The 54,787-nt window shown below is 68.2% G+C and carries 58 protein-coding genes, 1 tRNA gene and 1 pseudogene (1 of these 60 cut by a window edge); 32 read left to right on the top strand and 28 right to left on the bottom strand.

Going from position 1 to position 54,787, the window contains the following annotated elements; genetic code table 11:
- The 10 genes from ACWICD_RS09675 to gabT form a co-directional block, all read right to left on the bottom strand.
- Window positions 1–176, bottom strand: partial view of an NAD(P)H-dependent flavin oxidoreductase gene (locus tag ACWICD_RS09675; RefSeq protein ID WP_376125266.1) — the 5' portion only. The gene continues 871 nt to the left of window position 1, outside the view; the window shows 176 of its 1,047 coding nt (coding positions 1–176); its start codon is at window positions 174–176; its stop codon lies off the left edge, out of view.
- A 104-nt stretch (window positions 177–280) separates the two neighbouring features.
- Window positions 281–970 (bottom strand): 50S ribosomal protein L1, encoded by a 690-nt coding sequence (gene rplA, locus ACWICD_RS09670; RefSeq protein WP_376125264.1) that lies wholly within the window; start codon window positions 968–970, stop codon window positions 281–283.
- 11 nt (window positions 971–981) lie between these two features.
- Window positions 982–1,413, bottom strand: a complete 432-nt coding sequence (gene rplK / locus ACWICD_RS09665; protein WP_376125262.1) for a 50S ribosomal protein L11 — start codon at window positions 1,411–1,413, stop codon at window positions 982–984.
- 164 nt (window positions 1,414–1,577) lie between these two features.
- Entirely contained in the window at window positions 1,578–2,714 is a 1,137-nt protein-coding gene (gene nusG / locus ACWICD_RS09660) for a transcription termination/antitermination protein NusG (protein WP_454140036.1), read from the bottom strand.
- A gap of 58 nt (window positions 2,715–2,772) precedes the next feature.
- Window positions 2,773–3,036 (bottom strand): preprotein translocase subunit SecE, encoded by a 264-nt coding sequence (gene secE / locus ACWICD_RS09655; protein ID WP_376125258.1) that lies wholly within the window; start codon window positions 3,034–3,036, stop codon window positions 2,773–2,775.
- Between the two features lie 67 nt (window positions 3,037–3,103).
- Window positions 3,104–3,176: transfer RNA gene (locus ACWICD_RS09650), tRNA-Trp, on the bottom strand.
- A 145-nt stretch (window positions 3,177–3,321) separates the two neighbouring features.
- Window positions 3,322–3,759 carry a pyridoxamine 5'-phosphate oxidase family protein gene (locus ACWICD_RS09645; RefSeq protein WP_376125256.1) on the bottom strand — a complete coding sequence of 146 codons (438 nt, stop codon included), beginning with the start codon at window positions 3,757–3,759 and terminating at the stop codon, window positions 3,322–3,324.
- 218 nt (window positions 3,760–3,977) lie between these two features.
- Window positions 3,978–5,342, bottom strand: a complete 1,365-nt coding sequence (locus ACWICD_RS09640) for an NAD-dependent succinate-semialdehyde dehydrogenase (RefSeq protein ID WP_454140035.1) — start codon at window positions 5,340–5,342, stop codon at window positions 3,978–3,980.
- A 25-nt stretch (window positions 5,343–5,367) separates the two neighbouring features.
- Window positions 5,368–6,240 carry a universal stress protein gene (locus tag ACWICD_RS09635; RefSeq protein WP_376125251.1) on the bottom strand — a complete coding sequence of 291 codons (873 nt, stop codon included), beginning with the start codon at window positions 6,238–6,240 and terminating at the stop codon, window positions 5,368–5,370.
- Window positions 6,241–6,263: 23 nt separating this feature from the next.
- On the bottom strand, window positions 6,264–7,610 hold the full coding sequence (gene gabT, locus ACWICD_RS09630) for a 4-aminobutyrate--2-oxoglutarate transaminase (RefSeq protein ID WP_376125249.1): 1,347 nt from the start codon (window positions 7,608–7,610) through the stop codon (window positions 6,264–6,266).
- A gap of 93 nt (window positions 7,611–7,703) precedes the next feature.
- On the opposite strand from gabT, the gene ACWICD_RS09625 reads away from it, so the two are divergent.
- Entirely contained in the window at window positions 7,704–9,224 is a 1,521-nt protein-coding gene (locus ACWICD_RS09625; RefSeq protein WP_454140034.1) for a PucR family transcriptional regulator, read from the top strand.
- A gap of 33 nt (window positions 9,225–9,257) precedes the next feature.
- On the opposite strand, the gene ACWICD_RS09620 is transcribed toward ACWICD_RS09625, so the two are convergent.
- Window positions 9,258–10,712 carry a helix-turn-helix domain-containing protein gene (locus tag ACWICD_RS09620; RefSeq protein ID WP_376125243.1) on the bottom strand — a complete coding sequence of 485 codons (1,455 nt, stop codon included), beginning with the start codon at window positions 10,710–10,712 and terminating at the stop codon, window positions 9,258–9,260.
- A 221-nt stretch (window positions 10,713–10,933) separates the two neighbouring features.
- Here ACWICD_RS09620 and aceB point away from each other — a divergent pair, with 221 nt between their 5' ends.
- Together aceB and ACWICD_RS09610 are read left to right on the top strand one after the other, a co-directional pair.
- Window positions 10,934–12,574, top strand: coding sequence for a malate synthase A (gene aceB / locus ACWICD_RS09615; protein WP_376125240.1), 1,641 nt, complete (start codon window positions 10,934–10,936; stop codon window positions 12,572–12,574).
- Window positions 12,575–12,628: 54 nt separating this feature from the next.
- Window positions 12,629–14,224, top strand: a complete 1,596-nt coding sequence (locus tag ACWICD_RS09610) for an isocitrate lyase (RefSeq protein ID WP_454140033.1) — start codon at window positions 12,629–12,631, stop codon at window positions 14,222–14,224.
- Between the two features lie 99 nt (window positions 14,225–14,323).
- Here ACWICD_RS09610 and ACWICD_RS09605 read toward each other — a convergent pair whose 3' ends face one another.
- Together ACWICD_RS09605 and ACWICD_RS09600 are read right to left on the bottom strand one after the other, a co-directional pair.
- Window positions 14,324–14,770, bottom strand: a complete 447-nt coding sequence (locus tag ACWICD_RS09605) for a type II toxin-antitoxin system VapC family toxin (RefSeq protein WP_376125235.1) — start codon at window positions 14,768–14,770, stop codon at window positions 14,324–14,326.
- The gene (locus ACWICD_RS09600; RefSeq protein ID WP_454140032.1) at window positions 14,767–15,021 is read right to left on the bottom strand and encodes an antitoxin; all 255 of its coding nucleotides are present in this window, start codon (window positions 15,019–15,021) and stop codon (window positions 14,767–14,769) included. Before ACWICD_RS09600 ends, ACWICD_RS09605 begins: the two co-directional genes overlap by 4 nt.
- A 172-nt stretch (window positions 15,022–15,193) precedes the next feature.
- Here ACWICD_RS09600 and ACWICD_RS09595 point away from each other — a divergent pair, with 172 nt between their 5' ends.
- Window positions 15,194–16,396 carry a pyridoxal phosphate-dependent aminotransferase gene (locus ACWICD_RS09595; RefSeq protein WP_454140031.1) on the top strand — a complete coding sequence of 401 codons (1,203 nt, stop codon included), beginning with the start codon at window positions 15,194–15,196 and terminating at the stop codon, window positions 16,394–16,396.
- A gap of 59 nt (window positions 16,397–16,455) precedes the next feature.
- Window positions 16,456–17,208 carry a hypothetical protein gene (locus ACWICD_RS09590; RefSeq protein ID WP_454140030.1) on the top strand — a complete coding sequence of 251 codons (753 nt, stop codon included), beginning with the start codon at window positions 16,456–16,458 and terminating at the stop codon, window positions 17,206–17,208.
- A 54-nt stretch (window positions 17,209–17,262) separates the two neighbouring features.
- On the opposite strand, the gene ACWICD_RS09585 is transcribed toward ACWICD_RS09590, so the two are convergent.
- The 7 genes from ACWICD_RS09585 to ACWICD_RS09555 all read right to left on the bottom strand — a co-directional run bounded on the left by ACWICD_RS09585 (window position 17,263) and on the right by ACWICD_RS09555 (window position 22,293).
- Window positions 17,263–18,738, bottom strand: a complete 1,476-nt coding sequence (locus ACWICD_RS09585; protein WP_454140029.1) for a trypsin-like peptidase domain-containing protein — start codon at window positions 18,736–18,738, stop codon at window positions 17,263–17,265.
- 109 nt (window positions 18,739–18,847) lie between these two features.
- On the bottom strand, window positions 18,848–18,997 hold the full coding sequence (locus tag ACWICD_RS09580) for a hypothetical protein (RefSeq protein ID WP_376125223.1): 150 nt from the start codon (window positions 18,995–18,997) through the stop codon (window positions 18,848–18,850).
- A 134-nt stretch (window positions 18,998–19,131) separates the two neighbouring features.
- Complete coding sequence (locus ACWICD_RS09575; RefSeq protein WP_454140028.1) at window positions 19,132–20,268, bottom strand: UDP-N-acetylmuramate dehydrogenase; 1,137 nt, start codon at window positions 20,266–20,268, stop codon at window positions 19,132–19,134.
- 4 nt (window positions 20,269–20,272) lie between these two features.
- Entirely contained in the window at window positions 20,273–20,677 is a 405-nt protein-coding gene (locus ACWICD_RS09570) for a MaoC family dehydratase (protein ID WP_454140027.1), read from the bottom strand.
- Window positions 20,674–21,120: an FAS1-like dehydratase domain-containing protein gene (locus tag ACWICD_RS09565; protein WP_454140026.1), complete on the bottom strand. Its 447-nt coding sequence runs from the start codon at window positions 21,118–21,120 to the stop codon at window positions 20,674–20,676. Before ACWICD_RS09565 ends, ACWICD_RS09570 begins: the two co-directional genes overlap by 4 nt.
- A 25-nt stretch (window positions 21,121–21,145) precedes the next feature.
- Window positions 21,146–21,943 (bottom strand): sulfite exporter TauE/SafE family protein, encoded by a 798-nt coding sequence (locus ACWICD_RS09560; RefSeq protein ID WP_376125214.1) that lies wholly within the window; start codon window positions 21,941–21,943, stop codon window positions 21,146–21,148.
- The gene (locus tag ACWICD_RS09555) at window positions 21,940–22,293 is read right to left on the bottom strand and encodes a DUF2510 domain-containing protein (RefSeq protein ID WP_376125211.1); all 354 of its coding nucleotides are present in this window, start codon (window positions 22,291–22,293) and stop codon (window positions 21,940–21,942) included. Before ACWICD_RS09555 ends, ACWICD_RS09560 begins: the two co-directional genes overlap by 4 nt.
- Before the next feature lie 80 nt (window positions 22,294–22,373).
- Here ACWICD_RS09555 and ACWICD_RS09550 point away from each other — a divergent pair, with 80 nt between their 5' ends.
- Both ACWICD_RS09550 and surE read left to right on the top strand, forming a co-directional pair.
- Window positions 22,374–23,399 carry a 1-phosphofructokinase family hexose kinase gene (locus ACWICD_RS09550; RefSeq protein ID WP_376125209.1) on the top strand — a complete coding sequence of 342 codons (1,026 nt, stop codon included), beginning with the start codon at window positions 22,374–22,376 and terminating at the stop codon, window positions 23,397–23,399.
- The gene (surE, locus tag ACWICD_RS09545; RefSeq protein ID WP_376125207.1) at window positions 23,399–24,154 is read left to right on the top strand and encodes a 5'/3'-nucleotidase SurE; all 756 of its coding nucleotides are present in this window, start codon (window positions 23,399–23,401) and stop codon (window positions 24,152–24,154) included. Before ACWICD_RS09550 ends, surE begins: the two co-directional genes overlap by 1 nt.
- Here surE and ACWICD_RS09540 read toward each other — a convergent pair.
- Window positions 24,151–24,435: a hypothetical protein gene (locus tag ACWICD_RS09540; RefSeq protein ID WP_376125204.1), complete on the bottom strand. Its 285-nt coding sequence runs from the start codon at window positions 24,433–24,435 to the stop codon at window positions 24,151–24,153. The two genes, surE and ACWICD_RS09540, sit on opposite strands and share 4 nt — an antisense overlap.
- Before the next feature lie 206 nt (window positions 24,436–24,641).
- On the opposite strand from ACWICD_RS09540, the gene ACWICD_RS09535 reads away from it, so the two are divergent.
- On the top strand, window positions 24,642–24,911 hold the full coding sequence (locus tag ACWICD_RS09535) for a sugar ABC transporter ATPase (RefSeq protein WP_376125203.1): 270 nt from the start codon (window positions 24,642–24,644) through the stop codon (window positions 24,909–24,911).
- A gap of 1 nt (window position 24,912) precedes the next feature.
- Here ACWICD_RS09535 and ACWICD_RS09530 read toward each other — a convergent pair whose 3' ends face one another.
- Both ACWICD_RS09530 and ACWICD_RS09525 read right to left on the bottom strand, forming a co-directional pair.
- A complete protein-coding gene (locus ACWICD_RS09530; RefSeq protein WP_376125201.1) occupies window positions 24,913–26,574 on the bottom strand; it encodes an alpha-amylase family protein in 1,662 nt (553 codons plus the stop codon).
- On the bottom strand, window positions 26,571–27,533 hold the full coding sequence (locus ACWICD_RS09525) for a TIGR03885 family FMN-dependent LLM class oxidoreductase (protein ID WP_454140025.1): 963 nt from the start codon (window positions 27,531–27,533) through the stop codon (window positions 26,571–26,573). Before ACWICD_RS09525 ends, ACWICD_RS09530 begins: the two co-directional genes overlap by 4 nt.
- Window positions 27,534–27,680: 147 nt before the next feature.
- Between ACWICD_RS09525 and ACWICD_RS09520 the strand changes: the two genes are divergently transcribed.
- Window positions 27,681–28,154: a transglycosylase SLT domain-containing protein gene (locus ACWICD_RS09520; RefSeq protein WP_376125197.1), complete on the top strand. Its 474-nt coding sequence runs from the start codon at window positions 27,681–27,683 to the stop codon at window positions 28,152–28,154.
- Window positions 28,151–29,137: a cation diffusion facilitator family transporter gene (locus ACWICD_RS09515; protein WP_454140024.1), complete on the top strand. Its 987-nt coding sequence runs from the start codon at window positions 28,151–28,153 to the stop codon at window positions 29,135–29,137. Before ACWICD_RS09520 ends, ACWICD_RS09515 begins: the two co-directional genes overlap by 4 nt.
- Here ACWICD_RS09515 and ACWICD_RS09510 read toward each other — a convergent pair.
- Window positions 29,121–30,344: an NAD(P)/FAD-dependent oxidoreductase gene (locus ACWICD_RS09510; protein WP_454140023.1), complete on the bottom strand. Its 1,224-nt coding sequence runs from the start codon at window positions 30,342–30,344 to the stop codon at window positions 29,121–29,123. The genes ACWICD_RS09515 and ACWICD_RS09510 overlap by 17 nt on opposite strands.
- 132 nt (window positions 30,345–30,476) lie before the next feature.
- Between ACWICD_RS09510 and ACWICD_RS09505 the strand changes: the two genes are divergently transcribed.
- The 5 genes from ACWICD_RS09505 (at window position 30,477) to ACWICD_RS09485 (ending at window position 33,609) form a co-directional block, all read left to right on the top strand.
- Complete coding sequence (locus tag ACWICD_RS09505) at window positions 30,477–30,950, top strand: Lrp/AsnC family transcriptional regulator (RefSeq protein WP_376125189.1); 474 nt, start codon at window positions 30,477–30,479, stop codon at window positions 30,948–30,950.
- Between the two features lie 65 nt (window positions 30,951–31,015).
- The gene (locus tag ACWICD_RS09500) at window positions 31,016–32,215 is read left to right on the top strand and encodes a cysteine desulfurase-like protein (protein ID WP_454140022.1); all 1,200 of its coding nucleotides are present in this window, start codon (window positions 31,016–31,018) and stop codon (window positions 32,213–32,215) included.
- A gap of 52 nt (window positions 32,216–32,267) precedes the next feature.
- Entirely contained in the window at window positions 32,268–32,660 is a 393-nt protein-coding gene (locus ACWICD_RS09495) for a nuclear transport factor 2 family protein (protein WP_454140021.1), read from the top strand.
- 34 nt (window positions 32,661–32,694) lie between these two features.
- Window positions 32,695–33,348, top strand: a complete 654-nt coding sequence (locus ACWICD_RS09490) for an IMPACT family protein (protein WP_454140020.1) — start codon at window positions 32,695–32,697, stop codon at window positions 33,346–33,348.
- Between the two features lie 33 nt (window positions 33,349–33,381).
- Window positions 33,382–33,609, top strand: a complete 228-nt coding sequence (locus ACWICD_RS09485) for an RNA-binding S4 domain-containing protein (RefSeq protein WP_376125179.1) — start codon at window positions 33,382–33,384, stop codon at window positions 33,607–33,609.
- Between the two features lie 567 nt (window positions 33,610–34,176).
- On the opposite strand, the pseudogene ACWICD_RS09480 reads toward ACWICD_RS09485, so the two are convergent.
- Window positions 34,177–34,494: pseudogene (locus tag ACWICD_RS09480) on the bottom strand (transposase); the annotation flags it as partial.
- Window positions 34,495–34,808: 314 nt separating this feature from the next.
- Window positions 34,809–35,126: a winged helix-turn-helix transcriptional regulator gene (locus tag ACWICD_RS09475; protein WP_376125176.1), complete on the bottom strand. Its 318-nt coding sequence runs from the start codon at window positions 35,124–35,126 to the stop codon at window positions 34,809–34,811.
- A gap of 373 nt (window positions 35,127–35,499) precedes the next feature.
- On the opposite strand from ACWICD_RS09475, the gene ACWICD_RS09470 reads away from it, so the two are divergent.
- The 15 genes from ACWICD_RS09470 to ACWICD_RS09400 all read left to right on the top strand — a co-directional run bounded on the left by ACWICD_RS09470 (window position 35,500) and on the right by ACWICD_RS09400 (window position 48,755).
- On the top strand, window positions 35,500–36,246 hold the full coding sequence (locus ACWICD_RS09470; protein WP_376125174.1) for a hypothetical protein: 747 nt from the start codon (window positions 35,500–35,502) through the stop codon (window positions 36,244–36,246).
- Window position 36,247: 1 nt separating this feature from the next.
- The gene (locus ACWICD_RS09465) at window positions 36,248–36,862 is read left to right on the top strand and encodes a M23 family metallopeptidase (RefSeq protein ID WP_376125172.1); all 615 of its coding nucleotides are present in this window, start codon (window positions 36,248–36,250) and stop codon (window positions 36,860–36,862) included.
- A 21-nt stretch (window positions 36,863–36,883) separates the two neighbouring features.
- Window positions 36,884–37,183 carry a hypothetical protein gene (locus tag ACWICD_RS09460; protein WP_376125169.1) on the top strand — a complete coding sequence of 100 codons (300 nt, stop codon included), beginning with the start codon at window positions 36,884–36,886 and terminating at the stop codon, window positions 37,181–37,183.
- Window positions 37,183–38,682, top strand: coding sequence for an LTA synthase family protein (locus ACWICD_RS09455; protein WP_376125166.1), 1,500 nt, complete (start codon window positions 37,183–37,185; stop codon window positions 38,680–38,682). The genes ACWICD_RS09460 and ACWICD_RS09455 overlap by 1 nt, the downstream gene beginning before the upstream one ends.
- Window positions 38,682–40,175 (top strand): SCO6880 family protein, encoded by a 1,494-nt coding sequence (locus ACWICD_RS09450; RefSeq protein ID WP_454140019.1) that lies wholly within the window; start codon window positions 38,682–38,684, stop codon window positions 40,173–40,175. The genes ACWICD_RS09455 and ACWICD_RS09450 overlap by 1 nt, the downstream gene beginning before the upstream one ends.
- Entirely contained in the window at window positions 40,172–41,779 is a 1,608-nt protein-coding gene (locus ACWICD_RS09445) for a hypothetical protein (RefSeq protein ID WP_454140018.1), read from the top strand. The genes ACWICD_RS09450 and ACWICD_RS09445 overlap by 4 nt, the downstream gene beginning before the upstream one ends.
- Complete coding sequence (locus ACWICD_RS09440; protein ID WP_454140017.1) at window positions 41,776–43,137, top strand: ParA family protein; 1,362 nt, start codon at window positions 41,776–41,778, stop codon at window positions 43,135–43,137. Before ACWICD_RS09445 ends, ACWICD_RS09440 begins: the two co-directional genes overlap by 4 nt.
- Window positions 43,138–43,153: 16 nt before the next feature.
- Window positions 43,154–45,007, top strand: a complete 1,854-nt coding sequence (locus tag ACWICD_RS09435; RefSeq protein WP_376125155.1) for a type IV secretory system conjugative DNA transfer family protein — start codon at window positions 43,154–43,156, stop codon at window positions 45,005–45,007.
- Entirely contained in the window at window positions 45,004–45,399 is a 396-nt protein-coding gene (locus tag ACWICD_RS09430; RefSeq protein ID WP_454140016.1) for a hypothetical protein, read from the top strand. The genes ACWICD_RS09435 and ACWICD_RS09430 overlap by 4 nt, the downstream gene beginning before the upstream one ends.
- Window positions 45,396–45,917, top strand: coding sequence for a hypothetical protein (locus ACWICD_RS09425; protein WP_376125149.1), 522 nt, complete (start codon window positions 45,396–45,398; stop codon window positions 45,915–45,917). The genes ACWICD_RS09430 and ACWICD_RS09425 overlap by 4 nt, the downstream gene beginning before the upstream one ends.
- Window positions 45,914–46,360 (top strand): single-stranded DNA-binding protein, encoded by a 447-nt coding sequence (locus ACWICD_RS09420; protein ID WP_376125147.1) that lies wholly within the window; start codon window positions 45,914–45,916, stop codon window positions 46,358–46,360. The genes ACWICD_RS09425 and ACWICD_RS09420 overlap by 4 nt, the downstream gene beginning before the upstream one ends.
- Window positions 46,361–46,605: 245 nt before the next feature.
- Window positions 46,606–46,776, top strand: coding sequence for a hypothetical protein (locus ACWICD_RS09415; protein WP_454140015.1), 171 nt, complete (start codon window positions 46,606–46,608; stop codon window positions 46,774–46,776).
- Window positions 46,773–47,741: a hypothetical protein gene (locus ACWICD_RS09410; protein WP_376125144.1), complete on the top strand. Its 969-nt coding sequence runs from the start codon at window positions 46,773–46,775 to the stop codon at window positions 47,739–47,741. Before ACWICD_RS09415 ends, ACWICD_RS09410 begins: the two co-directional genes overlap by 4 nt.
- A 55-nt stretch (window positions 47,742–47,796) precedes the next feature.
- Window positions 47,797–48,051, top strand: a complete 255-nt coding sequence (locus ACWICD_RS09405) for a hypothetical protein (RefSeq protein WP_376125142.1) — start codon at window positions 47,797–47,799, stop codon at window positions 48,049–48,051.
- A 446-nt stretch (window positions 48,052–48,497) separates the two neighbouring features.
- Window positions 48,498–48,755 carry a hypothetical protein gene (locus tag ACWICD_RS09400; protein WP_376125139.1) on the top strand — a complete coding sequence of 86 codons (258 nt, stop codon included), beginning with the start codon at window positions 48,498–48,500 and terminating at the stop codon, window positions 48,753–48,755.
- Between the two features lie 15 nt (window positions 48,756–48,770).
- On the opposite strand, the gene ACWICD_RS09395 is transcribed toward ACWICD_RS09400, so the two are convergent.
- Window positions 48,771–51,818 (bottom strand): AAA family ATPase, encoded by a 3,048-nt coding sequence (locus tag ACWICD_RS09395; protein ID WP_454140014.1) that lies wholly within the window; start codon window positions 51,816–51,818, stop codon window positions 48,771–48,773.
- Between the two features lie 361 nt (window positions 51,819–52,179).
- Here ACWICD_RS09395 and ACWICD_RS09390 point away from each other — a divergent pair, with 361 nt between their 5' ends.
- Window positions 52,180–52,851, top strand: a complete 672-nt coding sequence (locus tag ACWICD_RS09390) for a hypothetical protein (protein WP_454140013.1) — start codon at window positions 52,180–52,182, stop codon at window positions 52,849–52,851.
- Window positions 52,852–53,026: 175 nt separating this feature from the next.
- Here ACWICD_RS09390 and ACWICD_RS09385 read toward each other — a convergent pair whose 3' ends face one another.
- The gene (locus ACWICD_RS09385; RefSeq protein WP_454140012.1) at window positions 53,027–53,509 is read right to left on the bottom strand and encodes an Lrp/AsnC family transcriptional regulator; all 483 of its coding nucleotides are present in this window, start codon (window positions 53,507–53,509) and stop codon (window positions 53,027–53,029) included.
- A 103-nt stretch (window positions 53,510–53,612) separates the two neighbouring features.
- Between ACWICD_RS09385 and ACWICD_RS09380 the strand changes: the two genes are divergently transcribed.
- The gene (locus ACWICD_RS09380; protein ID WP_454140011.1) at window positions 53,613–54,641 is read left to right on the top strand and encodes a 1-aminocyclopropane-1-carboxylate deaminase/D-cysteine desulfhydrase; all 1,029 of its coding nucleotides are present in this window, start codon (window positions 53,613–53,615) and stop codon (window positions 54,639–54,641) included.
- Window positions 54,642–54,787: the final 146 nt, after the last annotated feature.

Raw genomic sequence — 54,787 nt, 5'->3', positions numbered from 1 at the left:
TTCACCGCGGCGATCGTCTCGGTGATGCGGTCGGGCGCGTACCCGTAGAGACCGTAGGAGCCCAGGCCTCCCGCTTCGCTCACGGCGCCCGTGAGCGAGACCGACGACAGTCCGCCGAACGGGCCGAGCACGATCGGCACGTCGATTCCGAACAGGTCCTGCAGGCGGCGCGGCATGCCCTCGACGGTACTCCCCCACCGACGACGAAGGACCCCACCCACGGGTGAGGTCCTTCGTTCGGTTCCTGAGCCTGTGCTCGGTTCCTGAGCCTGTCGAAGGATCAGATGACGTTGACGTCCAGCGGGATGCCGGGGCCGAACGTGGTCGACACCGCACCCTTCTGGATGTAACGGCCCTTCGCGCTCGACGGCTTCAGACGCACGATCTCTTCGAGAGCGGCGTTGAGGTTCTCGTCGAGCTGCTCGGCCGTGAACGACGCCTTGCCGACGATGAAGTGCACGTTGGCGTGCTTGTCGACGCGGAACTCGATCTTGCCGCCCTTGATCTCCTCGACGGCCTTGGCCGCGTTGGGGGTCACGGTGCCGGTCTTCGGGTTCGGCATGAGGCCACGGGGACCGAGGACCTTTCCGAGGCGTCCGACCTGACCCATGAGCTCAGGGGTCGAGACGGCCGCATCGAAGTCGGTCCATCCGTCGGCGACCTTCGCGATGAGCTCGGCGCCGCCGACCTCATCAGCGCCCGCCGCGATCGCGGCCTCGGCGGCCGGACCCGTCGCGAAGACGATGACGCGGGCGGTCTTGCCCGTGCCGTGCGGCAGCATGACGGTGCCGCGCACCATCTGGTCGGCCTTGCGCGGGTCGACCGAGAGCTTGAGGGCGACCTCGACGGTGGAGTCGAACTTCGACGAGCCGGTCTCCTTCGCGAGAGCGACGGCCTCGGTCGGCGTGTAGAACGTGTCGGCGGCGATCTTCGCCGCGGCGGCCTTGTAGGCCTTGGACTTGTGTGCCATGTCTATTCCCCTCAGCCCTCGACCGTGATGCCCATGGAGCGAGCCGTGCCGGCGATGATCTTCATCGCGGCGTCGACATCGTTCGCGTTGAGGTCGGGCTGCTTGGTCTCGGCGATCTGGCGCACCTGATCCTTCGTGAGCTTGCCCACCTTGGCGGTGTGCGGCGTCGCCGATCCCTTGCCCACGCTGGCGGCCTTCTTGATGAGCTCTGCCGCGGGCGGGGTCTTCAGGATGAACGTGAAGCTGCGGTCCTCGTAGACGGTGATCTCCACGGGGATGACGTTGCCGCGCTGCGACTCGGTCGCGGCGTTGTACGCCTTGCAGAACTCCATGATGTTGACGCCGTGCTGACCGAGCGCGGGCCCGATCGGCGGCGCCGGGTTGGCTGCACCGGCGTTGATCTGAAGCTTGATCAGGCCGGTCACCTTCTTCTTCGGTGCCATTCTTCTTCCTTTCGATCGAATCGGATGCTGCTGCATCCGGTTCTCCCGCACATCCGGCCTTTCCGGAGTGCGGTGTCTTGTGGGTCTCGATACGGCGGCTGCGCCGCCTACTCGACCTTGCGCCGAGTCGCATCAACGCTGCTGCGCAGCATTGATCCGCCTCGCTACAACTTTGTGACCTGGTCGAACGAGAGCTCGACGGGGGTCTCACGCTCGAAGAGCGAGACGAGGACCGTGAGCTTGCCGCTCTCGGGCTTGATCTCGCTGATCGTGCCGGGAAGACCCGCGAACGAGCCCTCCTTGATCGTGATGGTTTCGCCGACCTCGAAGTCGACCTCGGCGGGGATGACGCGCGCCGCGGCGCCGCCGGCCTGCTTCGTGGCGGCCCCGCCCTTGGCGGGAGCGACGTCCTTGATCTCGACGAGGCTCTTCAGCATGTTGAAGGCTTCTTCGAAGCGCAGCGGGGTGGGGTTGTGCGCGTTGCCCACGAACCCGGTCACGCCCGGCGTGTGACGCACGACCGACCAGGTGTCCTCGTTGAGCTCCATGCGCACGAGCACGTAGCCGGGGATCCGGACGCGCGTGACCATCTTGCGCTGTCCGTTCTTGATCTCGACGACGTCCTCCATCGGGACCTCGATCTGGTAGATGTCTTCCTCGACCTCGAGCGTCGACTTGCGCTGCTCGATGTTGGCCTTCACCTTGCGCTCGAATCCGGCGTAGGAGTGGATGACGTACCACTTGCCCGGCAGGCTCCGCAGATCGGCGCGGAAGGCCTCGTACGGGTCCTCTTCCTCGGACTCGTCAGCGTCTTCGGACGCATCGGCGACCTCTGCGGCGTCAGCGGGCGAGACGCTCGCTTCGACCTCGTCGACGACCTCGGCCGCGGCGGCGACCTCGTCGACGACCGCGGGGTCGAGCACGGGCGCGTCTTCATCGCCGTTGACGTCGGGGCCGTCGTACGGCGCCACGTCGTCGGCGCGGTCGGCCTGGTACTCGGCCACCTCGTCGGCGATGGATTCGTTGAGGGCCTCTGCGGCGGCCTCGGCCTCTGCGGCCTCGTCGATGTTCAGGGCGTCGTTCACGATCGCGTCAGCCTCCGGGTCGTCGATGTCGATGTCGTCGTTGTCGGAGAGGTCTTCGCTGTTCGAGTCGTCCACGATGTGCAGTGCGACGTGCTCCGCGGGCTCGACCGAGCGCTCCTCTTCCGCGAGGACGTTGCCCTCCTGGGCTTCGTCGTCTTCAGAGGACTGCTCTGCGGCCGTAGCCCAGTCCACGTCGTCGTTAAATCTTTCAGACACTTCGTTAACTTCCATTCCGTGGGCGGATGCTGCGATCCTGCCCGCGTCGTGAATCAGCTCAGGCGGGGATGCCGAAGACGACCGTCGTGACCCAGACGAACAGCAGGTCGAGGCCGTAGACGAACGCCATCATGACGACGACGAACCCCAGCACCACCAGCGTGTACTTCAGCAGCTCCTGGCGAGTCGGCGTGACGACCTTGCGCAGTTCTGCGAACACCTGACGGATGAACAGCACGATGCGCGCGAAGGGGTTGAGCCTCTTCTCGCGTGATCCGCCGCTCGAAGCGACGATCTCGCCGCCCGGCTCGTCCTGCATCATCGATGTCACCTGATTTACCTTCCGTGTGTCAGAGCGTGTCGGCGCGACTGCCGACAGCGCTGACGCGCAGGGCGGACAGGAATCGAACCTGCAACCTGCGGTTTTGGAGACCGCTGCTCTGCCAATTGAGCTACCGCCCTAGAGACCCTGGGGATCTCAGGTTGCCTGCATGCGGTCGCCGCGACCATGTTCCGGGAAGCACCCGAAGCGCGGGCACGGCGAAAGAATGCAGACTTCAACTGCACCATCCAGTGTACGGCATGCCTTCCACGCCCGCGAACCGGATCAGTACTGCTGAACGCCGTATCGATCGGGCTCCTCGGCGCGTTCGAAGGCGCGCCCCGTGAGCGATGTCGCCGTGACGCGCACGTAGGTGTATTTCAGCGTCGGGATCCAGGGCGTCAGGCCGAGCCCGTCGGCGCGTTCGACCTCTGCCGACGTGTCGAGCACGTGCGCCCGGCCGCGCAGCACGACGCTCCAGGCATCCGTGTCGGTGTGATCGTCGACCTCGAAGAGCACTTCGTCGTTGGCGGTCAGCTCGAACAGCTTGCTGCCCTGCGCGGTGCGGAACAGCACGGCGTCGCCGTCGACGACGTAGTTGACCGGGAAGATGTCGATGACCTCACCCACGCGAGTGACGAGCCGCCCGAGCTCCTGCCCGCGCAGACGCTCCCAGCATTCGTCGTCGTTCAGGCGGACGACGGGATCTTTGCGTGCATCCATGACTCCATCCTGCCCCTTCCTCGCACCCCGCGATACCTCTCCCCCGCCCGGTTCGCCGCGGTGCTCGCCCCGCCCTCCCTGCCCGCCCCGCCGCCCTCGCCGCGATGTCGAGCCCGACCATTTCCGTCGAACCCGACATCGTCGACGTACGGCTCGACGGGATCGGTACGGTTCGGCGGGGTGCGGTGCTCCGGGGGCGAACGACCGGGACGCGACGGTCAGGGGCCGACGCGGATGAGCTTCTTGTTGACGAACTCGTCGGCGGCGAGCAGACCCATCTCGCGCGACGTTCCCGAGCGCTTGACGCCGCCGAAGGGCAGGCCGGCCTCGTCGGCGAGCACGAGGTTGACGTAGACCATGCCCGCCTCGATCCGGTCGGCGATGCGCGCCGCCTGCTCGCTGTCGGTCGTGAAGACGTAGGAGCCCAGCCCGTACGGGGTGTCGTTCGCGACGGCGACCGCCTCGTCCTCGCCCGAGACCTTGTAAACGACGCCGACCGGCCCGAAGAACTCTTCGCGGTAGGCATCCATGTCGCTCGTGACGCCGGTCAGGACGGTGCCGGGATAGTACGCGCCGTCGCGCGTGCCCCCTGTGACGAGCGTCGCACCCTGCGCGACGGCCCGCTCCACCTGCTCGGCGAGCCGCTCGGCCGCCGTGAGCGACGAGAGCGGACCGAGCACGGTGTCCTCGGCGAACGGGTCGCCGACCTGCGCGCCGCTCATCCGCTCGACGAACTTCTCGAGGAACCCGTCGTAGAGCTCCTGGTCGACGATGAAGCGCTTGGCGGCGTTGCAGGACTGGCCGTTGTTGTCGAGGCGCGCTTCGACCGCGGCATCCACCGTCGCGTCGAGGTCGTCGGTGGACAGCAGGATGAAGGGGTCCGAACCGCCGAGCTCGAGAGCGACCTTCTTCAGGTTGCGCCCCGCGATCTCGGCGACGGCGGAGCCGGCGCGCTCCGAGCCGGTCACCGAGACGCCCTGCACCCGGCGGTCGGCGATGACGGTGGCCGCCTGGTCGTTCGTCGCGTAGATGTTCGTATAGACGCCCTCGCCCATACCGGCATCCGCATAGATCTGCGCGATCGCGGCGGCCGACTCGGGGCACTGCGACGCGTGCTTGAGGAGGATCGTGTTTCCGACGACGATGTTCGGCGCCGCGAAGCGCGCGACCTGGTAGTACGGGAAGTTCCACGGCATGATGCCCAGCAGCACTCCGAGGGGCGTCCGACGGATGACGGCGGTGCCCTCCCCCTCGATGTCGACAGGCTGGTCACCCGTGATCTTGTCGACGTGGTCGGCGTAGTACTCGGTGATGTCGGCGGCGAAGTCGACCTCGCCCTCGGCGGCGGCGAGCGGCTTGCCCATCTCGCGCACGATGATCGCGGCGAGCTCGTCACGGCGCTCGCGGTGCAGCTCGGCGACCCGACGGATCCGCGCCGCACGCTCGGAGGCGGGAACATCGCGCCACGCACGATAGGCGGTGTCGGCCTGTGCGATGGCGGCATCCAGCGCATCATCGGTGATCGTCGGGTACGAGGCGAGGGTCTCACCGGTTGCGGGATTGACGACGGCGTAGTCGGTCATGGCATCTCTCCGATCGGGTGCGGGGTCACGGTCTGCTCTTCTTGCGGGTTCGGGGAACGACGATCATCGGCACCGGCAGCTCGCGCAGCATCTTCGCCGCCGTCGATCCGAGAAAGAGCCGTCGCGGTCGGGCGAGGCGACTGGAACCGACGACGGCGAGCTCGCCGGGCTCCCAGCTGAGGTGTTCGACGGCTTCTTCGATGCTGTCGCCGAGTCCCACGACGGCTTCGGCCTCGACGCCCCGGGGCAGCGTGCCGCGGGCGTGCACGAGCACCTCGTCGGCGTGATAGGCGGCGGATTCGAGGCTCGCGACACCGGCGGGGAGGTCGAGGGCGACGAGCGAGACGAGCCGCAGCTCCGCCTGCGTCGTGGCGGTGAGCGCGAGGCTCTCTTCGAGCAGCACGTCGGCGCCGGGCCGCAGGCCGATCGCCGCTGTGATCCGAGAGACGCCGAGCGCGGGGTCGATGCGGCGCGCCCCCTCGGGCGCCAGCATGACCGGCACGTCGGCCGAGTGCAGCAGCTCGGTCGCGACGGTGCCGAGGCGGTGACGCCCTCGCCGTCCGCCCGAGGCGGCACCGACGACGATGTGGGATGCCTCGAGTTCGTGCGCGGCCTCGAGCAATCCGGCCGCGAACGACTCCCCGTAGCGCACGTGCGTGTCGTGTTCGACGGCGCCGGCGAGTTTGTCGGGCACGGCGGCCAGCCACTCCTCGACCTGCTCCTCGAGGTGTCGGCGGTAGTTCGCAGCCGGCAGCGCGACGATGTGGCGGCTCTCATCGGGCAGCACGACGACGACATCGAGGGTCGCGCCGGTCGCCGCGGCGAAGCGCGTCCCCAGCGCGAGGGCGTCGGCCCCCGCATTCGTCGCCGCGTAGCCCACGACGACATGTCCGCTCACACCCGCACCTCCCCGATGATCGGTCACACGGCGCCGAGCGCCTCCGCCACGACGTCCAGCCCCTCGCGCAGAAGCGTATCGGGGATGGACAGCGGCGGAAGGAAGCGGATGACGTTGCCGTAGGTGCCGCACGTGAGCACGATGACACCGGCGGCGATGCAGGCTTTCGCGACGGCGGCCGTGAGCGCAGCATCCGGCTCGGCCGTGGCGGGGTCGACGAACTCGGCCGCGACCATCGCGCCGTGACCGCGCACGTCGCCGATCCGCGGATCGGCGGCCTGCAGTTCGGTCAGCCTGCCCTTCAGGATCTGCTCGACCTCACGGGCACGCGCGGGCAGATCATCCGACTCGAACACCTCGATCGCGGCGAGGGCCGCCGCGCACGCGACCGGGTTGCCGCCGTAGGTGCCGCCGAGGCCGCCCGAGTGCGCGGCATCCATGATGTCGGCCCGGCCCGTCACGGCGGCGAGAGGGAGTCCCCCCGCGATCCCCTTCGCCGTCGTGATCAGGTCGGGCACGATTCCGAACCGGGTGCTCGCGAACATCTCCCCCGTGCGGGCGAACCCGGTCTGGATCTCGTCGGCGATGAAGACGACGCCGTTCGCGCGGCACCAGTCCACGATCGCCGGAAGGAATCCGTCGGCGGGGACGATGAAGCCGCCTTCCCCCTGGATGGGCTCGATGATGACGGCGGCGAGATCACCGGCACCGACCTGCTTCTCGATGATCGAGATCGCCCGCTTCGCGGCATCCGCCCCGGAAAGACCGTCGCGATACGGATACGACAGCGGGGCGCGGTAGATCTCGCTCGCGAAAGGACCGAACCCGCTCTTGTAGGGCATCGCCTTCGCCGTGAGCGCCATCGTCAGGTTGGTGCGGCCGTGGTAGCCGTGGTCGAACGCGACGACGGCGTGCCTGCCGGTGAACTTGCGCGCGATCTTGACGGCGTTCTCGACCGCCTCCGCGCCGGAGTTGAACAGCGCGCTCTTCTTCGCGTGGTCGCCGGGGGTCACGCGGTTGAGCGCTTCGGCGACGGCGACGTACGACTCGTACGGCGAGATCATGAAGCACGTGTGACTGAACTGCGCGATCTGCGCCTGCACGGCCTCCACGACCTTCGGATGCGCGTTGCCGAGCGTCGTGACAGCGATGCCCGAGCCGAGGTCGATGAGCGAGTTGCCGTCGGCGTCGACGACGACGCCGCCGCCGGCCGCGACGGCTGAGATCGGCACCGTGTGCGCGACCCCCGCTGCGACCGCGGCGGACTTCCGCTCGAGCAGGCGCTGCGACTTCGGACCCGGGATGCTGGTGATCAGTCGGCGCTCCTGGACGAGGCCGGGTCCACCGAGCGGCGTAGGCGTGGGGATCATGCTCGCGAGCGTACGGGTGCCCCCGGGCAAAGACACGTGCCTACGTGTACTTTTTGGAAGGACAGCTATACGTCCCGTACAGGAGGAGTCGCCATGCCCGCCGTCGCGCCAGCGCCCACTGTGCGTGCGCTTCTCGCCAGCGGCGACCTGCAGCTCACGCTCATCACCGAAGCGGATTCCCCCGCGGCGCTGGACCGCGAAGTGCGCTGGGTGCACTCGAGTGATCTCGCCGACCCGACGCCGTTCCTCTCGGAGGGGCTCGTGCTGCTCACGACGGGCACCCAGTTCCAGGGCGAGGACGCGACCACCCCCGGCGCGTACGTCCAGCGCCTCGCGTCACGCAGCGTCGCGGGGCTCGGGTTCGGCACGGCGGTCGTGCGCGACGGCATCCCGCCCGATCTCTCCGACGCGTGTCGTGCGGCGGGGATCCCCCTCTTCGAAGTCCCCTACCGCACGCCGTTCATCGCCATCGCGCGCGCTAACGCCGAGGCGATCGCAGCGCAGACGTTCGAACGGCGCAGCTGGGCGCTCGCCGCCCAGCGTGCGATCTCGCTCGCGGCCCTGCGCCCGGACGGACTCGACCGGACGCTCGCGGAGCTCGCGCGGCAACTCGAGACGTGGGTCGGGCTGTTCGACGCGGCGGGCGAGCTCGTCCGCGAGCATCCCGCCGCCCTCGACGCCGAGACGGCAGCCTCGCTGCGCGACGAGGTCGACATCGTGCTGCGGCGTGCTGCCCGCGCGGGCTCCGCGCTCCAGATCGGGGCCACGGCGTTCACCCTGCAGACGCTCGGCCGCGGCGGAAGCCTGCGCGGCGTCATCGCGATCGCGGCGGGCGGGCTCGATCACGAGGGGCGCGGCGTCGTGACAGCGGTCATCGCGATGGCCGGCCTCGCGCTCGAGCAGCACGACGGCCTCGCGCGTGCGCGCAATGCGCTGCGCGCCGGACTCATCCAGATCCTGCTCACCGGCGACCCCGCCCTCGCGCGACGCATCGCGCACGAGCTGTGGGGTCCACTGCCGACGGCGCCCGTGCTGGTGGCGATCGCGGACGCCGTGGACAGCGGCGCGGCCGGGCTCACCGACTTCCTCGAGCTGCGCATCGACGAACGGCGCGGGTCGGTCTTCTTCGGCGGCAGTGACGACGGCCTCGTGATCGTGGTGCCCGCCGACGACCGTCGCATCCTCGACGATGTCGTGGCACGCTTCGACACGCAGCTGGGGGTGTCCGACCCCGTGGGCTACGACGCCTTTCACAGCGCGCTCGAACAGGCGCGCGTCGCCCGCGCGCGCGGGCGGGGACCGCTCACCGATTTCGCCGACGTCGCCCCGGCGGGGGTCTTGTCGGCGCTGTCCGCGGACGCGCACGTGCTCGCGGCCGCCGAGCTTGCGCCGCTCACGGATCATGACACAGAAGAGGGCACGCGCCTCGTCGAGACTCTCGCCGCGTGGCTGGACAACGACTGCTCCCACGAGGCATCCGCGCGGGCACTCGGGGTGCACCGGCACACGATCCGCACGCGGCTGGGCGTCATCGAGCAGATCCTCGGGCGCGATCTGACCTCGTTCGCGACCCGCGCCGAGCTGTGGGCTGCGCTGCGGGTGCGCGGCGGCTGACTCACGGCGTTCGCGAGCCTGTCCGCCGCCCGGTCAGCGCGGCGCGTGCGCCTCGAGGAACTCGTACACGTCGGTCGTGTCCACCCCCGGGAAGGCGCCGGTCGGCAGCGTCGCGAGCAGGGTCCGCGGTGTTCGCACGTTCGGCCACGAATGCTCGCGCCACGCCGACTCGAGCTCGGCGGGAGCGCGTCGGCAGCACGCCTCGACCGAGTGCGTCGACGTGCCGCGGTTCACGGTGTCGCGTCCGAGGAACCACTTCGTGTCATCGAACCGCACGCCCACCGACACGGAGTGCGCCCCCTCGCTCGACAGTTCGACGCGCGCCGTGCACCAGTAGGTGCCGTTGCCGGTATCGGTGTACTGGTAGTACGGATTGAAATGGTCGTCCTCGTCGAAGACGACGCGCGACGTCCACTTGCGGCAGCACATCTGCCCCTCGATCGAGCCGAGACGGTCGGTCGGGAAGTTGACGTCGTCGTTCTCGTACGCCTTCGTGATGGTGCCCGATTCGTGCACCTTGAGGAAGTGCACCGCGATGTCGAGGTGCATCGTCGCGAGGTTCGTGAACCGGTGCGCCGCCGTCTCGTACGACACCGAGTAGGCGTCGCGCAGATCCTCGATCGAGATCGCCCGGTCCTTCTTCGCCTCGCGCAGCGCGGGCACGACGTGCGCCTCGGGAATCAGCAGCGCTCCGGTCAGGTAGTTCGTCTCGACGCGCTGGCGCAGGAACTCGGCATACGAGGTGGGCTCGCGATGCCCGAGGATGCGGCTGGACAGCGCCTGCAGCACAGCGGTGCGCGGGTCGCCCTTCGCCGCGAGCCGGCTCGACAGATAGAGCCGCCCGTTCTTGATATCGGCGACGCTGCGGGTCGTCTGCGGCAGATCGGCGACGTAGTGCAGCGTGAACCCGAGGTGCGCCGCGATGTCCGACGCGGTGCGCTGCGTGAGGGGGCCGCCGGGGTGATCGACGGCATCCAGGATCCGCCGCGCATGCCCCTCGAGGTCGGCGAAGTAGTTGTTCTGCGTGCGCATGAGCTTGCGCAGCGCGACATTGGCGCGCCGAGCCTCTTCGGGGGTCGCGGCACGCTCGTCGCGCAGTCGTTCGATCTCGCCCTGCAGCGCGATCATCGCGGCGAGCGCCTCGGTGGGGATCGTCTTTCCGATGCGGAACGGCTCGATGCCGAGCGCCTGGAACGTGGACCCGCGCATGGCGCGCTCGAGGGAGATCTCGAGCGTCGCGCGCTCATCGAGAGGCTCTGACTCCAGGAGCGCGTCCAGCGTCGAGCCGAGCGCTCGGGCGATCGCGCGCAGCAGTGTGAGCTTGGGTTCACGACGACCGTTCTCGATCATCGACAGCTGACTGGGAGCACGGTCGACGGCCGTCGCGAGCTCGTCCAGCGTCATCCCGCGCTGCGTGCGCAGCTGCCGGATACGGCGGCCGATCGTGAGTGCATCCACATCCTCAGTCATATCGAGGATCGCATCCATATCGGCTCCTTCTGCCCGTGACGATGACCGGATTCTGTCACGAAAGCAGAAGTATGCGCAAAGTTCACAGCGGTATCCGTGGGTTCAGCCCCAGAAGTTCACCCAGAGTGGATGCCACGACCCACCGCCCGGCTTTCGCACAACGAAGCGCCATCCGTTCCCCACCTTCCACGTTCCGCACAGAGAGGCCAGGACCCATGACACCTGCGACCGCGACGCCGATGCGTACACACACCGCTTCGATCCCCGCCCAGACCCACGAACCCCAGATCGAGATCCTCGGCGCGATCCGCCCGCGCTACGACGAGATCCTCACCCCCGAGGCCATCGCCTTCCTCACCGAGCTGCACCTCCGCTTCTGCGGACGCCGCCACGACCGACTCGCCGACCGCATGCGCCGCCGGTTCGAGATCGGCAACGGGCACGACCCGCAGTTCCGCGACGACACCCGGCACATCCGCGAGGACGCGCAATGGCAGGTGGCCGGCGCGGGACCCGGCCTCGAGGACCGCCGCGTCGAGATCACCGGTCCGACCGACCCGAAGATGACGATCAATGCGCTGAACTCCGGCGCGAAGGTGTGGCTCGCCGACCAGGAGGATGCCACGAGCCCGACCTGGCGCAACGTCATCGAGGGTCAGCTGTCGCTGCGCGACGCGATTCGCGGCGACCTGTCGTTCACGAGCCCCGAGGGCAAGGTCTACGAGGTGACCGCCGAGCAGACGCCCACGATCGTGATGCGCCCGCGAGGCTGGCACCTGACCGAGAAGCACATCTCCTTCACCGACCGCGGCGGCCGGACACTGGCGGCCTCGGGGTCGCTCGTCGACTTCGGGCTGTACTTCTTCCACAACGCCCAGGCACTCATCGACGGCGGTCGTGGCCCCTACTTCTACATCGCGAAGCTCGAGTCGAGCGAAGAGGCGAAGCTGTGGGACGACGTCTTCACGTTCAGTGAGCAGTACGTGGGGCTTCCCCACGGCACGATTCGCGCCACGGTGCTCATCGAGACGCTGCCGGCCGCCTTCGAGATGGAGGAGATCCTCTTCGAGCTGCGCGACCACTGCGCGGGCCTCAACGCCGGCCGGTGGGACTACATCTTCTCGATCATCAAGAACTACCGCGGCCGCGGGGCGCGATTCGTCCTCCCCGACCGCAGCGAGGTCACGATGACCGTGCCGTTCATGCGGGCCTACACCGAGCTGCTGGTCAAGACGTGCCACAAGCGCGGGGCCTTCGCGATCGGCGGCATGAGCGCGTTCATCCCGAACCGGCGTGACCCCGAGGTGACAGCGCGCGCGTTCGAGAAGGTGGCCGCCGACAAGAAGCGCGAGGCCGGAGACGGCTTCGACGGCACGTGGGTGGCCCACCCCGATCTGATTCCCGTCGCGAGGGCCGAGTTCGACGCCGTGCTGGGCGATCGCCCCAACCAGATCGACCGTCAGCGCGACGACGTCGAGGTGCGAGCGGCCGACCTGATCGATGTGCACATCGGCCGGCCCGTGACGGCGGCGGGTGTGTACGGCAACGTCTCGGTCGCCATCCGCTACCTCGAGGCGTGGCTGCGCGGCCTCGGCGCCGTCGCGATCGACAACCTGATGGAGGATGCCGCGACCGCCGAGATCTCACGCTCGCAGGTGTGGCAGTGGATCCACCAGGACCGCACGACCGACGACGGCACGCCGATCACGCGCGACTACATCGAGGGGCTCATCACGCAGGTGCTGAGCGAGGTCGACAGGACCGGCGGGGACCGTTTCGACGATGCCGCCGCGATCTTCCGCGAGGTCGCGCTCGGCATCGACTTCCCGGCGTTCCTCACGCTCCCCGCGTACGCGAAGTACCTCAACGACAGCGAGTGAACCGCTTCCCCCACGGCTCCTTCGAGCCGACCGGCACACAGACCAAGGATTGACATGACCGCTTATCAGAACGACATCGCCGCCATTCAGGCACTGAAGGAACAGAACGGTTCCCGCTGGGATGCCGTGAACCCCGAGTACGTCGCCCGCATGCGGGCGCAGAACCGCTTCCGGACCGGCCTCGAGATCGCTCAGTACACGGCCGACATCATGCGCACGGACATGGCCGAGTACGACGCCGATTCGTCGCTCTACACTCAGTCCCTCGGCGTCTGGCACGGCTTCATCGGGCAGCAGAAGCTCATCTCGATCAAGAAGCACCTGAAGACCACGAACAAGCGCTACCTCTACCTGTCGGGCTGGATGGTCGCAGCGCTCCGGTCGGAGTTCGGCCCCCTTCCCGACCAGTCGATGCACGAGAAGACCTCGGTGCCGGCGCTCATCGAGGAGCTGTACACCTTCCTCCGGCAGGCGGACGCCCGTGAGCTCGACCTGCTCTTCACGAAGCTCGACGACGCCCGCGTCGCCGGCGACGAGACGGCGGTGGAGTTCATCCAGTCGCAGATCGACAACTACGAGACACACGTCGTGCCGATCATCGCCGACATCGATGCCGGCTTCGGCAACCCCGAGGCGACCTACCTGCTGGCGAAGAAGATGATCGAGGCGGGAGCCTGCGCCATCCAGATCGAGAATCAGGTCTCGGACGAGAAGCAGTGCGGCCACCAGGACGGCAAGGTCACGGTGCCGCACGACGACTTCATCGCGAAGCTCAACGCCGTGCGCTACGCGTTCCTCGAGCTCGGGATCGACAACGGCGTCATCGTCGCGCGCACCGACTCGCTCGGCGCCGGCCTCACGCAGAAGCTGGCCGTCTCGCACGCGCCGGGTGATCTCGGTGACCAGTACAACGCGTTCCTCGATGTCGAGCAGATCGACGCGGCGGACCTCGGCGACGGCGACGTCGTCATCAAGCGCGACGGCATGCTGCTGCGCCCCAAGCGCCTCGCCAGCAACCTGTACCAGTTCCGCGCCGGCACGGGCGAGGCCCGGTGCGTGCTCGACGGCATCACGTCGCTGCGCAACGGCGCCGACCTGCTGTGGATCGAGACCGAGAAGCCGCATGTCGAGCAGATCGCGGGCATGGTCGACGAGATCCGCAAGGAGATCCCGAACGCGAAGCTCGTCTACAACAACAGCCCGTCGTTCAATTGGACGCTCAACTTCCGCCAGCAGGCCTACGACCAGCTCGCGGCGCAGGGCGTGGACGTCTCGACCTACGACCGTGCCGACCTCATGAACGTGGTGTACGACGACACCGAGCTCGCCGGGCTCGCCGACGAGAAGATCCGTACCTTCCAGAAGGACGGCGCGGCGCGCGCCGGGATCTTCCACCACCTCATCACGCTGCCGACCTACCACACGGCCGCCCTGTCGACCGATGACCTGGCCAAGGGCTACTTCGGCGACGACGGCATGCTCGCCTACGTCCGGGGTGTGCAGCGTCGCGAGATCCGCGAGGGCATCGCCACCGTCAAGCACCAGAACATGGCGGGCAGCGACATCGGCGACAACCACAAGGAGTACTTCGCCGGGGATGCCGCTCTCAAGGCGGGCGGCACGAACAACACGATGAACCAGTTCGGCTGAGTCCATCCCCTGACAAGGCCCGGGTCTGCGAGATCCGGGCCTTCGTCGTGCCAGGATGCCGCGCGCCACGGTGACGCAAGACGGTGCGACCGTCCTGCGTCAGCTGTCGCGCAGCGTCAGATCGTCGGGGCTGATCGCCCGGACGCCGTCGAAGCGAGTGAGATCGGTGTCGTACGTGACGACGCTCGCGCGGTTCTCGATGGCGAGTGCCGCCAGATGCGCATCATCGACGAGGTTCGCCGCGGTTCCGCGCGCAACGAGCAGACGCTCGAGGATCTCGGCGTGACGCGCGCCGGGATGGAGCACGTGAGCACTGGGAGCGGCCAGCCAGTCGTGAACCTGCGCCATCGCCTCCGACGCCGTCAGCGGAGACGGGAACACCCGGGGGTTCGTGGTCAGGCGCACGAACCCCAGCAGCGCGTTCCAGCTGAACCCGACATCGTCCGCACCGTCGAGTGCCGCATCGAGCCACGCAACGGATGCCCGGTGCTGCGCGCTGCGAGTGTCGACCGCGTACACGAGGACGTTGGTGTCGACGACCCTCATCGTCCGACCTGCAGGCGCCGCACCAGCTCGACGTCTTCCATCTCTCCCAGCACGCGGTTCGCATGGACGAGATCTATCGCCGCTGCCCCGAGGTCGCGCGGCTTCGTGTACCCGCCCGCCCGCTTGGCTGCCGGTGTCGTCCCGACGCGAATCGCGTCATTGAGAGCACGCTTGAACGAGATGCCCCGCTGCGCCATGAGCCGGCGGATCGCGGCTTCTGTGTCGGCATCCAGGGTGACGGTCGTACGCACGATTGACAGCATAGCATCATCAGGTGTGATGACATGCTGTCACCTTGCACGCAGCCACCGGCACGCAGCCACCGGCACGCCGCGCAAGGCGCCTGCGACACCGGGCGAATCTTCCCGATGATGCTGGATGTTCATCTCCCCAGAGGAATACCGGCCGACTACGCTCGTTGTCGTGACCGAACGCGCCCCCCTGTCCCGCAAGCTCAGTGCTATCGCCGAGTCCGCGACCCTCAAGGTCGACGCCAAGGCGAAGGCCCTCCAGGCCGCCGGCCGGCCCGTCATCTCGTACGCCGCCGGCGAGCCCGACTTCTCGACGCCGCCGTTCGTCGTCGAGGCCGCCGCCCACGCACTGCAGGATCCCGCGAACTACCGGTACACACCGGCCGTCGGGCTGCCCGTGCTGCGCGAGGCGATCGCGGCGAAGACGCTGCGCGACTCGGGCCTCGAGGTCACCCCGTCGCAGGTCGTCGTCACCAACGGCGGCAAGCAGGCGGTGTACCAGGCGTTCCAGGCGGTCGTGAATCCGGGCGACGAAGTCCTGCTGCCGGCGCCCTACTGGACGACGTACCCCGAGGTCATCGCGCTGGCCGGGGGCACCCCGGTCGAGGTCTTCGCCGGCGCCGATCAGGAGTACAAGGTCACCGTCGCGCAGCTCGAGGCGGCCCGCACCGACAAGACGACGGCGCTCGTGTTCGTCTCTCCGTCGAACCCGACCGGCTCGGTCTACACGGCGGAAGAGACCAAGGCGATCGGCGAGTGGGCGCTCGAACACGGCATCTGGATCATCTCGGACGAGATCTACCAGAACCTCGTCTACGAAGGCGTTCGCGCGGTCTCGGTCGTCGAGGCCGTGCCCGAGGTCGCCGGTCAGACGATCCTCGTCAACGGCGTCGCGAAGACCTACGCCATGACCGGCTGGCGGGTGGGCTGGATGGTCGGCCCCGCCGATGCGATCAAGCTCGCCGCGAACCTGCAGTCGCACCTGTCGTCGAACGTGAACAACATCGCGCAGCGCGCGGCGCTCGCCGCCCTCACGGGCCCGCAGACCGAGGCGGAGGACTTCCGTCTCGCGTTCGACCGCCGCCGGAAGCTCATCGTGTCCGAGCTCGCCGCGATCGACGGCGTCGAGGTGCCGACGCCGCTCGGCGCGTTCTACGTCTATCCCGACGTGCGTGGCCTGCTGGGCCGCGAGTGGCGCGGCACCCGCATCGACACGACGCTCGAGCTCGCTGATTTCATCCTCGACCAGGCCGAGGTCGCCGTCGTGCCCGGCGAGGCCTTCGGCCCTTCGGGCTACTTGCGCCTCTCGTATGCGCTCGGCGACGACGCGCTCCTCGAGGGCGTGCGACGCCTGCAGGAGCTGTTCGCCCAGTGATGAGCGCGGAGCCTCACCCGCGCTCCACCCTGATCCGCGCGCGCCGAGCAGCCCTGCTCATGAGTGCAGGCCTGCTGCTGACGGGCTGCGGCGTCCTGACTTCCGGGCCCTCCCCCACATCGACCTACACGGATGCCGCGGGGGCGACGATCGTCGTCGACTGGACCGACTACCCCGCTCACGCCGGACAGGGCGGCGAAGCCATGCTCGGCGCGCCGGACCAGGACGGACTCGAGGAGCCCGCCAGAGAGCTCATCGAACAGCTCCGCACCGCCGTCGAGCAGGAATCCGGCCTCGCCCTCGTCCCGAGCGAGGCCGAGCAGTCCTGGTTCGGCGATGATGACTGGCATCCGCAGACGGGCAACGGCTACGGCGGCGAATCGATGCTGACCACGGTCAACTGCTGCGAACTGCAGTCCGACGGCGTGCCTGCGCCTGCCCGCTGGGACGCCGTGATCGATGCCGCGAGTCGCGTGACGACCGACGCGGGCCTGGGGGCGTTCGTCCTGGACAGCGAGACGATGGACGCCGAGTATCGCGACCGATACTGCACCATCCCCGACGGCGGATGCTGGCACGTCTCAGCCAGCGTCTTCGACGGGTACCAGTGGGTGTATCTCACCATCCAGGACACGTCGCTCGATCCTTCGGGGGATGCCGCGGCGGAGGCGGAAGAGTTCGGCTGGCCGCTCGCGAGCATCGCCCTCGGGTACGGCGCGACGGTCGTGCGCGCGGGCGAGTCGGCGGATTTCGCCCGGGCGATGGAGCCGTTCCTCGGCCTCGAGCGCCCCGAACAGACGACGTCGGACTGACGCACGCACCGACGTCATCGCGACGTCCGCACCGGCAGCGCCGCGGCCGCGACGCTACCGGATGAGCCGGTCCGTGACGGGAGACTCGTTGCCGGCCATGTCGAATCCGACGGCGCAGAACCGCAGCGGCAGGTCGGCCTCCGCCAGGAAGTACGACTGTCGCCGGTACGGCTGGTAGGCCTCGCGGTCGGCGCAGTCGGTCTCGTCGGGCGGGCCGAAGAGCACGTGGATGTCGGCGATGTCGGGAATGTCGAAGAGCGGATCGACCATGACGTCGGTGTCGCCGAGACGCTCGATCGCGAGCTCGGGCCCGACCGTGGGCGGAACGGCGTCGATCGAGAAGATGAACCGGGCCGCGAGCGCCTCTTCGCCGGGGACGGCGGCGCACGCGAGCACGAACCCGTTCTCGACGGGCAGCGTGACGGGCACCACGACGGGGTCTTCGGCGCCCGCCGAGACCGCGTGACGCGCGGCGCCGGCATACGCCGACGCGTCGGTGCAGCGCGCCGCATCGCCGAGCGCGACGTCGGTGATGACGGCGACCTCGACATCGCTGTCGCTGCGCAGGGCGAGTTCCGGGGTCCGGCCCGCCCCGTCGGCGCCGTCGGGCGCGAAGATGCCGCCTCCCGCGATGTCCCACAGGGTCGACACTTCGAGGGGGCAGGCGCCGCCGAGTGCGAAGTCACCGTCGGCGAAGCAGTCTCCGACACCGGCGACGTGCACGCCGTAGCTGGAATCGGGAACAAAGACGGCGGCGTCTCCGTCGATCTCGCACGGCTTGCCGAGGTAGCACGTGTCTCCGCGCTCGACCGGAATCCCCGTGTTCGTCGTGTTGATGAGCGAGACGATCTCGCCGTCGGCGATCAGCGGCGATCCCGACGAGCCGCCCCGCACACCGGGGCAGTCGGTGCGCTGTGCGGCCAGCCACAGCCAGGTGTGCTCGATGACGTCGACCGTGCTGCCCAGCGTGCAGGCACCGCGGCGCAACACCCATTCGTCGTCGTCGACGTCGTCGGTCGGCGCGGCGATGTTGACGACGTCGCTGCCCACGTCACCTGGCGCGGACGCGATCGGCAGCGGCACGGCCCCTGCCTTCCGCAGATCGCCGAGCGTCGCGTCCAGGCGCACGATCGCGATGTCGGTGCCGCGCATCGAGGCGTATTCGACACGTTCGGCGGCGACGCGCAGCCGAACGGCGTCGGGGGTGTCGGCGGTCTGGAAGAAGGTCGCCTCGCCGAACGCCTCGTCGTCGATCATGGTGCGGTTCGCGGGGTCGCCGTCCAGGCCCGCGCAGTGTCCGTTGGTGAGCAGGTATGCCGCGGTGTCGTCGACGCCCGTCTCGATGAGCGAGGCCGTGCACCGTGAGGCGAGCTCGATCGTCACGACGCCGCCGTAGTCGGCGAGCTCAGCCGACGTGACCGGCGCGCCGAGAGCTCCGGTCGACGGGGTCGGCGCAGGGCTCTCCCCCGCCGCGCAGCCCGCCAGGAGCAACGCCGTGAGCGCGGTCGTCACCGCGAGAATCCGCTTCATCCCTGCCTCCTCGTCGCAGGCTAATGCATGCCGCGGCACGAGCCCGCGGCATGGCGTGCGGGTGGCTCAGAGACGACGTCGCGCGGCAGGAATCGGCGCCCGTCGGCCTTCAGGCGCTCGCGCCGTCGCGGTGCGCGGCATCCATCTCGGCCGATTGGAGCTGCAGGATCGCGAGCGCTTCGTGAACGGCGCCGATGCTCGTGTCGATGTCGCCGAAGTGGTGCAGGAAGCCGTTCGAGTCCCGGACGGAGACCGTCACGAGCGCACGCCCGTGGCGTGGCAGAGCCTTCGATTTCGTTGAGCGCGCGGGCATGTTCGCGATTCCCCTTCCGTGCTCTGCGAACCTATCGGCCGCGGCGCCGCGAAGCCCGGAAACACGCCGATCGGCGGGGGTCAGAGCTCGACGCCGACGAGCACGGGCTCGGGTTGGAGGATGAGTCCGAACTCGGACTGCACACGCCCCTGGATGAAGCGGGCGAGCTGCGCGAGCTCGGCCGCTGTCGCGCCGCCGCGGTTCGTCAGGGCGAGCGCGTGCTTGCTCGACAGCGCGGCGCGGGACGGGCCGATGCGGAAGCCCTTGCCGAGCCCCGCATTCTCGATGAGCCAGGCGGCGCTGACCTTGACGGCGGACTCGTGCGCCGTCGGCGGCGGCACGTACCCGTCGAACGAGGCGAGCGGGATGACCAGCACCGACTCCCGTTCGGGGGCGACCTCCCAGCGCGGGCATTCCGGAGGCAGGGTGCGCGCGAACGACGCCGACACGATCGCGTTCTGGAAGAACGAGCCGGCACTCCGGGTGTCGGGGTCCGCCTCGTCGAGCACCATTCCCTTGCGGGCACGAGTGGCCAGCACGTGGTCGCGGATCCAGGCCGACGACACCGCCTGCCCCTCGTCGAGCCCGAGCGCCGTGCGCAGCTGCGCACCCGCGATGGGGCGTTCCGTCGACCCCACCTCGGCGAGCTCCAGTGTCACCGCCAGGATGACGGCCGATCGGGCGGGCACGGAGCCGTAGTGCTGCTTCAGCACCGACGTGCGGAAGCCGAGTCCGAGCTCGGGCGCGGCGACCGTGCGCACCTCGCCGTCGGCCTCGTCGATCAGATCGACTTCGACGAGCGTCTGGACGATCTCCTGACCGTACGCGCCGATGTTCTGCACGGGGGCAGCGCCCACCGTGCCGGGAATCCCCGCCATCGCCTCGATGCCGGCGAGTCCGTGCGCGACGGCGTAGGCGACGAGGGCATCCCAATCGTGCCCGGCCTGCACCCGCAGCCGGACGTGCCCCGGTCGAGGCGACGGCAGCTGCTCGATGCCCTGCGTGAGCACGCGCACGACGGTGCCTTCGATGGGTTCGTCGCCGACGAACAGGTTCGACCCGCCGCCGAGCACGAGCCACGGCTCGTCGTTCGCCCACAGTCCGCGCAGGGCCGACACGAGCTCGTCGGTCGTGCGGGCGTCGATCATGCGTTCCGGCGCACCGCCGGTGCGCAGCGTCGTCAGCTGCGCCAGGGCGATGGGGGTGATGTCGGGCATCGTGTCAGGCCAGGCGCACGCGCACCTGCGCCTTGCCCAGGACGGTGGTCTCGCCGTGCGTCACGGTGAGGTCGATGCGTGCCGTCTCGTCGTCGACGGCGCCGACCTTCGCGACGATCGTGAGATCGGCGCCCGTCTCGGGGTCGACGACGACGGGGCGCGTGAACCGCACGCCGTAGTCGAGGATGCGGCCGGGATCCCCGAGCCAGCCCGTGACCGTCTGCACCGCGACGCCCATCGTGAGCATGCCGTGTGCGAGCACGCCCGGAAGACCCACCGAGGCAGCCACGTCGTCGCGGTAGTGGATGGGGTTGAAATCGCCGGAGGCCCCCGCGTAGCGCACGAGCGACTCCCGCGTGAGGTGCACGGAGCGCTCTGCGACGACGTCGCCCACGGACAGCGCGGTCATGCGTCCGCCCCCACCAGGAGCACGGATGTCGCCGTGACGACGTGGTCGCCGTCGGCATCCGTGATGGTCGCGTCGCTGGTGACCATCGCGTTCGCACCGAGAGTGCGGATGCCGGTGATCGCGAGCTGCGCCGTGAGCTCATCGCCCGCGACGATGGGGCGCGAGTAGGCGAATCGCTGCTCGGCGTGCAGGACGCGCGAGAGCTCGATGCCCGAGTCGGGCTCGGCGAGCAGCTGCTGCAGTGTGAGGTCCTGCACGACCATGGCGAACGTGGGCGGCGCGATGACGTCGGCGTAGCCGAGAGCCCGCGCGGCGGTCGGGTCGACGTAGGCTGCGTCGTCGGCGAAGACGGCACGAGCGAATTCGCGCACCTTCTCACGGCCCACGAGATACGGGGTGGTCGGCGGGAACTCTCGGCCGACGAGCTCGGGGTTCACTGGCACCGTCACATCCTATCGAGCGGCAGGCTCAGCGCCGGCGCCCGCGGATCGCCTTGAGCGCCATCTGCACGGCGATGACGATCAGGAAGGCGGCGAACAGGATGTTGCCGACGAGCGGATCGATGACCGTCGCGAGCCAGGCGCCCAGTGCCGTCGTCGTGCACGCCGCGCCGCCCACCAGCAGCGCCGCGATGAGGTCGACGTTCGAGCGACGGATGTTGCCGATCGTGCCGGACAACGCCGTCGGGATCATCATGAGCAGCGACGTGCCCTTGGCGACGAGGTCGCTCGCCCCGAACAGCAGCATGAGCACCGGCACGACGACGACCCCGCCGCCGACACCCAGCAGGCCCGCGAGCACGCCCGTGATGAGGCCGAGCAGAATGAGGCCGAGCACGCTGACGACCGTGAGGGGCAGACCCGCATCGCGCGAGGGGATGACGAGGAAGAGCCCGACGACGACGATCGCGAGGAAGCCGACGAAGCCCCAGCGCAGCACCGTCACCGGCATCCGCGGCAGCAGCCACGTGCCGATCTGGGCCCCGACGACGGCTCCGGCGGCGAGGATGAGCGCGGGGATCCACGCGACCGAATCGGTCAGCGCGTACGACACGACGCCCACGGCCGCCGTGGGCACGATCGCGCCGAGCGACGTGCCCGCCGCGAGTCGCTGGTCGAACCCGAGGCCCAGCACGAGGAGCGGGACGATGACGGTGCCGCCGCCGACCCCGAACAGACCCGACAGAAGCCCCGCCGCCAGACCGATGCCGAGACAGGTCAGGACGTAGCGCAGGTCACGTGGCCGAGCCGCGGCATCCCGCGTCATCCGAACCGGAATCCGATCCCGGCACCGGCCGGAAGAGCCGTCGCGTTGCCCAGGAAGAGCAGCGGGATCGCGACCGCGAAGGCGATCACGACGGCCAGCAGAAGCACGCCCAGCACCGCCCACACGATCCACAGGCCCGAGCGGCGGGTTCCGGTCGCGGCGGTGAACGCGCCCGGGGTGTCGCCGTCGCGGTCGTCGACGAGCTCGGCGAGCTCGGGAGGCAGGTCGTCGGCGTCTGCGTCGGACCGCTCGGGCTCGGGAGTCGCCACGTGCGGGGTCCAGGTCGAGCCGTCCCACCAGCGCAGCGCGCCGTGTCCGTCGTCGTACCAGCCAGGAGGCCTCGAGGTCATCCGGCAACGATACCCTTGCGGCACTTCGCGTCCTCCGCAAGGGGCTGACGATCCCCGCGCCGAGTGCTTAGCGTGGCGGCATGAGAGACGTCACGATCTTCGCGCCGGTGCCGATCCTCACCGTCACGGTCGAGGGACAGTCCGACGGCCCCGAGGTGCACATCCACGCCGGCGGCCAGGGCGTCTGGCAGGCACGGATGCTGCGGCGTCTGGGCGTGGACGTCACGATGTGCTGCGTCCTGTCGGGCGAGACGGGCACCGTGCTGCGCCACCTGCTCGAAGACGAGGGCATCTCGGTCGCCGCCGTCGAGCGGTCGGGTCGCGGTGCGGCGTACCTGCACGACCGCAGAGACGGCGAGCGCACGGTCGTCGCGCAGGAGGACGGCGATCCGCTCGGACGCCACGAGCTCGACGAGCTCTACGGTGTCGTTCTGCGCGAGGCGCTCGGAGAGCGGTCGCGGCTGGTCATCCTGAGCGGGCCGGCCGGTGAAGAAGCACTGCCGCCCGAGACCTATCGCCGCCTCGCCGCCGACCTGCGCGCGGGCGGTGCGACCGTCGTCGTCGATCTCGCGGGTGATCGACTCGAGGCCGCGCTCGAGGGCGGCGTCGACGTGCTGAAGGTCAGTCACGAGGAGCTGCGCGACGACGGGCTCATCGACGAAGCGAGCCCGCACGAGATCATGGCGGCGATGCGGCGTCTGCGCGATACCGGGGCGGCGACGGTCATCGTGACTCGTGCCGAGGAACCCGCGCTGTTCCTCGACGCCGGCGGCTTCCTCGAGATCCGGCCGCCGCAGTTCGAGATCGCCGACACGCACGGCGCGGGCGACTCGCTGACGGCGGGAACCGTCGCGGGCATCGCGCGCGGCGAGGCACCCCGCGACGCGGTCATCCTCGGCGCCGCGGCCGGCGCGCTCAACGTGACGCGGCACGGTCTGGGAACGGGAGACCCCGACGCGATCATCGAACTGCGCCAGGACGTGGTCGTCACACCGCTCGCCGACGACGCGGCGGCGGGCATCGATCAGCCGGTGACGGGCCGGGTGAGCCCGGACGGTCTGGCGGCTCTCGCCGAACCGGCCGACGGCGACGCGGAGGAGGACTGATGCGCGCGCTCGTGACGAACGACGACGGGATCGACGCCCCGGGGCTGCACGTGCTCGCTGCGGCCGCCCGCGACGCCGGATTCGCGGTGACGATCGCGGCGCCGGCGGGCCAGTCCAGCGGCGCGAGCGCGTCGATCATGGCGGAGGAGGCCGACGGCAGGATCGCGGTGGAACGCCGGACGATTCCCGGCCTCGACGAGGTGCCGGCCTTCGCGGTGCACGGCGGGCCGGGGCTCATCGCCCTCATCGCGGCGCGCGGTGCCTTCGGAGACCCCTCCGATCTGGTTCTGTCGGGCGTCAACCACGGCGCGAACGTGGGGCGCGCGATCCTGCACTCCGGCACGGTCGGGGCCGCGCTGACCGGTGGCTTGAACGGTGCGTGGGGGGTTGCGGTGTCGCTGGACGTGGGCATGCGCCCGACCGAGTACCACTGGGACACGGCGGCACACGCCGCGCTCGCCATCGTCCCGCAGATCATCGAGCGGCCGCGCGGCACGGTCGTCAACCTCAACGCACCCAACACCGCCACCACGCGCGGCGTCATCGAGGCCAGTCTGGCCCCGTTCGGCATCGTGCAGACCACGATGTCCGAGCGGCACGAGCATCACGTGCGGCTCGCGGTGGAGGATCTGCCGTCGACGCCGGAAGCGGGCACGGATGCCGCGTTCCTCGCCGACGGCTGGGTCACGGTCACGGGGCTCGATCCCGTGTCCCACGTCCCCCTGGGGCTCGAGGTCGACGCGGGCCGTGGTTAGGCGACGTTGGGCCGCGCGTGGAACGGCCTGCGGTGCGGGATGGGCGCCGGTTTGGTCGAGGGGTGATGCTCCTCTGCGGTGAACAGCGCCGATGCGGCATCGATGATGGCCTCCGGGGAGTCGAACATCCGGATGCCGTGCGTTCCCGCGACCCACACCACCTCGTAGTGGCCCGACGCGACCCGCTCGACGTACGCGATGAGTTCGCCCGCCCGGCGGTTATGCAGTCGCCATGCTCCCGTCCCTGAGGGGACGAAGTCGAAGACCGGACCGGTGGCCATGATCGCGCTCCTGCTCTCCCGCCGACGCACGACGGGTCACCCTGAGCGTCGCCCGGCGAACCGGGTACGGCCAGGGGGTTGCGTGGAAGGGACTCCGGCGCTACCGGCCGGGAGCCGGCCCGCCGATAGCGCCGGCTCCCGCCTTCCGCAACCGGGTCGACGGTCCAGCCGAAGGCGGCGAGGCTGAGATCGGAAAGGAGCACGACATGAACAGCACTCCGGATGCACCCCAGGAGGACTTCCAGCCTCTCGGCGATCGCGACAGCTCGATCGAGGCGGATCCCGCGGAAGACCCCGCGCAGGCCGAATGGGACGGCACGACCGGCATCGACGCCGAACGCCCCGTCGATGACACCGAGATCCCGGCATCCGATCTTCCGGATGCCGCGGCGCAGCCCGAGACGCAGGGCACCGACCCCGTCGCCGCCGAGCTCGGCGAGGAGGGGCAGGGCGACCTCGCGCCCGAGGACCTGTGACTCAGGCGATGCGGGAGTCGCCGGGCGGTGACACCCGCATCCACCGGAAGCCGTAGGGCTCGAGGGCGAACTCGACCCGTCCCCGGTCATCGATCTCGAGCTGCTCGGGCCCGTGCAGGTCGAGCAGGACCGTCCCCTCGTCGACCTCGCCGACCTCGACCGTCACCCGCACGGGCACGGCGGTGAAGTTGTGCAGGGCGATCATGCGCCCGACCTCGGCCGTCACGGCGTGCACCATGACACCCTCGCCGTCATGGTCGAGGAACTCGAGCTCCCCCCAGCCCAGTTCGACGCACGCGCGGTACCGCGCGATGAGCTTCCGCACGAACATCAGCAGCGAGTCGTCGTCGTTGCGCTGCCGGCGCACGTTGACGTGCGCGGGCGCGTAGCCGTCGCCCGGCTGCGGGGAGGTGAGCCGGCTCGGCGCGGCATCCGAGAATCCACCGTTCTTGCCGTCGGTCCACTGCATGGGCGTGCGCACCGATCCGCGGCCCGGCACGTCGGGGTTCTCGCCCATGCCGATCTCTTCGCCGTAGAAGAGCACGGGGGTGCCCGGCAGCGAGAACATCAGGCTGTAGACCATCCGGATGCGGCGCGGATCCCCCGAGAGCATGGGCGGAAGCCGCCGCGTGATCCCGCGACCGTACACGCGCTGGGCCGGATCCGGCGCGAGCGCGTCGAACACCTCGTCACGCTCGGCCTCGGTGAGCTTGTCGAGGGTGAGCTCGTCGTGATTGCGCACGAAGTTGGCCCATCCCGTCTCGGTCGGGATCGCGGGGCGCGACGAGAGCGCCTCGATGAGCGGCGCGGGGTCGTCCCGCACGAGCGAGAGGTACAGCGCCTGCATCGAGACGAAGTCGAACTGCAGATCGAGTTCGCCGCCATGCTCGCCGCCGAAGAAGCGCACCTGTTCCTCGAATGGCAGATTCACCTCGCCGAGCAGTGCGGCATCGCCGGAACGGCGCTGCAGGAACCGTTTCAGGTCGCGCAGGAACCCGTGCGGATCGCCGAGGTCTGCGTCTGCCGGCACCTCGAGGAGGTGCGGGACGGCGTCCAGCCGGAAGCCCGAGACCCCCAGGGCCAGCCAGAATCCCATGGTCTTGGCGATTTCGTCCCGCACGCGCGGATTGGCGATGTTGAGGTCGGGCTGGTGCCGGTAGAACACGTGCTGGAAGTACTGCTCGGTGCGCTCGTCGTACTCCCAGACGCTCGCCTCTTCGCCGGGGAAGACCGTCTCCTGCTTCTGCGCGGGCGGTTCGTCGCGCCAGATGTAGAAGTCGCGATACGGCGAGGAGCGGCTGCGTCGCGCCGCGACGAACCAGGGATGGCGATCGGAAGTGTGGTTGACGACGAGATCGACGATGACGCGGATGCCGCGGTCGTGAGCCGTGCGCAGAACCTCGACGAAATCGCCGTGATTGCCCAGGCTCGGGTCGATGCCGTACAGGTCGCTGACGTCGTAGCCGTCGTCGCGGCCGGGCGTCGGATAGAACGGCATGAGCCACAGGCACGTGATGCCGAGGTCGGCGAGGTAGTCGATGCGCTGCGCGAGGCCCGCGAAGTCGCCCGTCCCGTCGCCGTTGCCGTCCATGAACGTCTCGACGTCGAGGCAGTAGACGACGGCGTGCTTCCACCACAGGTCGCTGGTGTCGGTGATCTTCATGCGAGCCTCCGCAGTGCCGGCAGCAGGTCGTTTTCGGCCCGGGAGAGAAAGCGCTCCTGGTCCTTTCCGACCCCGTGCAGATAGACGCGATCGAAGCCGAGTGCGGCCAGATGCGCGATGCGCGCCGCGAGTTCCGCCGCGTCGTCGGCGATCAGCACGCCCGCGTGCAGGTCGTCGTCGCTCGGGTCGGCCGCGAGCGCGTCGAAGTCCTCGGGCTGCTCGATGTCCCACAGCGAGGCGTCGATGACGCAATGGCGCCACTGGTCGCGCGCGACGGCAAGCGCTTCGGTCGTGGACTCCTCGAGCGAGACGTGCACCTGCAGGATGCGCGGGCCGGTGCCGCCGGCATCCGCGTACGCGGCGAGCACGCGCTCGAGCACCGCCGGCGCCTGTGCGACGGTCGCGAGGCCGTCGGCCCACCCCGCGACCCATCCGGCCGTCTCTGCGCTGACGGCGGCGCCGAGCAGGGGCGGGGGCGCGCCGGGCCGTGACCACAGCCGAGCGCGATGCACGTCGATGACCCCCGTCCGCGTCACCTCCTCGCCCGTCAGCAGGCGCCGGATGACATCGACGGATGCCGCGAGCCGTTCTTCGCGCTGCGCCTTCGGCGGCCACGGGTCGCCCGTGACGTGCTCATTGACGGCTTCACCGCTGCCCAGAGCGGCCCAGAACCGGCCGGGGAACATCTCCTCGAGCGTCGCGATTGCTTGCGCTGCGATCACCGGGTGATATCGCTGGCCGGGTGCCGTCACGACGCCGAGCGAGAATCCCGTCGATGCCAGGGCGGCGCCGAGCCAGCTGAAGGCGTGTCCGGATTCACCCTGCGCGAGCCCCCACGGTGCCACGTGGTCCGAGCACATCGCGCCGTCGAAGCCCGCCGATTCGGCTCGGGCGACGGCGCGCAACACCGCACTCGGCGCGAGCTGCTCGTGAGACGCGTGGTACCCGATGAAGACCATGCGGCGAGTCTCGTCGGGGCGCAGGCACGCGACAAGGCCTTGCGCAGCATCCGTTCACCGGGTTACACCCGGCGCCGCACACGGCGCAAGGGCCCTCCGGCCGAGCACGAGCGGCGTCATGCTGAGCATGCGAACGGAGGGCGTGCGGTGCGCGGAAGGACCGGGACGGCGATCGCCATGTGCATCGGCGCGGTACTGGTGCTCGCCGGCTGCGGCCTGCACGTACCCGCAGACCCGAACGGCACGACGGCGCGTGTCGAAGGGTCGGTGCTGCGGGCCGGGGCGGTACCCGAACCGGGGCTCGTCGAGGTCGTGCGCGATGAGCCGGCGGGCCCGCTCGTAGACATGGTGGACGATTTTGCGCGGGAGCACGACGCATCCGTCGACTGGACGGTCGGAGGCGAGGAGATGCTCGTGACGCTGCTCGAAGAGGGTGAGCTGGATCTCGTGGTCGGCGGGATCACAGCGCAGACTCCCTGGGCCGACCGTGCGGCGGTCACCCGCGGATACCCGCAGCTCGACGGGGGCGACGGTCGCGAGATCGTCATGCTCGTCCCGCTCGGTGAGAACCGCTTCCTCTCCGAAGTGGAGATGTTCCTCGACGAAGAGGTGGCGGAGTGAGCCCGGTCGGCCGCACCGATCTTCCTGCCGAGCAGCGGGAGGCGCTGAAGAAGGCGATCACGTGGGAGTGGATCACGATCGCCTACACCGTCGGGACGATCACACTCGTGGCGTTCGTCGTCGGCAATTCCCAGGCGATGAAGACGGCGTGGATCGAGGACATGCTCTCGCTCATCCCGCAGATCGCGTTCCTCATCGCGCTGCTGTTCATCCGTCGGGACCCCTCCCCCTCGCATCCCTTCGGCTTCCACCGCGCCATGGTGATCGGCCATCTCGTCGCCGGGGTCGCCCTCTTCGCCGTCGGCGGCAACCTCGCCCTCGAATCGGTCACGGGGCTCGTGGCGGCGGAGCATCCCACGATCGGAACGGTCAACCTCTTCGGGTACACGATCTGGCAGGGCTGGCTCATGGTCGCGGTCATGGCGCTCATCGTGCCAGGCCCGTTCATCTACGGACGCGCGAAGCTGCGCATCGCGCCGACGCTGCACAGCAAGCTGCTCTATGCCGACGCCGACATGGCCAAGGCCGACTGGCACACCAACGCCGCATCCATCATCGGCGTGCTCGGCATCGGCGTCGGCCTGTGGTGGCTCGACGGTGTCGCCGCCCTGTTCATCTCGCTCGGCATCGTGCTCGACGGTTTCCGGAACACGCGTGCCGCCGTGCGCGATCTCGTCGACGAGAGCGCCCGCACCTTCGACAGCGGCCAGACGCATCCGCTCTTCGCGCAGATCCTCGCGACGATGCGCCGGCAGCCGTGGGTGCGTGACGCGGGAGTGCGGATGCGCGACCTCGGGCATGTCTTCCACGCCGAGGTCTTCTTCGTGCCGTCGGGGCGCCGCCCCGTCGGCACGGACGTCCTCCGCACCGCGGCTGAGCAGATCGCGCAGCTCGACTGGAAGCTGCAGGACGTCGTCGTGATCCCCGTCGATCGGATCCCCGATGAGGCGATGACGGAACGCGAAATCAGCGCAGCGGATTGAACGGCGCGATCGCCTGGTCGACCCGGCCCGTGACGATCTGCTCGGCGAGGAGCTTGCCGGTCGCCGGGCCCAGGACGATGCCCCACATGCCGTGACCACCGGCGACGTAGACGCCGGGTGCGCGGGTGGCGCCCACGAGCGGCAGCCCGTCGGGGGTGACCGGGCGAGAGCCGACCCATTCGTCGTGACGGTCGTCGAGATCCATGCCGGTGAACAGGGCGCGCGACTGGTTGACGATGGCCTGGATGCGGCGGGGCTGAGGGGCCTCGTCGGGGCGGCGGAACTCCATCGTGCCGGCGATGCGGAAGCGCCCCTGGTACGGCGTGCAGGCGATGCGCTGGAACGGCATGTAGACGGGGTAGTCGATCGGCTCGTCGGTGTCGACGGTGAACGAGTACCCGCGGCCGGCTTGCACGCGCACCTTGACGCCGAGCGGGCGAGCGAGCTGCGGCATCCATGCTCCGGTCGCGACGACCACGGAATCGGCCTCGAGCTGTTCGCCGCCGGCGAGCGTGACCGAGGGGCGGCCCGTGGAGCCGACCGCCGTGACCGTCGCATCGGTGCGGATCACGCCGCCGCGGGCGCGGACGGCCTCGGCGAGCGCTTCGACGTAGGGTCCGGGCTCGAGGAAGCGCTGCCCGTCGAGACGGTAGGCGACGGTGACGGCGTCGGAGAGCTGCGGCACGAGTGAGCGCGGATCGGTGAGCCGCTCGAACGGCACGTCCTGACCATGCCGGATGACACCCTCGACCTCGCGCAGGAAGCCCTTCGAGTGTGGTTCGTCGGTGAAGCCGATGACGAACGGCCCCTTCTTCGTCCAGGCGTCCACGCCGCCCTCGGCGAGTTCGTCGAAGCCGGCGAGGGCGATCTTGTCGATGGGCGTGAGCGCCGCCATCGTGCGGTTCCACGCGCGCATCGAGCCGTGCGAGGCGAAGCGGGCCAAGAAGGACCACAGGGCGACATCGGCGCGGAAGGGAACGTGCAGTGCCGCATCGGGGTCGAGCAGCGCCTTCGGTCCGTACGTCCACAGGCTCGGGTCGGCCAGCGGGATGGTCTTGCCGGGGGTCAGCCAGCCGGCATTGCCCCACGACGAACCCGCCGCGACGCCCGCGCGATCGAGCACCGTGACCTCGACGCCGTGCTCCTGCAGGTGCCACGCGGTCGCGAGACCGACCATTCCTGCACCGATGACGATCGAACGCGCCACAATACCTCCTCGGTCATGGGCTTCCTGCCGTCAAGTATGCAGAATCGGATGCTGCACCTCAGTGATCGTGCAGATTCTTTGCCTGGGAGGTGGCCATAAGGAAGAATCACTCTTGACAGAGGGGGTAGGCCGATGCGGACAGAGGAATCTTCGCGCGCATTCGAGGTCGACGACATCGACCTCGCGATCCTCCGCGAGCTCGAACGCAACGGCCGGGTCTCGAACAGCGAACTCGCGGCACGCGTCGGCATCGCCGAATCGACCTGCCACAAGCGCGTGCGCCGGCTCGTGGCATCCCGTGCGATCCGCGGCGTGCACGCCGATGTCGACCCCGCCGCCGCGGGTCTCGACCTCGAGGCGCTCATCGGCATCCGGCTGCACGCGCACGCGCGCGGCGACCTGCGGCGGTTCCAGACCTACCTCGAGCGGCTGCCCGCGACGCGGCACGTCTACTTCGTCGCGGGCGACCTCGACTTCCTGCTGCACGTCGCCGTGCGCGACGCCGCGGCGATGCGCGAGCTCGTGAGCGACACCCTGAGCCTGCGCGAAGAGGTGGCCGCGACGAACACGAGCCTCATCTTCGATCACGCCGGCGGACGGCGTTGACCCCGGCGCCAAGCGCGCCCGTGCGCGATATGGTCGGCGGGAGCCCCTCGCCTGAAGGAGTCCACATGCTCGATGTCGCCGCCGTCCGAGAGCAGTTCCCCTCGCTCGCCTCGGGCATCGCCCACTTCGACGGGCCCGGCGGAACGCAGACCCCGGCCGTCGTCGGCGAAGCCGTCGCGCGCACGCTGACGGGGCCCCTGTCGAACCGGGGCACCGGGATCCTGAGCGAGCAGAACGCCGAGGACGCCGTGACCGCGTTCCGGCACGCGCTCGCCGACCTGCTCGGTGCCGCTCCTGAAGGCATCGTCTACGGGCGCAGCGCGACGCAGCTCACCTACGACTTCTCCCGCCACCTCGCCAAGGCGTGGGAGCCGGGCCACGAGATCGTCGTGACCGAGCTGGACCACGACTCCAACGTGCGGCCGTGGATACAGGCCGCCGCGCGAGCGGGGGTGACGGTGAGGTGGCTCGAGCTCGATCCCGCGACGGGCGACCTGCGCCTCGACGACCTCGACGAGGTCGTGAACCCGCTCACGCGCCTCGTCGCCGTCACGGGTGCCTCGAACCTGATCGGCACGAAGCCGCAGGTCGCGCGGATCGCGCAGCGCGCGCACGAGGTCGGCGCTCTCGTCTACGTCGACGGTGTGCACTACGCCGCGCACAGCCTCGTCGACGTGCAGGCGCTCGGAGCCGATCTCTTCGTCTGCTCGCCGTACAAGTTCTTCGGCCCGCACTGCGCCGCCCTCGCGGCATCCCCCGATCTGCTGGATCAGCTGAGCCCCGACAAGCTGCTGCCGTCGCCCGACACGGTGCCCGAGCGCTTCGAGTTCGGCACGCTGCCGTACGAACTCATGTCGGGCGCGACGGCGGCGGTCGACTTCATCGCCGGCCTGGCACCGGCGGGAGGGAGCCGGCGCGAGCGCCTCGTCGCGGCGGCGGACCTCACCCACGAGCACGAACTCCGGCTGCGCCATCGGATCGAAGACGCGCTCGCGGCGCACGGCGACCGCCTCGTCGTGCACTCGGTCGCCGAGGACCGCACACCGACGCTGTTCTTCACGTTCGCCGATCGGGATGCCGCCGCGGCCGGCCGGTTCCTGGCGGCGCGCGACATCGCGGCACCGGCCGGCACCTTCTATGCGCACGAGCCCTTCCGCGCGCTCGCGACGGGCACGGATGCGGGCGTGCGGGTCGGCTTGGCACCGTACAACGACGACGCCGAGATCGATCGGCTCATCGAGGCGCTCGACGACTTCCTGCGCTGATCGCACACGCGCTGCTCTGGAGGATCCGACGCGGACGCGCGAGGCTGAACTCATGGACCGGCTGACGCTCGACACGCTCCTGCCCCTGGAACATCGCGGATGGGATGCACTCTGCGCTTCTCGCGGAGGCACGTTCTACGGCGAGCTGATGACCGAGGATGCCGTCATGGTCCTGGTGAACGGGATGATCCTCGACCGCGCGACGGTGGCCGAGTCGTTGAACGAATCGCCGCCGTGGGCGGCCTACGTCCTCTCTGACGCGCGAGTCATTCCGACCGGCGTCGCATCAGCCGCCCTCGTCTATCGGGCACGCGCTGAGCGCGATGGCGAGTCGTTCACCGCCCTCATGACGAGCCACTACTGCGTCATCGACGACGAGGTCAGGCTGGCGCTGTACCAGCAGACGACGATCACGCACGATGACCCGTCGCCGTCGACACCGTGAATCCGGTCCGCGTCATCGTGGCTAGCGTGGGAGCGTGACTTCGACGCCGCGCTACCCGAGCACGATCGCGACGCCGATCGAGCACGAGCTCATCGTCAAGAAGTCGCGCTTCCTCGCTCATGCCTTTCCTGTCCCCTCGCCCGGGGATGCCGAAGAGCTCATCGCCGCGACGCGCAAGCGGTATTGGGACGCGAACCACAACTGCCTCGCGCTCGTCACGGGGCTCTCCGGCGAGCACGCGCGTTCCTCGGACGATGGGGAGCCGTCGGGGACTGCCGGCGCACCGATGCTCGATGTTCTGCGCAGACGCGACCTCACCGATGTCCTGGTGATCGTCACCCGCTATTTCGGCGGCGTGAAGCTCGGCGCGGGCGGACTCGTGCGCGCGTATTCCTCGGCGACCTCGGAGGCACTCGATCGAGTTCGGCTGGTGCGGCGCGAGGTCTTGACTCAGGCGACGCTCGCCGTCGGTCATGCGGACGCGGGCCGCATCGACCATCTGCTTCGCGAATGGGCGTCACGACATCGTGCGAGTCTCGGCGAATCGAACTACGCCGATCAGACGACGTTCGAGGTGTGGCTGGCGCCGCACCTCGTCGGCACCTTCACGGCCGATATCGCCGCCGCGACGGGCGGTGCACTCGTCCCGGTCTATGGGGCGCAGCGCATCGTCGACGTGGCGGCGTGAAGGGAACGGAGCCGGGTCGGCTAGCATCCGGGAATGACGAATCCGACCCCCATCGACGATGTCCCGATCGGCGGTGAGTCGATCCGCCTGGGGCAGTTCCTGAAGTTCGCCGGGCTCCTCGACTCCGGCGGAGATGTGAAAGAGGCCATCATCGACGGCTACGTGATGGTGAACGACGAGGTCGACCGCCGCCGCGGACGGCAGCTGCAGCTCGGCGACATCGTCAGCTTCGGAGGCCGCAGGGTCCGCGTCTGTCCGTGAGGATGCCGGGGATGATCATTCCCGCGTGTCGTCGGGGGTCAGCGCTTCGTCCCGTATCCGGTCATGCAAAAAGCCCCGGAACAAGCCGGGGCCTTCATTGCGTAGCGGGAGAGAGATTCGAACTCTCGACCTCACGATTATGAGGAACCTACGGGCAGAGCGGTTCGCGGAGGTTGACGGCAACTGTCCCGGAAAATCGCGGTTTCGCAACAACTTCGGCGCTTGTTGAGGGCCACTGGGAGCGCCGATAACGACTCAGGTGTGGGCAAAATGTGGGCACGCTTTCAAGTCCTCGGAAGGGGCCTCGTCGACGTGCGCGCGACGGAGGGATTTGAACTCCACCGATCGAACGGTGATGGGTGGTGGTTCAGGTAGATTTCCGCGGAATCACGCGGGTTCGAGAGCACGACGACGCATCCTCAACCTTCGCGCGCAGTCGTGGTTCTCGACGACGCACTCGAGATCACCACGGAACTCCCACACGGGCCTGGACACAGCAGCTCACTTCCAGGCTGACCCTACCGGGCAAACGTGATCAGATGTCGCCTACTCGTGCAGCAGTCCCTAGATCCCGTCGAGGGGGCATGCTTGCCATTCCTGCATATCGCCGATGACCTTGTCGGTCACCGCCGACACCAAGTCCCGCTACACCTCGCTGCCATAAAGGTCGGAGAGATGCTTGGCGATATCGCCGGTGGTCATGCCGCTCTCCTACCACGAGATCACCGCGTCATCGAACCCGGCGATCCGGCGCTGATGCTTCGGCAGCACCACCGGGCTGAACGTCCCAGCCCAATCCCGCGGCACCTGGATGGTGACCTCGTCGATCTCGGTCCGCACCATTTTCGGCGTCGACCCGTTCCGCGAGTTCGGCGCCTGCTTCCCCGCACGGGTGGTGTTCGGTTTCGGTGGGGACCAGCAGATGTAGTGCGAGGGCGTTGCGCCGTGACCCCTATCAATCGCAAGAATCGGCTTTTGACCAACAGCGCTGCGCGAATCGAATGCGGACCTGTTGCGGTTCCTGCACCGGCGGATCGGGCGCGGGCGGATGATGCCGCCGGCCTCTTCGGTGAGACGCTACTGGTCGCGTGGCGGCGGGTCGAGGATCTGCCGGAAGATGCGTCCGAGGCCCGGATTTGGCTATGCGGTATGGCACAGGGGCGCTGCTGAATCACTCGCGGGGTCAGCGCCGGATCATGCTAGATCTCTCCGAGAGCCAGCCCGAGCTGCAGGTAAAGTTCGGTGACGATCGCGCTATTCACTCGGTACGCGGGGATATCTCCCCGTTTACGGATCCCCTTCGAGGGGTTGGCTAGCAGCACACCGGCGCTTTCGAATTCCGCGAGGTAGCTGCTGACCGTTGCCACAGTGATGCCGAGGCCGTCAGCGATGCGTTGTCTGGTGCTGTTGGGATTCGCGCGCAAGAACCGAATGATTCCGACCTTGGCTTCATTGCCGAGCAGCGACAGTGGCAGCACCGCAGTGTCGTCGTCTGTCGGGCGCGCGATCTTTGGCATGCACGCATTCTCGCAGGCCCGGCGCGAACACACGCGACGGGGTTTAGAATTTAACTAGACACTCATCTACTGGCGAGTTAAACTCTTCACCCATGGAGCATCGGAGCGTCACCTCGGCAACACCTGTCGACCGGACGCTCCGCGTGTCCCCCGAACGACCTACAGACAGCCTCCGCCACGCGCGAGTATCGTTCGAGCACCAAGCGAGCCGGGCCCCAATTGCCGCTCGCTCTTCGCTCGCGCACGCCGTTCGGAACGGTTCGATCGATCCTTTTCGAGCAGGTCGTTTCGTGTCTATGATGCACGGACGGCGAGGCATGTTCGTTGTCGGACTGGGTTTGCTCGTCGTCCTGAGTGTTCAGGAGGGGCAGCGATGATGGCATCCCAGCGATCGAGTCGGCGCGGCCTGGTGTGGGCTGTGGTGGGCGGCGGCGTCCTGCTGGTCGGCATCGTTGCGATCATCGTCGCGTCCTTGCTGTCTCGCCAGACCCCTGGACCGGCCCCGTCCCCCGATACGACGCCTGGCACATCACAGCCGTCCACCTCTTCGAGTTCGCCGCCCGATGTCGACGCCGTCGTGGATGCGAGCGTGGCGGAGTTCGGCTGGGTTCCCGAACCCATCACGTCAGACCCGAACGTGTACATCAGGGCAGCTCTCGCAGCCGCGTCGACCTTTGACACGACGAAAGCTGAACGCCCTGACTGGCTCTCCCACCTGGATTCTTGGTTCACCCCGGACACCCGTTATGCCACGGACGCCGACCGGCAGATCGAGCTTGACGCAGCCCGGCTGGAACTTCGCCAAGGTGTTGTCTTACCCGAGCAGGAGTGGGATCTCCTCGCGGCCAGCGATGGACGTGTGAAGGCCGATCCCGTCGGCGACATCGTGTTCGTCGACGTGTCGGACGACGATTCCGGGGATATGTCGATCGGGACGATGGATGTCCTGTTGACGTATACGCAGGACGATGGGACCGGCACGGAGGTTGAGTTCGAGGAGACCGTGCGGGTGAGTGTGCAGGTTCTCTGCGGTCCCGCCTCGGTTCCGACACCCAATACCGATCAACGGGCAGGGGACTGCAAGGTCGTCCGGTATTTCACGGAGCCGTTGGAGCCCTGACATGGGAGCCCCGGTCGCCGCGATCGCAGCCCTCGCCAAGACGAGGACTGGACAGCGAATCGCGATCGGAACGCTCATCCTCCTCCTGCTGGTGAGCGCGTTCTTCGCGACCCCGTGGATCGCGATCCCGTTCGCCCTCGCCGGGCAATCGATCGCGACCACTCCCCCACGGCCCGGTGGCGGCCCCGCCGTCGCCGGCGACTGGGCCTACCCCCTCGCCGGTTCCTACACGAAGGGCCGCGGGTACGGGCATAACCCGGTCCGCGGGTGCAGCTACTGCTCCGTGAACCATCAGGGGTATGACATGGCCCAAGGATGCGGGTCCACGATCTACGCCGCCGGCCCCGGAACCGTGATCACCGCCGGGGTCTACTTCGGGTACGGGAACACCGTCCGCATCGACCACGGCGACTCCCTCATCACCCTTTACGGCCACATGACCACCGGCTCCCTCCGCGTCACGACCGGACAATCCGTGACGGCGGGGACTGCGGTGGGTGCGGAGGGCAATACGGGGAAGTCGTTCGGCTGCCACTTGCATTTCGAGGTCACTCATCAGGGTCGTTCGATCGATCCGCAACCGTTCATGGCCGCGCGCGGTCTTCCCCTCGTCTAGTCCTAGCGAAGGAGCAAACCCATGTCCCTCTCCCACTCCTGGCCGTTGGGTGTTGATGTTCCCGATATCCAGCCCGATTTCAGCGCCCCCTTCTTCGGCGGCCTCCAAGTCCTCGTCTCCTACCTCCTCGCGGCGGCGCTGATTGTGGTGCTGGCAATGTTGATCATCGCCGGTGCCGCGTTGGCGTTCCGCGGGCTGGCATCTGACCGGGTGCGGACATGGGCGGGCGAGAACATCCTGTGGATCTTCATCGCCGCCGCCGTCCTGGGAGCCGCATCCGGCCTGTTCCAGTGGTTCGTGAACTTCGACTTCGGATTCTGATGCGCACCCCCGCCGCCCTCCTCGCCGGAACAGCCCTCGGACTGTTCCTCGCGCTCGGCGCGGCACTCCCCGCCACCGCTTCAGCAACCACGGCTTCGGCGAAAGTGGTCGCGGCGGCAAACCCCATCGAAGGCGAACCCTGGTCCGCTCCGGCTCAGCCCGTCACCTGCACCAACACGAGCGGGCAGATCTCCTGCACCCCCACGGATCCCGCGTCGGTCACGGCACTGCACTGCTTTGCGGGAGTTCTCGCGGCTGGTACGCGCAGCACCGTATGCACGACCTATTCCGGTCACGTCGAAGCGCTCCGCAACGACGGCGGGAAGCCGCTTCTTGTGGAATACGGCTGCAGTCTCGGCGACGTGGTCTGTGTGACGTTCGAGAACGCGGGCCGGGGGATGGCGCTGTCGGCGACGACGATGATGTTCGCTGTTGCCGACAACATGCGGTTCGACACCTCGTCACTGTTGTGGTCAGCGGCGGTTGAGGAATGGTCGTTCTGGCAGTGGGCGATCCTCGTGATCCTCATGGGGGCGATGGTGTGGGCGATCGCTGCCGCGATCGTCTCCGGCGACCGTGAGCAACTCGTCGGGGCGCTCGTGCGCACATTCATCGCGATCCCCGCCGTACCCCTGACCTTGTGGGTGACCGGGCACCTGTTGAACGCGATCGATGACCTGACCTGGTACATCCTCAACCGTGAAGGCCCCGGCAGTCTGTTCGCGACCCTGCAGGGGGTGATGTGGGCGGGCGGGCAGGCGAACTACTTCTTCGCATTCGTGATCCACGGGCTGCTAATGATCGGGATGCTGCTACTGATGCTCGTGTTCACCTTCCGCAACATCGTCCTGGCCGCCCTGATCGCCGTCGGCCCGATCGCCTGGATGGTGTTCCCCATCCGCGGCATCGGTCCCCAATGGGTGGTCCGATACGCATCCGCAGTCATTGTGCTTCTCCTCACGGGCCCGTTGACGATCGGGTTCGTCACGTTGATCATCAACGGGCTATCGACGGTGAAGACGATCTGGGACCCGCAGTCCTGGCCCCTCCTGTTCGGGCTCGTGCTCGTCGCGTTCGCCCCGTTCGCGATCTTCGGCCTCTTCTCCTTCGTCGGCGCAGCCGCCGCCGACGGCATCGGCTCGAGCGCCGCTTCTCACGCCGGGAGGATCACCACCAGCGGCGCCCGCACCGCCGTCAGCATCCCGACCCGGCTGGGTGCGTCGCCTGCCAGCACCCTCGGTTCCCGCGGCTCCGTCGCCCTCCCCACCAGCACCCGTGCCGGCACCGGCGGCCCCGTGAAAGGCCCCGGCGCCCCGAGCTCCCGCCCCGCGACATCCCGGACGGCCGGCCGCGGCTCCCCCGCTGCGGCGTCATCACCGACGACAACGTCCACCCCGCCGCCGGGCGCGAAGCCGACACCGCAGGCGTCGACCCCGTCGCCGCAGAACGGTGCGGGAGTTCCACGGCCGGCGGTGTCACCGAATGGAAGGACGTCGTGATGAGTGCGGCGATGGATCAGTCACGTCCGGTGCGGTTGCCGCGCCGATCCCGCCAGGGGGTGGTGATGGGCATGGACGGGTGGCAGCTGGCCTTTGTCGCCGCCGCCGCCCTTATCCTCCTCATCGGCATCAACCGGTTCGGCCCACCCGGACTCCTCTACGCCGCCCCCCTCTACCTCGCGTTCGGGATCACCGCGCTGACGAGCATTCACGGGATCTCCACACCCCGGATGGCGGGCCTGTGGGTGATGAAGCAGGTCCGGCAGGCGGCCGGGGCAACGACACAGTCGTTCCGCCCCGAGCGTGTGCAGCTTTCGGGGACGTTGAATATGCCGGGGGTGCGGGCGTCGATCCAGTTGTGGGAGGTGGAGGGGATGGCGTGCGTGTACAACCCGCACGACCGGACCGTGTCCGTCACCGCCGAACTGGAGGTGCAGGGGTTTTTGATGCACGACACCCCGGAACGGTTCGACCTCGCCCAACAGTGGTCCACCGTCCTCGCCTCGTTCACGCAACGCCCCGGGGTGAAACGCGTCACCCTGCAAGAACGCACCCTTCCCACCACGATCCGTCCCGCCCGTGACCATTACGACACGGTGCGGCTGCGCCGAAACCTGGACCAGGGGTCAGTGGTGGCGGTGAATTACCGGGAGGTGATGGACGGGTCGGAGCGGTTCGCAGTCTCGCACCGCAACTACCTCACCTTCACCCTGGACCTGGTCGCCCTCGGCGCCCAACTGAAATCCCTCGGCGGCGGCAAAACCGCCATCACCTCGCTTGCCTACATTGAAGCCGGAAACCTCGCTGACGCCCTGCACGCCGCCCGCGTCCGCGTCCGCAAATGGCTCACACCGCGGGATGTCGCAGCACTGGGACGGGTGGCGTTTGATCCGGAGTTCGCCGGCACAGTGCAAAACCGGGACGAGGCGCAGTCGGGGGTGGACCCGGTGGCAATCGGGCCAATGTTCCTAGATGAACCGAAGGGGAACAACGGGATCGTGGTCACCGATTCCGGAGTGCACTGCACGATGTGGATTCATGAGTGGCCCCGCTCGGACGCCCCCGTCGGGTTCGTGTCCCCGATCGTATTCGCCCGCCACCCGCACACCGGCGACGCGGTCACCCACATCCTCTCCCTCGTCCTCACCCCCGTCCCCGTCTCCAAAGCACTCCGCCGCATCCGGGATGAGAAGAAAGTGTGGCGGGGAAACGAGAAGCTGCGTGCGAAGCGCGGCGCGGACGGGTCGGCTGCGGACCTTGCCGACTGGGAAGCACTCGGCAAGCAGGAGCAGGAGATCGTCGCAGGTCACGGTGAGTACCGGTACGGGGCATACCTCACCGTCACCGCTCCCACGGAGGAGGAGTTGGATCAGGCGATCGCGGGGATGCGCAACGCGTTGTCGCGGGCGGGGATGGAAGCGCAGATCCTGTACTGCCAGCAAGCCGAAGCGCTCATGGTCAACGCGCTGCCTATCGGACTGGGCATGAAATGACTCGCCGCACCGTCACCTTCACTCCCGGCAACCTCACCCGCCGTGAACGTAAAACCCTGCGCCGCGAACTCGCCGCGCTCAGCAGGGAAGAGCAACCACCCCGGTCGACGCGTCGGGATCGGTCGCTGCCGGACCCGGCCGTTCGGGGTCCGTTCGGGCCGGGGTTGATCGAGGGCGGGTACTGGAATCTCGCTTCCCCGGCGTTGCCGCCGCATCAGGCAACGTCGCAGCATCTGGCGGGGATCTACCCGTTCGTCGCCGACGCCGGCCTCGGCCACCGCGGTCCCATCGTCGGGGTCGACCTCAACGCGGACGCCCTCTGGCATTTCTCCCCCTGGGAGGCCTACACCGATACCTCCGATCGGGGCACGTTTTCGACCAACATCCTCGCGCTCGGTGCGTACCGGTCCGGGAAATCCGCCACCATCAAGACCCTCACCACGAGGTCGATCGCGTTCGGCCACCAAGTCGTCGTCCCCTCTGATCCGAAAGGGGAGTGGGTGACCGTCGCCGAAGCCATCCCCGGAGGGAAGGTGATCCGCCTCGGCGGTGGCACCGGTGCCCGCCTGAACCCGCTGGATCGGGGGCCCAGGCGGACGGGTGCGTCGGATGAGCAGCACGAGCAGATGGTCACCCAGCGGCGCATCGGCACCCTCATCGCCCTGGTCGAGATGACCCTCGCAGGCCGGCTCACCGCTGTCGAGCATGCTGCCATCCACGACGCCCTCGCCCGTTGCGTCACCACCACGGGCGATCGCCCGACGCTGCGGGGTGTGTATGAGGAGCTCGGTCGGCCGCCGGTGGGGACGGAGTCGGAGCGGCGGGTGGCTGAGGGTGCGGTGCAGCCGAGGTTCGTGCTGCGCCGGTTCGTCGACGGGGACCTCTCCGGCCTGTTCGAAGACGAATCCACCGTCGAGTTCGATCAGGACGCACCCATCGTTGTCACCGACACCAGCGAGCTGTTCGCCCGGGGGGAGCTTGCCGCGCAGTTGACGCAGGTGTGCTCCACCGCGTGGATCCAGGCCGTCATCTCCGACCGGTCCGCCCGCCGCACCCGGTACGTGGTGCGGGAAGAAGGGTGGCGGGATATGACGTCATTGGCGTCGCTGCAGATGTTCCAACAGTGGCTGAAACTGTCCCGGCATTACGGGATCAGCAACATTGTCATCCTGCACAAGATCGGCGACCTCGACGCGGTCGGGGATGCGGACTCCACCGAACGGGCCCTGGCGTATTCGATCATCGGGGACATCGAGAACAAGTTCATCTTCCGCGTCAACCACCAAGAACAAACCGCGCTCCGCAACCGACTGAACCTCCCCGCCCCACACGTGGAGATGGCCAGGGAACTGCAGAAGGGCGAGTTCATCGCCTACATCGGCCAATACTCCTACCTCGTCAACTGCTTCCCCACCAGCACCCCGTGGGAATACAACCTGTTCAGCACCGACGACGCCGTCACCCCCGCCGACCGCGACGACCCGCACCTGCACTTGCTGGACCCGGACGAACTTGAACACCTCTGGCCCGCCACACCCGCCGCGGATGGGTGGGGTCGGGATGTGGAGGGCTGGTTGGCCCCGGTATCGAAGGAGCTGTCATGAGAGTCCGTGCCTATGCGACCGTCACCGGGCCCGCCGCAACCTACACCGGCCCCGACGGGCACACCGAACCCATCACCACCACCGCCGATGAAGACATCCGCCACGCCGTCGTCCGCCGCGCCGCCGACGAAGCCCGCCGCACCGGCACCCCCATCGAACTCGTCACCCGCGGTGACCGCGGCGACCACCACCTCGTCGTCCACACCGACGGAACCCTCGCACCCCTCCCCCACGACGCGCACGCGATCGACGAGGCCCCCGACACGGCGCCCGCGTCAGCCCTCACGGAGGAGGAACTCGTGGCGGAGGAGCTCGAACTGTTTGGGAAGGAGGTGAGGGAAACGGCTCCGCACCCGGAGGACACCTCCACGGCCGCGCCCGCCACGGACGATCCCCTCACGGATGAGTCCGTCTCGGACGCGGCCCCGGTTGCGGAGCCACCCACACCCCGCCAAACCTTCCTCACCACCCCCGCAGACCCTGATCACGGCGGGTCGGGATGGCACCGGTTCTGGGCCCGGCTCGGATTGACCCGCGGCGGGTCACACGCGCAGAAGGCCCGGGCCCGGGCAGTGCGGGCAGTGTCGTCGCAGTGGGCGGGGTGCCGAACCATCGCGGTGGTGAACGGAAAGGGCGGGGTGGGCAAGACGATGACCACCGCGATGCTCGCCGCGGTCCTCGCCCGGCACGGGGGCGGGAATGTGCTCGCCTGGGACAACAACGACACCCGCGGGACGCTGGGCTGGCGCACCGAACCTGGTCGGTACGACACCACCATCCGCGACCTCCTCCGCCACGCCCCGGGTTTGTTGGATCGGGCGGCGGCGGTGTCGGAGATCGCGCAGTTCGTGCACCATCAGCCCGACGACCGGTACGACGTGCTCCGCTCCAACCCCGAACTCCTCGCCACCGACCAACGCCTCACCACGTCCGAGTTCGATCTGCTGATGCAGGTCGCTGCCCGGTACTACCGGGTGGTGGTGTTCGATTCCGGCAACGACGAGTCCGCGGATCGGTGGCTTCGGATGATCGATTCGTCCTACCAGGTCGTCATCCCCACCCTCGCCTCCCCCGAGTCCGCCGAGTCCGCCGCGCTTCTCCTGGACGCGCTCCGCACCCGGGATGCGCACTCGCGTGTTCTCGCCGACAACGCCGTGGTCATCGTCACCCAGCAGGAGGCCGCGCACCCGAAAGACCTGGTCCGCATCGTCGACGGGTTCGCCGGCCTTGTCCGCGCCGTGGAGATTATCCCGTTTGACCCGGCCCTGAAATCCGGGCCGCTGCGGTGGGGCACGCTCCGCACCCGCACCCAAGACGCCTGGCTTCGCGCCACCGCCACCACCGTCATCACCCTCTGACCACGGTGACACGACGATGAGTGACGGGCTGCTTGTGAAGATCCTCGCCGGCGCAGCGGCCGCAGGGATCGTCCTCACCCTGGCCACCGCGTTCCTCGCTGAAGTAATCACCCAGGCCCTGTGCGGTGCCCGCCCGACCCCGACGGGCCTGTTCTCCGGCATTGGGCTTGCCCTGACCGGGGACCCCACCACTTATACGGCTCCGGCGGGGTGTGAGTTGCCGGTGTGGCAGATCCGGGTCGCCGACCTCACCGCCCTGCTCCTCATCATCGCCCTGGCGGTCGTGGTCATCACGGCGGTGCGCCGCTACCAGCACTCGGACCGGGCGTTCGTCTCGGATTTGCGCACCCGGCCGGGGTTCGCGGCCGGGTCGGAGATCCGCCAGCACCTCTCCGCGAAAGCCGTGCTCCGCAGGGCATCCCAGCTGCGGCCAGGGGCGGGGCGGGCGGTGCCCGCGGATGTCGGGTGGCGGGTCGGACGGTCGCGGGGGATGGACGTGTACGTGTCCATCGAAGACTCCGTCGCTCTGGAAGGCCCACCCCGCTCCGGAAAGGGATACCGGGTTCTGATCTCCGCGATCCTCGACTGGACCGGGCCGCTCATCACGACCTCGACTACGAACGACAACCTCACCGCCACCATGCGGCCCCGCCAGGCCCGCGGGGACGTGCACGTGTTCGACCCGCAAGGCCTCTCCGGCATCCGCCACCCCCTCCGGGTGTCCCCCATCACCGGGTGCGAAGACCCGCTGGTGGCGATGCAACGTGGCGCCGCGATCATCACCGGCACCGCCCTCGGATCCTCGTCCACGAACCAGGAATGGGCGCAAGCCTCCGGTGTCGTCCTCGGCCGCCTCCTTCACGCCGCCGCTGTCGGCGGCAGAACAATCGCCGACATCTACGACTGGGGATCCTCCTCTGCCCTTGCCCGCGGGGCGGTGGACATTCTCCGCGGTGATGGGGCACCGGGGTGGGGAGACAGCCTGGAGGCGACGATCAGTGGGGATGAGAAGCTCGTCTCCTCCATCTGGTTCGGTGTCCAAGGCGCCGTCGCCCCGCTCGCCGTCCCGCAGATCCGCGACTCCCTCATGCCCCGCTCCGGCGACCCGATCTTCCGCCCGGGCGAGTTCCTCACCGCCCCCAACACCCTCTACCTCATCGGGTCCTCCTCCGGTGCCGCCGCGATGGGCGGATGGTTATCGGCGCTGATGGATGACGTCGTGGAGGTCGCCCGCACCACCGCGCTCGCCTCCCCCGGGTCGCGGTTGCCGTTGCCGTTGGGGTTGATTCTGGATGAGATCGCCAACATGTTCCGGTGGGGAAACCTGCCCCGCACCATGGCCGACGGTGGTGGGCGCGGCATCTGCACCTTCGTCGTGTTGCAGGCCCTCTCCCAAGCAGAAACGTCCTGGTCCAAAGCAGAAGCGGACACCATCTGGGCTGCCGCCACCGCGAAAGTCCTCCTCGGCGGCGCATCGCACGTCGATCACCTGCGCGATGTCGAAGCGCTTCTCGGCACGAGAGACACCCGCCGCACACAGAGGTCGTGGACGACGAGGGAGAGCGGGCACTCCACCAGCGAACACAACGAACGCCTCCCCCTCATGTCGGTCGATGAGATCCGCCGCATGCCCCAAAACCTCGGCCTCCTCGCCTACCGGAACCGCCGCGGCGTACTCCTGGACCTCACCGGATGGGACGAACGCGCCGACGCCCGCACCATCCGCACCGGCAAAGCCGACACCGAACGCGAACAACAAGCCGTCTTCCACACCCACACCACCCCGACGACTCCCTCAGCCGAGAACAAGGCTTCTCCTGAGGAGCCGGCGGCTGAGGTCGAGGCGGTTGAGGTGGTGAGGGACGAATGAGCAATCGCCGCAAGCCCCGCGACGCCGGGTACCAACGCGATTACCTCCGCTCGAGGGCGTGGTTCGCCCGCCGGGACCGCTGGTTCACCGACCGGCTCCGCAGCACAGGGGAGCTCGCGTGCGCGGCGTGCGGGGGTGTCGCGTCGAAGCGTGAGCTCGAGCTGCACCACGTCGACTACGCCGGCGTCACCATCCACAACGGCAGGTGGGTTGCCGCGGAGCGGGACGAGGATCTGGTGGCGTTGCATCGGGGATGCCACGAACTGCTGCACCGGCTCATCGACCGCGACCCCGTCCTGTCCCGCCACCGCACCCGCCGCGACGCCACCGCCCTCGCCCTCACCGCCCTGCGATCCAAGCTCCAGCGCTACGGGGAGGGGGTGGTGTCGTGAAGGGGTACAACCCGGACGTCGACTACGACGGGATGCTCGCCGACGACCTCGCCCTCGACGCCCGACAGCGTGGCGGGACGTCTGCTGCGATCGCGGCGCACGTGGTGAATTGGCGCACCCTCACCGATGAGGGAGCCCCGGTGGAGTGGGCGGCGCTTCGGGCGTGGGTGGAGTGGTTCACCGTCCGCTACCACGTCCCGCACAGCGTCATCCCGAACTGCTGGTGGCAACACGGGGCGCTCGTGGAAGAACTCTCCGCCCTGCACACCGCACACACCGTCTCCTTCGACAGTTCCGACACCGGGTACGGACCGGTTGGATTCCACGAACACCTCACCCTCGCCCACCCCCGCCTCACCCGCGCGTACGGCGGCGGGTGCAACAACGGCCACCAAGCCACCCGCCCCCGCTCCTGGACGAACGTCACCGACGAGAAGGAATGGGCTGCGTGGACCACCACCGGCCACGCCCACCGAGACACCGACACCGGTGCCTCACAACGGAAGGAAGAAGGATGACAACCAGAATCCCGGTCACCATCGAGGGAAACCTCACCGGCGACCCCGAACACGGCGCCAGCGACACCGGCAACGAATACGCGCGGTTCACCGTCGCCGTCAACGACCGACGCCTCAACGACACCACCGGACTGTGGGAAGACGCCGGCACCGTCTTTCACCGCATCGTCGTGTTCAACAAACAGTCCCGCAACGTCGCTGACTCGCTCCGCAAAGGCGACGCGGTCCTCGTCGCCGGGGACCTACGGTTCGGGACCTACGTCGACAAGGAAACTGGGCAGACCCGGGAGACCCGCGACATCGTCGCGGACAACGTCGGCGCGTCCCTGAAATTCCAGGGCGTCACCGTTCAGCGCAGCCCAAAAGCTGACGGCCCCGCCGCATACACGACGGGGCCGACCAGCACGCCGGTGAATCAGACCGGCGCCACACTTGCACGCTGACCCAACAACAGGAGCGGGCGAGAGTCACTGTACTCCCGCCCGCTCCGCATGTGTACGCCTCCTGCGCGAAGTCCCCGCCAGCGGTCGACCGCACCTCGAGGTACGCACATGTCGCTGTACGGCGCCCTGATCCCGCGTGGATGCGAGGTGCGCCTCGCCGCGACGCCCCTCTTGACCGGCCTCGGTTGAGGGTGGAAGATGCGGTCCAAGAATTCGGCGATCAGCTGAATCACTGGGGGCATCACATGACCGATAACTCTGCAGGCCCAAGTCTCGGCGAACGCATGACCCGAAACGGCGTGGAGTACGTCTTCCAAAACGGCATCTGGGTGCCCGTGGGTGATTTGCCAGGCTTTCCCCCGGACAACGCCCCGCACCGCAGAGTAGATGGTGACGAGCTCGGCGACTGGGCATGAGCACACTCGAAGGCAAGCCCAGTGTGGAGGTGCCCCCGGACCGCTGGCGGGAGGCGATCACAACATCTCGTGAGGCCGCGAAGTGGGGTGCGGGGGCGATCGGCGCCGTCGGCGTGGCCATCTTCGGCGGGATACCTGCGCTCAAAGGGCTGAACTTCGAGTGGGGCAACCTCGAAGACAACTCGCAAATGTGGTTTGCTCTCGCGTCGGCGCTGGTCGGAATAGGCGGGGTGACCCTCACCATCGTTCTCCTGATCCGCGCAACGCTGCCAATGTACACATCGTTGTCGCGCATCAGCCAGCAAACCCGGCGAGACCTGCGCAGAGCTGCCGTGGGCGAGTTCCTCCCCGCGGCATACCCGACCGTGGAACTACTCCAGCAGGAGATCGCTAGACGAGAGGAGGCCGTCGCGTTCACTGAGCAGCAGGCGCGCGACGCGGTCGGATCGAATAAGACAGCAGCCACCAAGGTTCACCAGGATGCTGTGGTCTTTCTTGAGCAACTGCGGGCGTGGGCCACGCGGCTTCTGAACTACGACGGGTTCAACCAAACGCAACGGCGATTGGTCGGGCCTGTCATGGTCATCGCGATCTCCGCAACCGCGCTCGGCGCCACCTGTTTCATGTTCGCGACCAGCAATCCTGCTGATAGCGCGGAGGACACGGTGCCGCCTCCCGAGGTTGGCCAGGTTGCCTACCTCACACCGCTCGACGCTGCCGCATGGGCGGAGATCACCAGCGTCGCACGCGTCGATGGGTGTCAGGACGATCAGGGGCGCTACCTCGTTCTGGTTACCGGCCACGCCGACGACCTGTACACCGTCCAGACATTGCCTCGCGCTGCCGGTATCTGCCAAGCATGGACGTTTGATGTTCGCGCGGAGGTGGCCAGTGTGAACGTGCTCGCCGAGCCACGCAAGGCCACCATCAGGTTCACGCCCGCACCGTCGCCCGCAGAACGCTAGATCGGCGGCGGTCCCGCGTGTACCTTCGACCGCGGCTTCGGCGTAAATTGTCTCTGTGGACGCCGCGCTCATGCTCTCGTTAGTGGTTCATGTCGCGTCCGCTGCGAATGCAATCGATGACGCTTTCGACAAAGTGCCGCGGCCATGGCCCGTAACGGCAGGGTCGTTCGTTGATTCGGCGCTGGAGCACGCTCATCATGCGCTCGATGACGCCATCTTCGCGGCGTTGGAATCTGGCGTCACTATCGAGCAGATCGAAACTGCCATCGGTCACGCCGTCGTCAAGCCGGAGTGGTTCGACGACCAATAGCCGCCAGCGGTCGCTCGAGAGGTGCCCACCGGGAGAGGCCCGGCCAGTGGGAGCTTCTCTCCTTCTCAGGCGGATGCGAGGGTCACCGCATTCGACCAGACCCAGCAGCGGTACCCGTTGCCTGCGACGGTGAACTGGACGCCGCACGCAACGTCGTTCCAGACAACGACAACGCCGTCCACCTGGACCGCGTGCGGACCGAACCGCACCCACGCGCGACACGCGCGAGGCTTCGGGTCTCGCGTGACCGGCAATCGATCTTCTTGACGTTCGTCGGCAGTGAGGGACTGCAGGGGGTGTTGTTCCGCGACGCGCTGCAGGATTCGGTCGTTCATCTGCGCGTCGACCCTGTCCGCATACCGATGATTCGTTCCCACCGAACCTGCCCTCCCTTCACGAACGACGACACTACCGAGTGTCGCACTTGTGTTCTAATCTTGGGGACCATGGAAACGCAGAAAATCGAACACGATCTGACGTTGTGGATGGCGAACGATATCCCTGAGCGGATGTTCTATGCCGGTCGGCGCTGGCGCGTCACGGATGTCCCGACCCGCCTGCGGAAGAGCGTATGGACGATGGACGTTCCGACGCACGGTCTGTACGGGTGGCGGTTCCAGGCGACAGCCGAGAACGGGGACACATTCGTATTCGACGTCTTCCGCACCGAGCACGACTGGCACGTCCACCGTCAGTACTCCTGACCTCCCGCACCCACGTCACCGCGACAGGCCATGGCTTTCGCTCGGCGCGGCGGGCGTATGAAGTGGCGCGCTGACGGCGACCGTCGCATACGCTGGCTCACGCGCGTGCAGCGGGGCCATCTCCTGGGCGATGCGGTCGCGTTGAACACGGCGCGCATGCAGCCGCTCAGCGAGTCGCGCCCGACGAGTCCCCACCGCCAGCGGCGCCGAAGGCCCGCGGGCGTGTCCGGCGGCGTCGGCCGAGGCCGCGCGAGCATCGAGATGCTGCAGCCCGCGGGTGGCCTCAGCGATCCATCGGTCGAGGCTGGCGAGGTGATTCAGCCCGTCGTTCTCAGATGAGTGGTCCGGCGCGTGCGGAGACGCGCCGGGCCCTTGCGGAGGGTGGGCTGCACGGTGCAGTTCACTGTGCGCAGCGCGGCGGGATTCATCGATTGTCACCTCGGGTGTGCCGCGGAGCATGGTCGAAGCCAGAGCGTCGAGTGCGGCGTCGCGGTGGTGGCTGATGAGGATGGCTTCGTTGACATAGCGGCCGCGGGTCATCCCGACGTAGAGGCCGGCGGCGTTCACGCCGGGTCCGACGATGGATACGTCGGCGGTCTCACCTTGAATGCCGTGCACGGTCGACGCGTACGCAAGGTGCACATGCTCGGCGGCGTAGGCGCGATCGACGGTGCGGGTCATACCTGAGTGGTGAACGCTGACGAGTTCGAGGTTGTCGCTGGTGATGCGGCTGATTCTCCACAGGGCCCGGTTTTCGACATCGGTGCGATGGTCGTTACGGCGGGTTTGCACGACGTCGCCTTCCAGCAAGCGCTGCTCGCCCTGCCCGACGGCGAGCCGCCGGGCAGAGAGGTCCCCGTCTGTGACGCGGCGTTCCTGGATCGCTTCATTGACCGCCGCGGCTTCGTCGTTGGTTCCCGTCACCAACGCCACCCGCTGCTTCTTGGCGCTGTGGCGGAAGTAGGCGTCCACCATCGCCTCACGGGCGGTCGCCTCATCGGGCGCCAGCCGCACATGACCTCCCCCGTGCAGGGCACATGCAATGTCGAGCGCGTCGTCGGCGGAAGTGGGGCGCCGCATACGAAGAGTAAGGGCGGCGTAGTCCTGGTCGTGGAAGCGGTGCACAGCACTCAGCTCGACGGTCGCGGTGGCGCAGCGGGTGGCGATGGCCATCGCGCCGGCGTGACCGACAGGGGTCGCTTGGAGGTCGTCGCCAACCATCACGATCCCAGCCCCCGCGGAGGCTACGACGTCGGCGAGGGCGTTCGCGGTCTGCAGGTCGACCATCCCCGCTTCGTCCACAACGATCCGATCCCCCGCCCGCAACAGGTAACGCCGGGGCCCCTCATAGATGACGCCGGGCCGTGCGGGGTCGGGGTCACCTCGTTCTAATCGGGTCCAGGATTGTGCGCCGGCAGGGTCGGTGCCCCATCGCCAACCGTGGTCGGCGAGGAGGGCGTGCAGGCTCGACGCGGTCGCCCCGATCTCGGTCCCGGCGACCGTCGCAGCCTTCTTCGTCGGCGCGACCACCACCATCCGCCGCCCCTGATCCATCAGCGCGGCCATCGCCACCCGCAGCATCGTCGTCTTCCCCGTCCCCGCAGGTCCGGTGATCGTTACCAGCCGGTCCGTCCCAGCGATCTCCCCCGCCGCCTCGGCTTGCTCCGCGTTCAGTGACACGGCGTCGGGGAGGACCGTGTCCGCGATACGAGCGATTTCCTGGTGCGTGCAGCGGGTGCCCGAGCGGGTGATTCGCTCGAGGCGAGCGGCGAGGTCAACCTTGAGTACTGCGGTCGCGGTGGCCATCAGCGCTTTGACGTGATCAGGCGCAGCGGCGCCGTCGAGGAGATCGATCGTGTGGGTGAGAGCAAGGTCCACGATCCGGTCAGCGACCGGGTCCAGCTCGTCCCGGTCCGCGATGACACCGGATGCGGCGAGGGCACGGAGGGCGCCGGCTCGAACGTCCAGGAGGCTGAACCGGCCGCCCGTGGCCGTGGAGCGGTCGTCGGCTTCCACGATCGCCGTCGCTGCGAGCAGTTCCAGGTTGAGTTCCTTGATCCGCGTCGCCCGCATCCGGACAGGCGGGCGGGGGATCAGGATGCGGCGGTCGATCGCGGTGAGTTCGTCCCGGATGAGGCGTTCCCATTCGGCTTCGTCGATGTCGTGTGGTTTCTGCGGGCGACCCATCGCCCACGCAAGGCGATCCACCTGCTGGATGACATCCACGCTCGGGTTCTCACCCGGGTGCTCCTCCCGCCACTGGGACAGCAGCATGGCCCGGTTTGCTTCGATCTGTGTCGACCTGCGCGAGAGTGGACGAACCGCATGCGACAACTCGGCGATCTCCCCAGCACCATCGAGGGTGAACCCGTGGCGGGCGAGAGCAGCAAGCCATGTCGGGTCTGTGCGGGCGGCGAGTTCTCCCTCTGCGTTGATCAGCGTGTGCAGCTTCATCGCCACCCGGGAGTCGACGTTCGACCATTGCCCATCCCGACCCTGGACCTTCACATTCAGCCACAAGTGCCGGTGGATGTGCGGGTCCAGCGCACGGGAACGGCGGTGCTGCAGCTCGACTACTTCCACGCGCGCGAGATCCTCACGGATCCGGCCGCCGGCACCGCGACGCGCGTTCAATTCCCGCTGCCAGGTCAGAATGATCCGATCACGCAGCCGATCCTGGAGCGCTTCGAACTCCACCGCGAGATCCGCATCCAACACAGCGGCGACGCTGAACGACTTCGGTGCGTTGATCGTCCCATCCAGCAGCAGATCCGCGGACGGCAGCTGCAGATCACGACCCCGCCGCTCCCCCAACACTGGATCACACCCGTCCACCCACCGCCGCAACGCCGACTCGTCCAGCAGGTCCATCGAGATGGCACCGTCCTCGACGACGAACCGCGAGACCCCGACGGCGCCGGCATCACCATACGCGGTGAGCGCGTCGGCGCCCGTTGTGGCTCGCAGGTGGGAATCGCAGGTGCCCTTCAGCGCGTAAGAGATCGCCTGCCGAACCCCGTGAGATTCGACACCCCTCTTCCACCGCTCGAGGCCGCCGCGCACACCGTCAGACTACGCGCTTATGCTGATCACGTCACGGGTTACACAGAAAGTGCCTGCGTGCATCACTTTCTTCTATCGCCTGATTGGTTCGGCAAGAGGGTGATCGCCAGCGCGCGGATAGCGGAGGGCGAGCGAGCATTCTGTCGAGCGGGTCTCGCGAGCATCCTCGGCGAATTCACGAATCTCAGCTGTCAGCGCTGTTCTAGAACTGGGGCGCCGCCTTGGGCCTCCACCTGGCCTTCACATCCCATCGCTGCTGCTCGGTGAACGACCGTGAGCGAGCGTGATTCTGTGCTGTCCGCGACGTCGCGTTCACCCGCCTGATGATCGTCAACACGAGCTTGCTAACGTCGTCGGTGAAATGAACCCAGCCGACGCGAGACGCCACTCTGACGGGCATGCCGTTCGCCTGTCCGCGGCGCTGGTCGCCGTCGCCGCTTCTCTCGCCGCACTCCCCCTCGGCCTGCAGGCGATCAACCTGCTGCGCGATCAATTACATATCCATTGCTCATGGGTCGGAGCGGAAGCCGCAGGCGACGGTACATGGGCGTGCAGCGACGGCATCGGCTACCTCGGCTTCGGCCTCTTCCTCGCCGCGATGTGGCTCGCGACCGCGATCGGCGGCCCGATCATCGCGGTTCTCGTTCGGGACGGCAGGGACGCACGGGGGTTCCTCCTAGGCCTCGCGACTGTCTCCGCGGCGTGGATACTCGGAGGCACATTCCTGGGTGCTGCCACACTCGTCGGCGACGAGCACGCGCCTGCCGAGGGACTGGAATCTTGGGTCACAGCGGTTGGCCCGTCAGCAATCCCGACCTTCGCGGCAGTCGCCGCAGCCATAGCTGCGCTCATCATCAGAGGCGCAACAGCGCGCGTGCTTCTGATCGCGGGAGCTCTCCTGCTCGGTTACTCGACCGCACTCGAGCCTGGTGTCGGTATCAATCTACTCCCCGCCGCCGGACTACTCACAGCGGCTGCGATACGTTCACCGATCCGCGCTCCCCGCATCACAGATCGCGCCCTATCCACCTGACCCGCGTCTGCACGGGTCGCACCGACGTGATCGGGTGCGCGATCAGCAACCGCCGATCGACGCTACTTCCGGAAGCCTCGCGCTGTTGCCGCGGTGACCACGACGAAGACCGCCATCGATGCATGTCAGAGCCCGAGGCTCGTATCGATTCCGATGAGAGTCGAGCTCAACGGTCTCACTCTGAGGTCCGCCGCGTCGCAAGTTCCTCTAGAAGGGGGCTCATTCGGTGGGGGATGACTTCGGTCGTCGCGATTGAGGTGTTGCTTCGTTGTACTCCGGGTGCGAGTTGTATTTCTTGGGTGATGCGGTGCAGGTCGATGGTGTCGCGTGCGACGACTCGGAGCATCAGGTCGCCGTCTCCGGTTGTGGTGTGGGCTTCGATGACTTCGGGGATTGCGGTGATGGTCGCGTATACCGCGGCGATGGTCTGCTGGGAGACGGAGAGGGTGACGAACGCGAGGAGTGGGAGTCGCAGGCTTGACGGTGTGACGGAGGTGCTGGGCGGTCTGAGTGCTTCGTGTTCGCGGAGCCGTTTGAGTCGGGCGTGGATGGTGTTTCGCGAGAGCCCGAGACGGTGTCCGAGCTCGATGAGGGAGGCATCTTGGGCGCTGTCTCTTGTGAGGAGGATGCGGGCGTCGGTGGCATCGAGAGTGTACATATGATCCATCCTAAGCCGCACCCGCGCCGATTTTCTGAGCATGTGCATAGCTAGAAGGTGGAAGCTTGTGCAGTTGCAGGGGCTTCACCTATCGTCTGCGGGCATGGATATGACACAGCTTGTCGAATTGCCTCGTCTTGATTTGCGGGGGTTCACGTCGCCTGTCCAGTTCCTGCCGCGGCTCAGTGAGGAGCTTGGCGTCGAGGTGTGGGCTAAGCGTGATGATGTGGGTTCGGTGGGCTTGGCCGGGAACAAGGTGCGCAAGCTCGAGATGGAACTCGCTCAAGCGAAGCTTCTCGATGCGACGCACATCGTCACGGAGGGCTCCCGTCACTCCAACGCGACGAGAGCGGCAGCGGCAGCGGCCGCGGCGATCGGGATGAAGTGCACGCTCGTGCTCTGCCACGACGAGCCTAAGGAGCCGGTGGGAAACCTGCTGCTCGACGCCCTGTTCGGGGCTGACCTTCGTCTTGTGGGCGATGTGTCGTGGGTGGAGCTCGCTCGCCTCACCGAGGATGTCGTCAGCGAACTGGAAGCTGCCGGCGAGCGTGTCTACCGACTCCCCATCGGTTCGGCCACCGGCCGGGGCGCCACCAGCTTCGCCCGCGCGTACCTCGAAGCGGATGAGCAGATGAAGGCCCAGGGCACGCAGTTCAAGACGATCGTTCACGCGAGCTCCGCGGGCAGCACGCATGCGGGACTGACCGTGGGCCGGGCGATCAGCGGGTCCGATACTCGCATCATCGGCGTCATCGTCGCAGGTGAGGTTTACGACGATGTACCGGGAATCTACCTCCGTCTGGCGAACGAGGCCGCCTCCCTGATCGCCCCGTCCGTCCGCATCGACGCGTCCGACCTTGAGATGACCGAGGCCTATTTGGGTGAGGGATATGGTATGCCCGCTCCCGGTGTCCCGGAGGCCATTGACCTGATGGCACGACTGGAAGGGATCGTCGTAGACCCCGTCTACACGGGCAAGGCGGTCGCAGCGATCATCGACATGGCCCGCAGCGGAACGGTCGAAGGGCCCTTGCTCTTCTGGCACACCGGTGGCTACCACGCGATCTTCGACCCCACCTACACGCAGCGGATCTGGTCCGCCATCCCGCGGCTACACGAGATCCAGCTCTGACCCACCGAGCTAGGGCAGACCGTTAGTACCGGAAACCAACGCTCGGGGAGAGAGGTGACGTCCCCTGGAGTGGTGGAGGATTCGGCAGGGTTGTCTTCGTCGTAGACGTTGGTGAGCCATCGTGCGAGGGTCAGTGAGAACCGATC

The sequence above is a fragment of the Microbacterium sp. NPDC055357 genome (assembly GCF_053644835.1).
This window is presented reverse-complemented; position numbering and strand designations above follow the sequence as displayed.

Excerpts from the sequence above, each read along its gene's own strand:
- rplA (WP_376125264.1), bottom strand. The coding sequence starts at position 970 with ATGGCACACAAGTCCAAGGCCTACAAGGCCGCCGCGGCGAAGATCGCC.
- rplK (WP_376125262.1), bottom strand. The coding sequence starts at position 1,413 with ATGGCACCGAAGAAGAAGGTGACCGGCCTGATCAAGCTTCAGATCAAC.
- secE (WP_376125258.1), bottom strand. The coding sequence starts at position 3,036 with ATGATGCAGGACGAGCCGGGCGGCGAGATCGTCGCTTCGAGCGGCGGA.
- ACWICD_RS09645 (WP_376125256.1), bottom strand. The coding sequence starts at position 3,759 with ATGGATGCACGCAAAGATCCCGTCGTCCGCCTGAACGACGACGAATGC.
- ACWICD_RS09640 (WP_454140035.1), bottom strand. The coding sequence starts at position 5,342 with ATGACCGACTACGCCGTCGTCAATCCCGCAACCGGTGAGACCCTCGCC.
- gabT (WP_376125249.1), bottom strand. The coding sequence starts at position 7,610 with ATGATCCCCACGCCTACGCCGCTCGGTGGACCCGGCCTCGTCCAGGAG.
- ACWICD_RS09625 (WP_454140034.1), top strand. The coding sequence starts at position 7,704 with ATGCCCGCCGTCGCGCCAGCGCCCACTGTGCGTGCGCTTCTCGCCAGC.
- ACWICD_RS09620 (WP_376125243.1), bottom strand. The coding sequence starts at position 10,712 with ATGGATGCGATCCTCGATATGACTGAGGATGTGGATGCACTCACGATC.
- aceB (WP_376125240.1), top strand. The coding sequence starts at position 10,934 with ATGCGTACACACACCGCTTCGATCCCCGCCCAGACCCACGAACCCCAG.
- ACWICD_RS09610 (WP_454140033.1), top strand. The coding sequence starts at position 12,629 with ATGACCGCTTATCAGAACGACATCGCCGCCATTCAGGCACTGAAGGAA.
- ACWICD_RS09605 (WP_376125235.1), bottom strand. The coding sequence starts at position 14,770 with ATGAGGGTCGTCGACACCAACGTCCTCGTGTACGCGGTCGACACTCGC.
- ACWICD_RS09590 (WP_454140030.1), top strand. The coding sequence starts at position 16,456 with ATGAGTGCAGGCCTGCTGCTGACGGGCTGCGGCGTCCTGACTTCCGGG.
- ACWICD_RS09585 (WP_454140029.1), bottom strand. The coding sequence starts at position 18,738 with ATGAAGCGGATTCTCGCGGTGACGACCGCGCTCACGGCGTTGCTCCTG.
- ACWICD_RS09575 (WP_454140028.1), bottom strand. The coding sequence starts at position 20,268 with ATGCCCGACATCACCCCCATCGCCCTGGCGCAGCTGACGACGCTGCGC.
- ACWICD_RS09570 (WP_454140027.1), bottom strand. The coding sequence starts at position 20,677 with ATGACCGCGCTGTCCGTGGGCGACGTCGTCGCAGAGCGCTCCGTGCAC.
- ACWICD_RS09560 (WP_376125214.1), bottom strand. The coding sequence starts at position 21,943 with ATGACGCGGGATGCCGCGGCTCGGCCACGTGACCTGCGCTACGTCCTG.
- ACWICD_RS09555 (WP_376125211.1), bottom strand. The coding sequence starts at position 22,293 with ATGACCTCGAGGCCTCCTGGCTGGTACGACGACGGACACGGCGCGCTG.
- ACWICD_RS09550 (WP_376125209.1), top strand. The coding sequence starts at position 22,374 with ATGAGAGACGTCACGATCTTCGCGCCGGTGCCGATCCTCACCGTCACG.
- surE (WP_376125207.1), top strand. The coding sequence starts at position 23,399 with ATGCGCGCGCTCGTGACGAACGACGACGGGATCGACGCCCCGGGGCTG.
- ACWICD_RS09540 (WP_376125204.1), bottom strand. The coding sequence starts at position 24,435 with ATGGCCACCGGTCCGGTCTTCGACTTCGTCCCCTCAGGGACGGGAGCA.
- ACWICD_RS09535 (WP_376125203.1), top strand. The coding sequence starts at position 24,642 with ATGAACAGCACTCCGGATGCACCCCAGGAGGACTTCCAGCCTCTCGGC.
- ACWICD_RS09530 (WP_376125201.1), bottom strand. The coding sequence starts at position 26,574 with ATGAAGATCACCGACACCAGCGACCTGTGGTGGAAGCACGCCGTCGTC.
- ACWICD_RS09525 (WP_454140025.1), bottom strand. The coding sequence starts at position 27,533 with ATGGTCTTCATCGGGTACCACGCGTCTCACGAGCAGCTCGCGCCGAGT.
- ACWICD_RS09505 (WP_376125189.1), top strand. The coding sequence starts at position 30,477 with ATGCGGACAGAGGAATCTTCGCGCGCATTCGAGGTCGACGACATCGAC.
- ACWICD_RS09500 (WP_454140022.1), top strand. The coding sequence starts at position 31,016 with ATGCTCGATGTCGCCGCCGTCCGAGAGCAGTTCCCCTCGCTCGCCTCG.
- ACWICD_RS09495 (WP_454140021.1), top strand. The coding sequence starts at position 32,268 with ATGGACCGGCTGACGCTCGACACGCTCCTGCCCCTGGAACATCGCGGA.
- ACWICD_RS09485 (WP_376125179.1), top strand. The coding sequence starts at position 33,382 with ATGACGAATCCGACCCCCATCGACGATGTCCCGATCGGCGGTGAGTCG.
- ACWICD_RS09475 (WP_376125176.1), bottom strand. The coding sequence starts at position 35,126 with ATGCCAAAGATCGCGCGCCCGACAGACGACGACACTGCGGTGCTGCCA.
- ACWICD_RS09470 (WP_376125174.1), top strand. The coding sequence starts at position 35,500 with ATGATGGCATCCCAGCGATCGAGTCGGCGCGGCCTGGTGTGGGCTGTG.
- ACWICD_RS09465 (WP_376125172.1), top strand. The coding sequence starts at position 36,248 with ATGGGAGCCCCGGTCGCCGCGATCGCAGCCCTCGCCAAGACGAGGACT.
- ACWICD_RS09460 (WP_376125169.1), top strand. The coding sequence starts at position 36,884 with ATGTCCCTCTCCCACTCCTGGCCGTTGGGTGTTGATGTTCCCGATATC.
- ACWICD_RS09455 (WP_376125166.1), top strand. The coding sequence starts at position 37,183 with ATGCGCACCCCCGCCGCCCTCCTCGCCGGAACAGCCCTCGGACTGTTC.
- ACWICD_RS09450 (WP_454140019.1), top strand. The coding sequence starts at position 38,682 with ATGAGTGCGGCGATGGATCAGTCACGTCCGGTGCGGTTGCCGCGCCGA.
- ACWICD_RS09445 (WP_454140018.1), top strand. The coding sequence starts at position 40,172 with ATGACTCGCCGCACCGTCACCTTCACTCCCGGCAACCTCACCCGCCGT.
- ACWICD_RS09440 (WP_454140017.1), top strand. The coding sequence starts at position 41,776 with ATGAGAGTCCGTGCCTATGCGACCGTCACCGGGCCCGCCGCAACCTAC.
- ACWICD_RS09435 (WP_376125155.1), top strand. The coding sequence starts at position 43,154 with ATGAGTGACGGGCTGCTTGTGAAGATCCTCGCCGGCGCAGCGGCCGCA.
- ACWICD_RS09430 (WP_454140016.1), top strand. The coding sequence starts at position 45,004 with ATGAGCAATCGCCGCAAGCCCCGCGACGCCGGGTACCAACGCGATTAC.
- ACWICD_RS09420 (WP_376125147.1), top strand. The coding sequence starts at position 45,914 with ATGACAACCAGAATCCCGGTCACCATCGAGGGAAACCTCACCGGCGAC.
- ACWICD_RS09415 (WP_454140015.1), top strand. The coding sequence starts at position 46,606 with ATGACCGATAACTCTGCAGGCCCAAGTCTCGGCGAACGCATGACCCGA.
- ACWICD_RS09410 (WP_376125144.1), top strand. The coding sequence starts at position 46,773 with ATGAGCACACTCGAAGGCAAGCCCAGTGTGGAGGTGCCCCCGGACCGC.
- ACWICD_RS09400 (WP_376125139.1), top strand. The coding sequence starts at position 48,498 with ATGGAAACGCAGAAAATCGAACACGATCTGACGTTGTGGATGGCGAAC.
- ACWICD_RS09390 (WP_454140013.1), top strand. The coding sequence starts at position 52,180 with ATGAACCCAGCCGACGCGAGACGCCACTCTGACGGGCATGCCGTTCGC.
- ACWICD_RS09385 (WP_454140012.1), bottom strand. The coding sequence starts at position 53,509 with ATGTACACTCTCGATGCCACCGACGCCCGCATCCTCCTCACAAGAGAC.
- ACWICD_RS09380 (WP_454140011.1), top strand. The coding sequence starts at position 53,613 with ATGGATATGACACAGCTTGTCGAATTGCCTCGTCTTGATTTGCGGGGG.